This is a genomic window from Uniformispora flossi (assembly GCF_049534875.1).
GTDB lineage: Bacteria > Actinomycetota > Actinomycetes > Streptomycetales > Streptomycetaceae > Yinghuangia > Yinghuangia aomiensis.
On record NZ_JBMULZ010000019.1, the window covers coordinates 115344 to 173014 of the forward strand.

The 57671-nt window shown below is 73.2% G+C and carries 45 protein-coding genes and 1 riboswitch (1 of these 46 only partly in view); of the genes, 13 read left to right on the forward strand and 32 right to left on the reverse strand.

Features of this window, described 5'->3' with window-relative positions; genetic code table 11:
* From cobT to ACPA54_RS31745, 8 genes are all read right to left on the reverse strand, one after another.
* Positions 1-6204: the 5' portion of a nicotinate-nucleotide--dimethylbenzimidazole phosphoribosyltransferase gene (cobT, locus tag ACPA54_RS31710; protein ID WP_423535004.1), read on the reverse strand. It extends 1047 nt beyond the left edge of the window; the window shows 6204 of its 7251 coding nt (coding positions 1-6204); it begins with the start codon at positions 6202-6204; the stop codon falls past the left edge of the window.
* The gene (locus tag ACPA54_RS31715; protein WP_345680321.1) at positions 6201-6377 is read right to left on the reverse strand and encodes a hypothetical protein; all 177 of its coding nucleotides are present in this window, start codon (positions 6375-6377) and stop codon (positions 6201-6203) included. The genes cobT and ACPA54_RS31715 overlap by 4 nt, the downstream gene beginning before the upstream one ends.
* Complete coding sequence (gene cobC / locus ACPA54_RS31720; protein ID WP_423534991.1) at positions 6374-7450, reverse strand: Rv2231c family histidinol phosphate aminotransferase CobC; 1077 nt, start codon at positions 7448-7450, stop codon at positions 6374-6376. Before cobC ends, ACPA54_RS31715 begins: the two co-directional genes overlap by 4 nt.
* A 168-nt stretch (positions 7451-7618) precedes the next feature.
* Positions 7619-8050: a cobalamin biosynthesis protein gene (locus ACPA54_RS31725; RefSeq protein WP_423534918.1), complete on the reverse strand. Its 432-nt coding sequence runs from the start codon at positions 8048-8050 to the stop codon at positions 7619-7621.
* Positions 8047-9261 carry a precorrin-6y C5,15-methyltransferase (decarboxylating) subunit CbiE gene (cbiE, locus tag ACPA54_RS31730; RefSeq protein WP_423534920.1) on the reverse strand — a complete coding sequence of 405 codons (1215 nt, stop codon included), beginning with the start codon at positions 9259-9261 and terminating at the stop codon, positions 8047-8049. The genes ACPA54_RS31725 and cbiE overlap by 4 nt, the downstream gene beginning before the upstream one ends.
* A 74-nt stretch (positions 9262-9335) precedes the next feature.
* Positions 9336-10742 carry a cobyrinic acid a,c-diamide synthase CobB gene (locus ACPA54_RS31735; RefSeq protein WP_423534922.1) on the reverse strand — a complete coding sequence of 469 codons (1407 nt, stop codon included), beginning with the start codon at positions 10740-10742 and terminating at the stop codon, positions 9336-9338.
* The gene (cobO, locus tag ACPA54_RS31740) at positions 10736-11350 is read right to left on the reverse strand and encodes a cob(I)yrinic acid a,c-diamide adenosyltransferase (RefSeq protein ID WP_345680325.1); all 615 of its coding nucleotides are present in this window, start codon (positions 11348-11350) and stop codon (positions 10736-10738) included. Before cobO ends, ACPA54_RS31735 begins: the two co-directional genes overlap by 7 nt.
* A 136-nt stretch (positions 11351-11486) precedes the next feature.
* Positions 11487-13619: a putative cobaltochelatase gene (locus ACPA54_RS31745; RefSeq protein ID WP_423534924.1), complete on the reverse strand. Its 2133-nt coding sequence runs from the start codon at positions 13617-13619 to the stop codon at positions 11487-11489.
* A gap of 153 nt (positions 13620-13772) precedes the next feature.
* Positions 13773-13862: riboswitch (cobalamin riboswitch) on the reverse strand.
* A 95-nt stretch (positions 13863-13957) separates the two neighbouring features.
* Between ACPA54_RS31745 and ACPA54_RS31750 the strand changes: the two genes are divergently transcribed.
* Together ACPA54_RS31750 and ACPA54_RS31755 are read left to right on the forward strand one after the other, a co-directional pair.
* On the forward strand, positions 13958-14929 hold the full coding sequence (locus ACPA54_RS31750) for an alpha/beta hydrolase (protein ID WP_423534926.1): 972 nt from the start codon (positions 13958-13960) through the stop codon (positions 14927-14929).
* Positions 14930-15067: 138 nt separating this feature from the next.
* Positions 15068-15841 (forward strand): class I SAM-dependent methyltransferase, encoded by a 774-nt coding sequence (locus tag ACPA54_RS31755; protein ID WP_423534928.1) that lies wholly within the window; start codon positions 15068-15070, stop codon positions 15839-15841.
* A gap of 22 nt (positions 15842-15863) precedes the next feature.
* Here the strand turns inward: ACPA54_RS31755 and ACPA54_RS31760 are convergent, their stop codons facing one another.
* From ACPA54_RS31760 to ACPA54_RS31830, 15 genes are all read right to left on the reverse strand, one after another.
* A complete protein-coding gene (locus ACPA54_RS31760) occupies positions 15864-16322 on the reverse strand; it encodes a GNAT family N-acetyltransferase (protein WP_345680329.1) in 459 nt (152 codons plus the stop codon).
* 177 nt (positions 16323-16499) lie between these two features.
* On the reverse strand, positions 16500-17321 hold the full coding sequence (locus ACPA54_RS31765) for a MetQ/NlpA family ABC transporter substrate-binding protein (RefSeq protein WP_423534930.1): 822 nt from the start codon (positions 17319-17321) through the stop codon (positions 16500-16502).
* 29 nt (positions 17322-17350) lie between these two features.
* The gene (locus tag ACPA54_RS31770; RefSeq protein WP_345680332.1) at positions 17351-18046 is read right to left on the reverse strand and encodes a methionine ABC transporter permease; all 696 of its coding nucleotides are present in this window, start codon (positions 18044-18046) and stop codon (positions 17351-17353) included.
* A gap of 2 nt (positions 18047-18048) precedes the next feature.
* Entirely contained in the window at positions 18049-19170 is a 1122-nt protein-coding gene (locus tag ACPA54_RS31775; RefSeq protein ID WP_423534932.1) for a methionine ABC transporter ATP-binding protein, read from the reverse strand.
* Between the two features lie 427 nt (positions 19171-19597).
* Positions 19598-20116, reverse strand: a complete 519-nt coding sequence (locus ACPA54_RS31780) for a GNAT family N-acetyltransferase (protein WP_423534934.1) — start codon at positions 20114-20116, stop codon at positions 19598-19600.
* Between the two features lie 145 nt (positions 20117-20261).
* On the reverse strand, positions 20262-21107 hold the full coding sequence (locus ACPA54_RS31785; RefSeq protein ID WP_423534936.1) for an SDR family oxidoreductase: 846 nt from the start codon (positions 21105-21107) through the stop codon (positions 20262-20264).
* A 5-nt stretch (positions 21108-21112) separates the two neighbouring features.
* A complete protein-coding gene (locus ACPA54_RS31790; RefSeq protein ID WP_423534937.1) occupies positions 21113-22939 on the reverse strand; it encodes a wax ester/triacylglycerol synthase family O-acyltransferase in 1827 nt (608 codons plus the stop codon).
* Positions 22936-24174 (reverse strand): alpha/beta hydrolase family protein, encoded by a 1239-nt coding sequence (locus ACPA54_RS31795; protein WP_423534939.1) that lies wholly within the window; start codon positions 24172-24174, stop codon positions 22936-22938. Before ACPA54_RS31795 ends, ACPA54_RS31790 begins: the two co-directional genes overlap by 4 nt.
* 487 nt (positions 24175-24661) lie before the next feature.
* Positions 24662-26080 carry an argininosuccinate lyase gene (argH, locus tag ACPA54_RS31800; RefSeq protein WP_423534941.1) on the reverse strand — a complete coding sequence of 473 codons (1419 nt, stop codon included), beginning with the start codon at positions 26078-26080 and terminating at the stop codon, positions 24662-24664.
* Positions 26081-26481: 401 nt separating this feature from the next.
* Positions 26482-27036 carry an arginine repressor gene (locus tag ACPA54_RS31805; protein ID WP_423534993.1) on the reverse strand — a complete coding sequence of 185 codons (555 nt, stop codon included), beginning with the start codon at positions 27034-27036 and terminating at the stop codon, positions 26482-26484.
* Between the two features lie 111 nt (positions 27037-27147).
* A complete protein-coding gene (locus ACPA54_RS31810; protein WP_423534943.1) occupies positions 27148-28347 on the reverse strand; it encodes an acetylornithine transaminase in 1200 nt (399 codons plus the stop codon).
* Positions 28344-29276: an acetylglutamate kinase gene (argB, locus tag ACPA54_RS31815; RefSeq protein WP_423534995.1), complete on the reverse strand. Its 933-nt coding sequence runs from the start codon at positions 29274-29276 to the stop codon at positions 28344-28346. The genes ACPA54_RS31810 and argB overlap by 4 nt, the downstream gene beginning before the upstream one ends.
* 65 nt (positions 29277-29341) lie before the next feature.
* On the reverse strand, positions 29342-30493 hold the full coding sequence (gene argJ / locus ACPA54_RS31820) for a bifunctional glutamate N-acetyltransferase/amino-acid acetyltransferase ArgJ (RefSeq protein ID WP_423534944.1): 1152 nt from the start codon (positions 30491-30493) through the stop codon (positions 29342-29344).
* A complete protein-coding gene (gene argC / locus ACPA54_RS31825; protein ID WP_423534997.1) occupies positions 30490-31515 on the reverse strand; it encodes an N-acetyl-gamma-glutamyl-phosphate reductase in 1026 nt (341 codons plus the stop codon). Before argC ends, argJ begins: the two co-directional genes overlap by 4 nt.
* A 287-nt stretch (positions 31516-31802) precedes the next feature.
* A complete protein-coding gene (locus tag ACPA54_RS31830; RefSeq protein WP_423534946.1) occupies positions 31803-32357 on the reverse strand; it encodes an MBL fold metallo-hydrolase in 555 nt (184 codons plus the stop codon).
* Between ACPA54_RS31830 and ACPA54_RS31835 the strand changes: the two genes are divergently transcribed.
* Both ACPA54_RS31835 and ACPA54_RS31840 read left to right on the forward strand, forming a co-directional pair.
* The gene (locus ACPA54_RS31835; RefSeq protein ID WP_423534947.1) at positions 32356-33090 is read left to right on the forward strand and encodes a DUF6193 family natural product biosynthesis protein; all 735 of its coding nucleotides are present in this window, start codon (positions 32356-32358) and stop codon (positions 33088-33090) included. The two genes, ACPA54_RS31830 and ACPA54_RS31835, sit on opposite strands and share 2 nt — an antisense overlap.
* Positions 33087-33566, forward strand: a complete 480-nt coding sequence (locus tag ACPA54_RS31840; protein ID WP_423534948.1) for a hypothetical protein — start codon at positions 33087-33089, stop codon at positions 33564-33566. The genes ACPA54_RS31835 and ACPA54_RS31840 overlap by 4 nt, the downstream gene beginning before the upstream one ends.
* Before the next feature lie 99 nt (positions 33567-33665).
* On the opposite strand, the gene ACPA54_RS31845 is transcribed toward ACPA54_RS31840, so the two are convergent.
* Complete coding sequence (locus ACPA54_RS31845; RefSeq protein WP_423534950.1) at positions 33666-35885, reverse strand: NADP-dependent isocitrate dehydrogenase; 2220 nt, start codon at positions 35883-35885, stop codon at positions 33666-33668.
* 306 nt (positions 35886-36191) lie between these two features.
* Here ACPA54_RS31845 and ACPA54_RS31850 point away from each other — a divergent pair, with 306 nt between their 5' ends.
* From ACPA54_RS31850 to ACPA54_RS31865, 4 genes are all read left to right on the forward strand, one after another.
* On the forward strand, positions 36192-37403 hold the full coding sequence (locus ACPA54_RS31850) for a beta-ketoacyl-[acyl-carrier-protein] synthase family protein (RefSeq protein WP_423534951.1): 1212 nt from the start codon (positions 36192-36194) through the stop codon (positions 37401-37403).
* Positions 37404-37661: 258 nt separating this feature from the next.
* A complete protein-coding gene (locus tag ACPA54_RS31855) occupies positions 37662-39533 on the forward strand; it encodes an arabinofuranosyltransferase AftB family protein (RefSeq protein ID WP_423534953.1) in 1872 nt (623 codons plus the stop codon).
* A 246-nt stretch (positions 39534-39779) separates the two neighbouring features.
* Positions 39780-41690, forward strand: a complete 1911-nt coding sequence (locus tag ACPA54_RS31860) for an arabinofuranosyltransferase AftB family protein (protein WP_423534955.1) — start codon at positions 39780-39782, stop codon at positions 41688-41690.
* Positions 41691-41734: 44 nt separating this feature from the next.
* A complete protein-coding gene (locus ACPA54_RS31865) occupies positions 41735-42544 on the forward strand; it encodes an SDR family NAD(P)-dependent oxidoreductase (protein ID WP_423534957.1) in 810 nt (269 codons plus the stop codon).
* Positions 42545-42680: 136 nt separating this feature from the next.
* Here the strand turns inward: ACPA54_RS31865 and pheT are convergent, their stop codons facing one another.
* The 7 genes from pheT to infC all read right to left on the reverse strand — a co-directional run bounded on the left by pheT (position 42681) and on the right by infC (position 50680).
* Positions 42681-45176, reverse strand: a complete 2496-nt coding sequence (gene pheT, locus ACPA54_RS31870) for a phenylalanine--tRNA ligase subunit beta (protein WP_423534959.1) — start codon at positions 45174-45176, stop codon at positions 42681-42683.
* Positions 45176-46297 carry a phenylalanine--tRNA ligase subunit alpha gene (gene pheS, locus ACPA54_RS31875; protein WP_423534961.1) on the reverse strand — a complete coding sequence of 374 codons (1122 nt, stop codon included), beginning with the start codon at positions 46295-46297 and terminating at the stop codon, positions 45176-45178. Before pheS ends, pheT begins: the two co-directional genes overlap by 1 nt.
* A gap of 283 nt (positions 46298-46580) precedes the next feature.
* Positions 46581-47846 carry a sensor histidine kinase gene (locus ACPA54_RS31880; protein WP_423534963.1) on the reverse strand — a complete coding sequence of 422 codons (1266 nt, stop codon included), beginning with the start codon at positions 47844-47846 and terminating at the stop codon, positions 46581-46583.
* 196 nt (positions 47847-48042) lie between these two features.
* Positions 48043-48900 (reverse strand): TrmH family RNA methyltransferase, encoded by an 858-nt coding sequence (locus tag ACPA54_RS31885; RefSeq protein WP_423534965.1) that lies wholly within the window; start codon positions 48898-48900, stop codon positions 48043-48045.
* Between the two features lie 260 nt (positions 48901-49160).
* Complete coding sequence (rplT, locus tag ACPA54_RS31890; protein WP_423534967.1) at positions 49161-49547, reverse strand: 50S ribosomal protein L20; 387 nt, start codon at positions 49545-49547, stop codon at positions 49161-49163.
* A gap of 117 nt (positions 49548-49664) precedes the next feature.
* Positions 49665-49859 (reverse strand): 50S ribosomal protein L35, encoded by a 195-nt coding sequence (gene rpmI, locus ACPA54_RS31895; RefSeq protein WP_423534969.1) that lies wholly within the window; start codon positions 49857-49859, stop codon positions 49665-49667.
* Positions 49860-49957: 98 nt separating this feature from the next.
* Complete coding sequence (gene infC, locus ACPA54_RS31900; RefSeq protein ID WP_423534999.1) at positions 49958-50680, reverse strand: translation initiation factor IF-3; 723 nt, start codon at positions 50678-50680, stop codon at positions 49958-49960.
* Between the two features lie 653 nt (positions 50681-51333).
* Here infC and ACPA54_RS31905 point away from each other — a divergent pair.
* Positions 51334-51723, forward strand: a complete 390-nt coding sequence (locus ACPA54_RS31905) for a DUF1844 domain-containing protein (RefSeq protein WP_423534971.1) — start codon at positions 51334-51336, stop codon at positions 51721-51723.
* A 493-nt stretch (positions 51724-52216) separates the two neighbouring features.
* A complete protein-coding gene (locus ACPA54_RS31910) occupies positions 52217-52942 on the forward strand; it encodes an SseB family protein (protein WP_423534973.1) in 726 nt (241 codons plus the stop codon).
* Between the two features lie 278 nt (positions 52943-53220).
* Here the strand turns inward: ACPA54_RS31910 and ACPA54_RS31915 are convergent, their stop codons facing one another.
* Entirely contained in the window at positions 53221-54786 is a 1566-nt protein-coding gene (locus ACPA54_RS31915) for a carboxyl transferase domain-containing protein (protein ID WP_423534975.1), read from the reverse strand.
* 186 nt (positions 54787-54972) lie between these two features.
* On the opposite strand from ACPA54_RS31915, the gene ACPA54_RS31920 reads away from it, so the two are divergent.
* The 3 genes from ACPA54_RS31920 to ACPA54_RS31930 all read left to right on the forward strand — a co-directional run bounded on the left by ACPA54_RS31920 (position 54973) and on the right by ACPA54_RS31930 (position 57647).
* A complete protein-coding gene (locus ACPA54_RS31920) occupies positions 54973-56214 on the forward strand; it encodes an amino acid deaminase/aldolase (protein ID WP_423534977.1) in 1242 nt (413 codons plus the stop codon).
* A 317-nt stretch (positions 56215-56531) separates the two neighbouring features.
* Positions 56532-56906 (forward strand): STAS domain-containing protein, encoded by a 375-nt coding sequence (locus ACPA54_RS31925; RefSeq protein WP_345680359.1) that lies wholly within the window; start codon positions 56532-56534, stop codon positions 56904-56906.
* A 69-nt stretch (positions 56907-56975) separates the two neighbouring features.
* Positions 56976-57647, forward strand: a complete 672-nt coding sequence (locus ACPA54_RS31930) for a GNAT family N-acetyltransferase (RefSeq protein ID WP_423534980.1) — start codon at positions 56976-56978, stop codon at positions 57645-57647.
* Positions 57648-57671 lie beyond the last annotated feature (24 nt).

Sequence of the window (57671 nt, forward strand, 5' to 3'; positions counted from 1 at the left end):
CTCGTCGAGGAGCCGCACGGGCTCTTCGCCGGGCAGCCCGCGGCGGCCGTACTCCTCCTCGTGCACCACCCACGACAGCGGGCGCTGCTTGGCCCAGCCGGCCTGCGCCAGCTCCGGGTCCTCGGGGAACTGGTCGACGAAGCCGACGCACAGGTACGCGACGATCTCGACGTGCTCGGGCAGGCCCAGCGTGCGGCTCAGCTCGCGCTCGTCGAAGAAGCTCACCCAGCCGACGCCGAGGCCTTCGGCGCGGGCCGCAAGCCACAGGTTCTCCACCGCGAGCGCGCTGGAGTACGGGCCCATCTGCGGCTGCGTGTGCCGGCCGAGGGTGTGCCGTCCGCCGCGCGTGGAGTCCACCGTCACGACGATGTTGACGGGGGTCTCCAGGATCGCCTCGGTCTTGATGCCGAGGAACTGCTTCGCGCGGGCCTTCGGCAGCGACGCGGCATACGCCTCCCGCTGCCGCGCGGCCAGCTCCTGCACGAGCGCGCGGGTTTCCGCGGACCGGATGACCACGAAATCCCACGGCTGCGAGTACCCGACGCTCGGCGCGTGGTGCGCGGCCTCGAGCACCCGGATCAGCAGCTCGTCCGGCACCGGGTCGGCGCGGAACCCGACCCGCACGTCCCGCCGGTCCCGCATGACGCGGTGCACGGCTTCGCGGTCGGCGTCGTCGTACCCGGGCGCGGGCGGACCGGCGGGGTCGGCCGGGTCCGCCGGCGCCGCCTCGGTCGCGTCGCTCGGGTCGATCGCGTTGATCGGGTTGTTCGGGTCGGCAAGGGCGGCGGGCGGGAGGAGCATGGTGCGGTTTTCGGGGTCGGGTGCGGGTGCGGGAGCGGTGCCGGGGTCGGCCGGAGCGGCGTGGTCGGCACCGGTGTGCGCGGCCTGGGGCGTGCCCGGGTCGGCAGGCGCCTGCTGCGCCGGGGCGGCGGCGTTGCCGGTGCCGCGCGCGTTCCGGGGGCCGGCGACGGGCTGGGCGGGCGCCGGGCCGTCGGCCGCGGGCTGAGCGGCGGCGTCCGCCGCGGGCGCGCTGCCCGGGGCGTCGGCCGCGGCGGGAGCCTGCGGGGCGTCCTGGGCCTGGCCCGGGCCGCCTGCGGCGGGGGCCGTGCCGGCGCCCTGCGGGGCACCGGCCGGGTCGGCCTGAGCCGCGGGACTACCGGGCCGGGGAGCCTCGTCGGCGGCGGGCGCGAGCTGCGGCGTGCCGTCGGCGGGCTCGGGCTCGGCTGCGGCGTCGGCGGGCTGCGCACCGGCTGCCTGGGCCGACGGGTCCGCGACCGGGGTACCGGCTTCGGCGGCCGGCGTGGTGGTGCCCGGAGCCGTCGCCGGGGCCTGCGGTGCGGCGGTCTGGTCGGCACCGTCCGGAGTCTGGGCGGACGGTGAACCACCCTGTGCCGTCAGCGGGTTGCCCGTGGCGTCGGCCGTGGCCGGAGCCTGCGGCACCGCTGCCTGCGCCTCGTCGGCCGCGGCCTGCGGACCGGACGGGGGCTGAGCCGAACCGTCGGCGGCCGCGGGGGCGGCCGCACCGGTCGGGGCGTCGGCCGGGCCCGGCTGGGCGCCCGGCTGCGGACCGGCCTGCGGCGCGTCGGCCTGGCCGGCCGCCGCGACGTCGGCCGCGTCCTGCGCCGCACCCGGCGCCGGAACCTGGCCCGTGGGCGCGGGCGCCGTTTCGGGCGCAGGCTGCACCGCGGCCTGACCGGCCGCGGCCCCCTGCGGGGCAGCGGACGGACCGGACTGCGGCGCCGCGTCGGTGGCGGCCTGCGCAGGGGCTGCGCCGGCGGCCTCCGCGGCACCGTCCTGAGCCGCGGGGGCTTGGACGGCGGCCGCACCGGCGACCGGTTGGCCTGCCGGTCCTGCCGTCGCGTCCGCCGCGGGAGCGCCGATCGCGGCACCCTGCGCAGCGGCCTGCTCGGCCTGCGGGCTCTCCTGAACGGGCTGAGCGGGCTGAGCGGGTTGAGCGGGCTGGGTGTTGCCCGCTCCGGCGGGCACCGGCGCACCGTTCGCCACGGCTGCCTCCGACGGACCGGTTTGCGAACCGTCGGCGGCAGCCGGGGCATTGCCCGCGGCGGCGGCCTGAGGAGCACTCGGCTGCGCGGCGCCCTGCGGGACGGCAGCACCGGATTCCGGCCGGCCCGACGGCGCGCCGGGCCCGGCCGCCTCCGGGGCCTGCGCCCCCGCGACACCCTGAACCGGGACCCCGCCTTGCGGCGCGGCCTGGCCATCGGCCGAACCGTCCGCGGCCTGCGGAGCGGTCGGCACACCGGCCGGAACACCCTGCACGGCGTCGACAACCTGCGGGCCGGTCTGACCGTGCGGCACGTTCGCCGCCGGGACGGCCTGCGGACCGGCCGGGTGGCCCGGCGCCTGCGCGTCGGCCTGGACGGCCACGGCCTGCGGACCCTGGGGGTTCCCGGCCACAGCCGGTCCCTGAGCCGTCGCCGCGGCGGTCTGCGGCCCGGCCTGAACGGGCACGGCCGACAGACCGCTGGGCGCTTCGGCCTGCTGCGGCTCGACGGCTTGACCCTCGACCACACCCTGCGGAGCCACGGCCGGTGAGGCCGCGACACCCTGCGGGTTGACCGGCGCCGACGGCACATTGCCCGCGGCGGCTGCCTGCGGCCCCGCCTGACCGGCGACCGCAGCCTGCGGGCCACTCTGCGGCGCGCTCCCCGGCGTCGGCGAACCGGCCGGAGCAGCCTGCGCGTTGCCCGCGGCCGCAACCGCCTCGGGACCACCCTGTCTCACGTCGCCCTGCCCCGCCACGGCGGCGGGAACCGGCTGCGCGCTGTCCACGGCTGCCTGCGGCGCGTTCTGCCCGGCACCCTGCGGTACGGCAGCTTGCGCGTCGGGGCCGCCAGGCATCGGCGCACCGGCCTGCGGGGCCGCCTGCGCAGCGTCCACCACCGCGGCATGCCGGCCGCTCTGCTGCACGGCATCGCCGGGAGCCGACGGCGAACCGCCGACGGCGGCCTGCGCGTTCTCCGCAGCCGCCACCGCCTCGGGCCCGGCCTGCCGAGCCGGAACCGGCCCGGCAGCGGCGTCGGCCACCGGCTGCGGCGCGGCCGGCACGGCGCCCTGCGGCACCGCTGCCGCGCCCGTCGGCGAAGCCGCGGGGCCTGCCTGTGCGTTCACCGGGCCTTCTGCCACCTGCGCCACTCCCCCAGCAGCAGCCGCCCCGGCAACGGCACCCTGGGGCGCCGGAGCACCCGGGGTGCCTTGCTGATCGCCTTGCTGCGCGTCGGTCGGTGCGGTCCCCGTCGAAGCCTCCTGCGTCTGCGCCGGGTTCGAACCTGCGGCGGCGGCGGTCACGGTGCCCTTGGGGGCATTGCCGGTCGGCACGGCAGCGCCCTGCTCGGCGGTCGGTGTTCCGGGCGCGGCAACCACCGGCGGGACCGGGATCGGCCCCTGGTGGGCGGGCGCGACCGGCGTGCCCGCGGCCGGGGTCGAGACCTCGGCGGGCGGCGCCGGAACCTGTCCGGGCTTCGCCGACGGGGCCGGTGCCGGTGCGGGAACCTGGGTTCCCCCTGCCTGGCGTGCCCGGCGGGCGGCCACCCGGCCGGTCGTGGCCACGCGCGGGGCGGGCGGGACGAAGCCTGGCGGCACCGTGCCGTCGGCGGCCGCGTCGGCGGCCTGCCGAGCTTGGGCTGCGGCGTCCGCGGGCGCCGCGCGGCGGGCCCGACGTCCGCTGCCCTGCGCGGCGTTCCCGGCCTCGGCCGGCTGCGGCGTGCCGTCGGCGGCCGCCTCGGGCTGCGCGGCCTCGTCTTCCACGGCCGGGTTGCCCGCGCGGCGGGTCCGGCGCGCGTTGGCCGCCGGACCGGTCGCGGGCGTGGCCGCCTGGGCACCGGTTTCCTCAGCTGCCTGAGCCGCGGCGGCGTCTTCGGCCGCTTCGGCGGCTTCGGCTGCGGCCTCCGCCGCCTGGTCGGCGGCGCCCGGCTGTTCGCCGTTCGCGTCGGAGTTCGCCCGGGCGCGGGTCCGCAGTCCGCGGCGCGGCGCGGCGTCCGGGTCGGCGAACGCCGCCGTACGCATCCGCCGCACGGGCGCCTGCCCGGCTTCCGCGGCCGGGGCGTCGGCCGCCGGAGCGGCCGCGTCCGCGACGGGCGCGGCCACCGCGGGCGCCTCCTGCCGCGCCGCCGCGACCGGAGCCTGTACGGCATCCGGCTGCTGCTGGGCCGCCACCTGGCCGGTGTCCGGCCGGGCACCGCCGGGCGCGGCCGGAGTCTCGCCGCCGGGCGGCGGCGGAATCGTCGGTACGCCGGAAGTCTGCGGCGCCGCCTGCACGTTCGCCGCGGCCTCGACGGCCGGGCCGGGCACGGGCCCGGGCACGGCCGGTCCGCTCTGCTGCGCCGGAACCTGCACGCCCGGCCCCTGGACACCCGGCCCCTCGGCACCCGGGACCTGCGCGTTCGCCACCGGCGCGCCCGGAACGGCCTCCGGCACGGTCTGCGGCGGCACCGCCTGGTGCTGCGCCGAAGCCGGTCCGCGGCCCACGCGGCGCTGGCGCCGCGGCGGCAGCGTCGTCCGCGGGACGGCCGGTCCGGCGACCGCCGGGACCGGCTGCGACTGCGTCGACGACACGCTCTGCTGCGGGAGTTGCACACCCGGCACGGCGCCGGGACCCGGGGTCGCCCCCTCGGGCTGCACCGGCGTCGGCGCGGTGAACGCCACCGGCCCCGACTGCACGACCCCGCCCGGCGCCGCGGCCGGAGCCGCGCCCGGGGCGGGCACCTGTCCGGACGCGTCCTGCTGCGGTACGTCAGCGGTGGCACCCGGCACGCCCGCGACACCCGGTGCGGACTGCCCGGCCTGTGCGCCGTCGGACGGCGCCGTCACGGCTTCGGGCACGCCCGGCGCGGGCTGCGCGGCGTTCTGCGCCGCGGTCGGCTGAGCGGCCATCGGCTCGGCTGCCGGCTGACCCACCGGCTCGCCCGGCACCGCGAACCCGGATGAGGCACCGGCTGGCGCGCCACCCGCGTGCGCCGCGTTCCCGGGCACCCCGGCCTCGGGACCCGGCACGGCGGCGATCTGCCCCGACCCGTCCGGCACCGCACCGGCGGCGCCGGGCGCCGCGGCGGGGGCCGGGTGCTGCGGACCGGGCACCTGCGGCGCCTGCGCCTGCTGTCCGGCTCCGGACGGCGAGGCCTGTCCGGCCGGTTCCGCCATCGGCTGAGGGACCTGAAGCTGTGGAATCTGAAGCTGTGGAATCTGAGGCTGCGGGATCTGCGGCTGCGGCACCGCGGTCACCGGTTGCCCGGCCGCGACACCCGGAGCGCTGTGCGGTCCGGCCTGCTGCGGCTGTTGCGGCTGCTGCTGCACGGGCTGAGCGGCCTGCGGCGGCACACCCGGACCCGGCATACCCGCCGCGACCACGCCGTCGGCCGGCATCCGCGGCGGCTGTGCGGCTGCCGGGGCCGCGTGCGGCGCCTGCGCGAACGGCGCACCGGCGTTCTCCGTACCCCCGGCACCGGGCACCGGCACGGCATGCGGCGGCATCGCCTGCGGCGGCGTTCCCTGCTGGGGTACGCCCGGCTGCGGCATCTCCTGTGCGGGCACCGGGGTCGTGCCGTACTGCGGCACCCCCGCACCCGGCGCGGCTTCCCCGGGAACCTGCCCCGGCACCCGGCCCGCGGGCTGTCCGCCGCCGAAGCCCGCGTCGAGCGGCGCGGACGCGGCGGCCGCCGCGGCCATCCGGTCGGCCAGCGACTGCGCGGCCCCCGGCTGCGGCGCCGGCTGGGGCATCTGCTGCGGCACGGGATGATGAACGGGCTGGTGAACCGGCTGCGGCATCGGCTGGGGCACCTGCTGCTGCGGAACCTGCGCACTCGGCGCATACCCGGCAAACTGCCCGCCGTGCGGCGGAGTGTCCCCGACGGGAACTCCCTGATCGGGCGCGGGAACACCGTAGGCCGCGGACTGCGGCACGGCGTACTGCGCGGACTCCGGGTAGCCGACCGGCATGCCGGGCTGCGGCACGTAGCCGCCGGGCGCGGCCGGGTACTGCTGCGGTACCGCGTACTGCCCCGATTCGGGGTGCGGCACCTCCGCCCAGCCGCCTTGGGGGCCGGGCATCAGCAGCGCGTCGTCGTCGTCGAGATCGTCGATCTCGCCGGGCGCGACGGCTCCGTCGTCCGGATAGGGGTACGCCGGTCCGTTCGGCACGGGGTGGTGCTGCGCCGGGCCGTGGCCACGCAGCTCGTCGGACTCACTCATGCCGAAACCTCGCTTCGCCGGGCGCCGCACACGCCGTCCGCACCCTTCTTTCCGATGAGCGTTTTGCTGTGGAACGTTTTGCCTTCGCCAAAAGTGACGCCGGCACCGCATGCCGCCCCGCCCCGAACCCGCTTGCCGCCGCGGGCGGTGGTGCGGCCGCCGTCTCGTTTCATGGGCTCAACACTCCCTCCAGTGCGGCCGCGAAGGCCTCGGTCGTGGCGCGGTCGCGCACCGCGATGCGCAGCCAGTCCGGGCCGAGCCCGGGGAACGTGTCGGCGCGACGGACGGCGAAGCCCCGCTCGCGCAGGAGTTCGCGTACCGCCAAGCCGTCGTCCACGTGTGCGAGGACGAACGACGAACGCGGCTCGACCGGCAGCCGTACCCCGGGAATCGCCCGGAGCCGTGCCACGAGGTACGCCCGGTCATCGGCGAGCGTAACGGCCGCGGCGTCCGCGTGGGACACGGCGCCGGGCTCGCTGCACGCCTCGGCGGCGACCAGTGCGGGGGTGGAGACGGACCACAGGGGCTGCGCCTCGGCGCAGCATCGGACCAGGTCGGGGGCGGCGAGGAGGTAGCCGATGCGGAGCCCGGCGAGGGCCCAGGTCTTGGTGAGGCTGCGGACCACGACGAGTCCGTCGACGTCGGCGCGTTCGGCGAGGCTTTCGGGTTCGCCGGGGATCGTGTCGGCGAAGGCTTCGTCGACGACGAGGACGCGTCCGGGGCGCGCCAGAGCGGCGATCGTCTCCGCGGGGTGCAGGACGGACGTCGGGTTGGTGGGGTTGCCGATCATGACGAGGTCGGCCTCCTCCGGGATCCGGGCCGGGTCCAGGCCGAAGCCCTCCTCGGCGCGGAGGAGGACCCGTCGCACAGTATGCCCGGCGGCCCGGAGCGCGGCCTCGGGTTCGGTGAACTGCGGGTGCACGACCACGGCGTGACGCGGCTTCAGGGCGCGGGCGAGGAGGACGAACGCTTCCGCGGCGCCGGCGGTGAGCAGCACGTCGGCGGGGTCGCGGCGGTGCCGGGCGGCGACCGCGGCGCGGGCCTCGGCCGCGTCCGGGTAGGCGGCGAGGCGGGTGAGGCTTTCGGCGATGCGTTCGGTCAGCCACGGCGGGGGTGCGCTGCCGCGGACGTTGACCGCGAGGTCGACGAGTCCGGGCGCGACTTCGCGGTCGCCGTGGTGACGAAGGTCGACGTCCGCGGAGTGGTCGCGCGCAGGGTCGGGCGGGGTGTGGGTGGTGATGCGCATGCGTGGTGTGCCCGTGCTCCTGCCCTGCGTCGTGCGGTACGCCGTCGTGCCGTCGGCGTCCATCATGCTGGTGACTATGCCGGTGCCGCTCGGCGGGGTCGCACCGATGATCACAACGCCTCCCGGTTTGATCGAGTCACCGCGTGTTGACTGTCGCGCAGCGACCGTTCATGTGGCGTTCGTGCTGCCGTTCCGTCCAACCTGTCGGCGCGCCACGGCAATCGTGCACAGGGACGGGGTCCGGGCGCCCCGGGTTTTCGGGATCACGAGGTCGGCGCCGGCGCCGCAGGCGTGGAGGGCGGCGGCTTCGGCGACGCTGGGGGTTCCGACGCGGGCGCGGACCGCCGGGGACGGGTGGGGTACCGCGACGGCGGCGAGTTCGGCGGCGTCCAGCGCGACGAGGGCGGCATCGAGAGATTCGGCCAATCGCAGGATCGCCGGAAAATCATGCTTTGTGGCGAGGGTGGCCACCACGGAGACGTCAGTGCGGGACAGGCCCGCGCGGTCGAGGACCGCGCCGAGGGTGTCGGCGAGTTCGGCATACGTCGCGCCGCGGGCCGCGCCGACGCCGACCGCCAGCGCCCCCGCGGGCACGGTCACAAGCGCTCCCCCCACACCACGAACACCGGTTCGCCCGGCTGCAGGCGGTGCGCGGTGCCGCCCGCCGGGGCGAGCCGGGAGGGCTGGAGCAGCGTGCCTTCGACGGCGTACCCGGCGCCGGCGAGCGCCTCGTGGACGGCGCCCACGGACTCGACCGCGGGCAGCGCCGCGACCACGCGTTCGGGACGCCGCGCCGCGCAGGCCGCGACCACGTCGGCACCGCCGCCGCCGACGAACACGGCGTCCGGGTCGGGCAGGTGCGACAGCACGTCGGGGGCGGTGCCGGGCACGATCTGGACCTCGACGCCGTAGCGGGCGGCGTTGGCCGAAATGTGCTCACACCCGGTCGGGTCCCGGTCCACGGCGATCACCGCGGCGCCGTGCCGGGCGATTTCGACGCTCATCGCGCCGCTGCCCGCGCCGATGTCCCACACCAGGTCACCCGGTCGCGGGCCGAGCCGGCCGAGGGCGACCGCGCGGACCTCGGCGCCCGTGATGGCGGCGCCGTCGTGGTCGTACGCGTCGTCGGCGAGGCCCCAGCCGCGTACCGGCCCGGGGAACGTCGAGCGCTGCCCGGCGAGCCAGCCCGCGGGTGCGGAGGTGGCGGGGTTCGGGCCGACGACGATGACCACGTTCGGATCCGACCAGGTGCGGTCGGCCGCCTTGTCGGCGGCCAGCATGGTGACTTCCTCGCTGTCGGTGCCGAGGTTCTCGCAGACGACGAAGGTGCGGGGGACGCCGCGGAGCATCAGGCCGAGTTCGGCGGGGCCCGAGCCGGGGCCGGTGAGCACCGCGACCTTGCCGTAGGCACGGCACACGTTGACCGCCCGGCGCAGCTCTCGGCCGTGCGCGCTCACCACCTTCGCGTCGTCCCACGGCATCGACGCCCGGGCGAACGCGTGCGCGACGGACGAGACCGCGGGCACGATCTCCAGTTCGAGCCCGTACTCGGGACGGCGCAGTATCCGCACGATGCCGAAGAAGCCCGGGTCGCCGGACGCCACCACGACGGCGGTACCGCGGTGTTCGCTGATCCTCCGCGCGGCGACGTGCACGTTGCCCATGACGACGCGCTCGGCCGCCTCCGGCACGCGCACGGCGTCGAGGTGCCGCGCACCCCCGGCGACCAGCGTGGCCGACGCGAGCGCGGTACGCGCCGCGGCGGACAGCGGCGCGCCGTCGTAGCCGATCACGGTGACCCTGTCCGCCATGGAGCCGTCCTGTTCCTGGTGCGAGTGGTGTGCCCGGTCTCCCGAGTGTGCCGGGTTGTCAGTGAAGACGACGGTCACGTGGCCGGATCGGTTTCCGGGGACGCCCCGCCGCGCGCACACCATTCCGCAAACCGCACCGCCGCCCCCGGGTTCCCCGCCCAGTGCGTATGCAAGTAGGACGCGTGCACCCCATCGGCGACGAAGCCTTCACGGACCCGACCGGAGCCGGCCGACCACGACCACGCCGCCCTGTCCCCCGCCCCCGGTGTCACCGCCGTCCGATGGAACTCGTGCCCCCGCACGGTCTCCCCGGCGTCCGCCAGCACCGACGCCTCCACCGCAACCGCTTCGCGATACCCCAGCGTCAACCGCGACGTCATCCGCGCCTCCGCCGCCAGCACCCCGCACATCGGCGCACCGTCCAGCGACCGCGCCAAATAGAGCAGCCCCGCGCACTCCGCCGCGATCACTCCACCCCGTGCCGCGAACGCCGCCACGTCGCCGCGCAGCGTCGCGTTCGCCGACAGCTCCCCCGCGTACACCTCGGGGAAGCCTCCGCCGACGACCAACCCGGAGACTCCGTCCGGCAAAGCCTCGTCCCGCAGCGGATCGAACGGCGCCAGTTCGGCACCCGCCGCGGCCAACAGCTCGAAGGTCTCCCGATATCCGAACGTGAACGCAGCGCCGCCCGCGACCGCGATCCGGGGCCGGCAGGCCGTCCGGCGCCCGACACCGGCGACCGCGTCGACCGCGGCCCCCGCATCCCACGCCGCCACGGCCAACGGCGCCGCACCACCCGCAATCCGCATCACCGCTCCCAGGTCGACCGCGTCCGCGACCAACTCCCCGAGCGCCTCGACCGTCGCCACCGCGTCCGCATGCCGTTCGGCGACCGGTATCAGCCCCAGATGCCGCGACGGCTTGGCGATCGCGTCATGACGTCCGAGGACACCCAGCACGGGAATCCCCAGCGGCTCCAACGCCTCGCGCAGGATCGCCTCGTGCCGTTCGGTACCCACGCGGTTGAGCACGACCCCGGCAACCCGCACCCGCGGATCGAAACCGGCGAAGCCCTGCACCAGCGCGGCCACCGACCGCCCCTGCGACCGAGCGTCGACGACCAGCACCACCGGCGCGTCCAACAACCGCGCGACATGTGCCGTGGACGCGAACTCGCCCCGCCCGAAGGCCCCGTCATGCAACCCCATGACGCCTTCCACCACGGCGACATCGGCCCCCGCCGCCGCATGCGCGAACAACGGCGCAATCCGCTGCTCCCCGACCAGAAATGGGTCGAGGTTCCGTCCCGGCCGTCCGCTCGCCAGGGCGTGGTACCCCGGGTCGATGTAGTCCGGGCCGACCTTGTGCGGCGACACCCGGAAACCCCGCCGCGTCAGCGCCGCCATCAGCCCGGTCGCGACGGTGGTCTTGCCCTGCCCGGACGCCGGCGCGGCGATCACCAGCCGCGGGACCGTCACCACTCGATGCCTCGCTGGCCCTTCTGCCCGGCGTCCATCGGGTGCTTGACCTTCGTCATCTCCGTCACCAGGTCGGCGTACTCCACCAGATCCGGGTGCGCGTCACGGCCGGTGATCACCACGTGCTGATGCCCCGGGCGTGCGGCCAGCGTCGCCACGACATCGGCGACGTCGACCCAGCCCCACTTCATCGGATAGGTGAACTCGTCGAGCACGTACAGCTTGTACGCCTCCGCCGCCAGGTCCCGCTTGATCTGCTCCCAGCCCTCGGCGGCGTCCGCCGCGTGGTCGGCGTCGGAGCCCGGGCGCTGGATCCACGACCAGCCTTCGCCCATCTTGTGCCACGCCACCGGCCCGCCCTCGCCGGTCTCGTCGTGGACCCGGCCGAGCGTGCGCAGCACGTTCTCCTCGCCGACCTTCCACTTCGCCGACTTGACGAACTGGAACACGCCGATCGGCCACCCCTGATTCCACGCCCGCAGCGCCAACCCGAACGCGGCGGTCGACTTCCCCTTTCCGGGGCCGGTGTGCACCATCACCAGCGGACGGTTGCGGCGCTGACGCGTCGTCAGACCGTCGTCGGGAACGGTCTCGGGCTTACCTTGCGGCATGGGGACTCCTTATACGTCGGTGTGGCTCGGGGCAGAGCGAATCGGCGGCCCCGGCACAGGCAAAGGGAATGAGTCGGGCGGGCCCTCCGCGTGCGCGCGGGTGGGACGAGGCAGCTCGCCGCCCCACCCGCGTCGTTCAGCCCGCGGCGCGCAAGTCGCGGACGAGCCCCGCGAGTCCGTCCGCGGCCAGCTCGCCGAGCCCCAGCACAGGGCCGCAGAGGTCGGCCGCCAGCCGCGCCGCCAACCCGAGCCGCACCGGACCGCTCTCGCAGTCCACGACGACCGACGCGACCCCGGTCGCGGCCAGCAGCCCGGCCGCCCGTCGGGCCTCGCCCAGCGCATCACGGCCGTACGTGGCACGTCCGTCGGTCACCACCACCAGCAGAGCGCGGCGCCGCGGATCCCGCAGCCGTTCCACCCGCAGCGTCTCGTAAGCCCGCAGCAGCCCGGCCGCCAAAGGCGTCCGCCCCCCGGTCGGCAGCGCCGCCAGCCGCGCCGCGCCGGCCTCGACCGACGACGTCGGCGGCAGGGCCAACTCCGCGCCGCCGCCCCGGAACGTCACCAAGCCCACCTTGTCCCGGCGTTGGTACGCGTCCAGCAGCAGCGACAGGACCGCGCTCTTGACCGCCCGCATCCGGGCGCGCGCCGCCATCGACCCGGACGCGTCGACCGCGAACAGCACCAAGTTGCCTTCGCGGCCTTCCCGTACGGCTTCCCGCACGTCGTCCCGCCGCAGCACGAGCCCGGGCCCGCTGCGCCCGCGCGCCACCTGGTGCGGAGCCGCGGCCCGCACCGTGCCCACGAGGTGCAGGCGCGCCGCGCCGGCCCGCGCCGGACGACGCTCGCCGGTCGTCCGGCCGGTCCCGGTCTCCGCCCGCGACCGCCGCCCGGCGGCGCCCTGGCCGAGCCCCGGCACCGCGATCAGCCGTGTCCGGTACGGCTCCCCCGCCGCCACCGCCGCCTGCTCGGCAGCCGCCGCACCCCCGGCCGCCGGCCCGGCCTCACCGCGGGCGTCCTCGGACTCCCGTGCCGCAGGCGCCTCGTCGACCGACGACGTCGCACCCCGGGGATCCCGGGAGTCCCCCTGCGGCGGAACCTGCGGCTTCCCGCCCCCGGGCCCCCCGGAGCCGCCCGGACCACCGTCCGGCCCGGGATCCGGATCCTCGTCTCCCCCATCGGACCCCGGGGCCGGCTCCGGCTCAAGCTCCTCGTCATCCGAGTCATTCGGGTCATCCGAGGCGGCATCGTCCGGCTCCTCCGGATCATCCGCCAACGCCTCGTCCAGCCGATCCGTGTCCAAGCCCGGTGCGTCGAACGGGTTCCGCCGCCGCCGGTGCGGCAGCGCCAGCAGCGCGGCCTGACGCACATCGCCCGCCTCCACCGCCGTGCGCCCGTCCCACGCCGCCAGCGCCATCGCCGTGCGCGCGGTCACCAGGTCGGCCCGCAGCCCGTCGACTTCGAACGCCGCGCACACCCGGGCCACCCGGTCGAGTTCCCGGTCGGGCAGCCGCACCTCGGGGAGCAGCGCCCGGGCCCTGGTGATCCGCACGGCGAGGGCCGCGTCGTCGTCGGCCCAGCGGCGGGCGAAGCCGTCCGGGTCGGCTTCGTAGGCGAGGCGGCGGCGTACGACCTCGGCGCGTTCGCGGGGTTCGCGGCTGGCCGCGACCTCGACGGTGAGGCCGAAGCGGTCGAGCAACTGCGGCCGCAGTTCGCCTTCTTCGGGGTTCATGGTACCGACCAGCAGGAAGCGGGCGGCGTGGCGGACGGAGACGCCCTCGCGTTCGACGTGCGCGGTGCCCATGGCGGCGGCGTCGAGGAGCAGGTCGACGAGGTGGTCGTGGAGCAGGTTGACTTCGTCGACGTAGAGGAGGCCGCGGTGGGCGGCGGCGAGCAGACCCGGTTCGTAGGCTTTGACACCTTCGGCGAGGGCGCGTTCCAGGTCGAGGGAACCGACGAGGCGGTCTTCGGTGGCGCCGACGGGGAGTTCGACGAGCCGGGCGCGGCGGGTCTCGCCGGGTGCGGATCCGTCGTGCGGGCCGTCGGGGCAGCCGGGGTCGGGGGCTGCCGGGTCGCAGGCGAAGCGGCAGCCGGAGACGACCGCGGCGTCGGGGAGCAGTGCGGCGAGCGCGCGCACCATGGTGGATTTGGCGGTGCCCTTCTCGCCGCGGACGAGTACGCCGCCGACGCCGGGGGATACGGCGTTGAGCAGGAGTGCGAGGCGGAGGTCGGCGAGGCCGACGATGGCGGAGAAGGGGTATCCGGCGGTCATCGCCCGACCGCCGGGTTGGCCTGGTCCGGGCGGACGTTCTCGGTCCGGTCGGCGGAGCGGCACGGTATGCGCGGCGACATCGGTGGTCGGCCTCCCTCGGGTGTCCACGCCCTGGTAGGTGGCAGGCCCGCCGGTGCGGACCCGGACAGCCGGAAGTGTCTGGCTCCCGGCCGGTCCGGCCCGCGCGGGTCGGCTCGTCCGGTCACAGTGGCGGGACCGCTCCGGCTTCGCACCGGATTCCTTCCCCGCTGTCGGGCGACAGCCTCTCATACCGCCGCAACGGCCCCGACACGGGCGCGATCCGTCTGCCGCGGCCTCGGCGGTGGCAGACTTCCGGCATGGACGAGGGCGGCAAACTGGTGTTCGGGGCCGATGTGCTGGGGGCTCCGTACGAGGCGGCGACCATCCGGTTGCGCGACGACGCCGAAGGCGAGGCGGTCGCGACGCTGGTGCGGCGCCGGGCGGAGACGCCGACCGGGCGCGCGGTGCTGTACGTGCACGGGTTCAACGACTACTTCTTCCAGCGCCACCTCGCCGACTTCCATATCGCGCAGGGGTTCGATTTCTATGCGCTGGACCTGCGTTCGTACGGGCGTTCGCTGCGCCCGCACCGCACTCCCGCGTACACCGACGACCTGGGCCGCTACGCCGAGGAGTTGGACATCGCGGCCCGGCACATCCGGGACGCCGACGGGCACGACACGCTGGTCGTCAACGGCCATTCGACGGGCGGCCTGATCGCCGCACTGTGGGCGCATCACCGGGCCGGCCGCGGGATCGTCGACGCGCTGGTGCTGAACAGCCCGTTCCTCGACCTGAACGCGCCGCTGGTGACCCGGACGGTCGGGGTGCGCGCGGTGCATGCGGCGCGGCACTACGTCGCGCGGCGTCCGATCCCGGGCGGTCTGGGCGGCGGTTACGGCGAAAGCCTGCACCGCGACCACCACGGCGAATGGGAGTTCGACCCGGCGTGGAAGGCCATCGAGGGCGTGCCGGCGTATGCGGGCTGGGTCGCGGCCGTGCACCGCGGACACCGCGCCGTGGCCCGCGGACTGGCGGTCGACTGCCCGGTGTTGGCGATGTCGTCGACGGCGAGCGTGGACGGCGCCATGTGGCGGCAAGAACTGCACCGGGCCGACGCGGTGCTCGACGCCGACCGGATCGCCTTCCTCGCCCCGCGCTTGGGCCATCACGTCACCATCGTCCGCATCGAGGGCGGTATGCACGACCTGGTCCTGTCCGTCCCGGACGTGCGTGCCGCGGTGTTCGACGAACTCGCCCGCTGGCTGCGCGCCTACGCGGCTCCCTGACCCGGCGGCCGGCCCCGTGGCACGCCGCAGCCGCCCCACGGCGCGGACTCACCGATTCGGGTTAACGCCAGGGGGCAACGCTGCTAAATCCCCGCGACGTGCGCCAACGTCTCCGCGGGGACTGCTACCGTCACCCCCGTGGGGGCTCACGAGGTGGCACGAAACGGTTACTCACGCGCGGCGGAGGTCTACCAACGGGCGCGGCCTTCCTACCCTTTGCCCGCCCTCGCCGAACTCTCCGACGCCCTGGGTCTGGCCGCCGGGCGCACCGTCGTCGATCTCGGCGCCGGCACGGGCCTGTTCACCCGGTTGCTGGCGCTGACCGGGGCGCAGGTCGTCGCCGTGGAGCCGGTCGCCGAAATGCGCGGGCGCCTGGCCGATTTGCTGCCGTCCGTGACGGTCACCGACGGCACCGCGGAACGCACCGGCCTGCCGGAGAACTCCGCGGACGCGGTGGTCGCCGCGCAGGCCTGGCACTGGTTCGACGGCGATGCGGCGCTCGGCGAGGTGGAGCACGTCCTCACCCCGGGCGGCGGCCTCGGCCTGGTGTGGAACACGTACGACGACGCGGTGCCGTGGGTGCGCGACTACCAGGAGATCTACCGCAGCCGCGCGCCCGAAGGCCTGCCTTCGCACCAAGACGGCGTATGGCGGGCCCGGTTGGCCGCCCGGCCGGGCTGGGGCGACGTGCAGGAACGGCACTTCCCCAACCCGCAGCGCATGCCGCGCGAAGGCGTTGTGGAACGCATGCTGTCCAGCAGCCACATCGCGTGCCTGGACGCGGCCGCTCAGGACCGCGTCCGGCGCGAGGTCGAGGACGTGCTGGACGCGCACCCGGAGACGCGGGGGCACAGCCACGTGGAGATCCCGTATACGACGGACGTCTACTGGACGGTTCGCACCGGGAACTGACCGCCCCCACCGGCGGAGCGCTTCAGGCCGAGCGGGCGCGCAGGCCCGGTCGCCGCATCTGCACGTGGGCGATGTCGCTGTCGCGGTAGGCCGCGCCGTCCCGGACGAAGCCGAACCGGCCGTACCACGCCTCCAGGTCGACCTGCGCCTCCAGTACGCACGGCAGGTCGCCGACCATGTCCAGCGCCTTGCCGAGGAGCATCCCGGCGACGTCCGAGCCGCGTTCGCGGCGCGACGTGCACAGCCGGCCGATCCGAGGCGAGCCGTCCGAGTCGCGCAGCAGGCGGAGCGCCGCGGCGATCTCGCCGTGGCGTTCGTACCAGAGCTGCCGGGCGCCGGGTTCCAGGTCGCGGCCGTCGAGTTCCGGGTAGGTCCGCTGCTGCTCCACGACGAAGACGTCGACGCGCAGGCGCAGCAGCCGGTACAGGTGCACCACGTCGAGGTCGAGGGTGCGCGCGGAGCGGAATTCCAGGTCGGTCACGGCGCTACGGTACTGCCGGTTCGCTCGGTTTCGCGCCATTTCGCGGCAAAACGAACCGGCCGGACCCCAGTGTCGGGATCCGGCCGGTTCGCAGGGTTTCGCCATACCCGGCGAGTCCCCGAGAAGCTCGGAGCGACTCGGTGAGACTCGGTGAGACTCGGAGAGCCCCGGCGGGAATCAGAAGGCGGCGAGCACGCTGCCCTGGTAGTTGTCGGTGATGTACTGCTTGACCTCGGGCGAGTTGAGCAGCTTCTTCAGCTTCTGCACGTTCTCGTCGTTCTCGTGGCCCTTCTTGACCACGAGGATGTTCGCGTACGGGTTGCCTTCGGCCTTCTCCAGCACCAGCGCGTCCTTGGCCTTCAGGTCGGCCTGGAGCGCGTAGTTGCCGTTGATCACCGACAGGTCGACGTCGTCGAGGGTGCGCGGCAGCTGCTCGGCGTCGAGCGCCTTGAACTTGAGGTGCTTCGGGTTGTCGGCGACGTCCTTCTCGGTGGCGTTGATGCCGACGCCGTCCTTGAGGGTGATCAGGCCGTTGTCGGCGAGCAGCTTCAGCGCGCGGCCGCCGTTGGTGGCGTCGTTCGGGAAGGAGACGGTGGCGCCGTCCTTGATGTCGGCGATCGCCTTGGTCTTCTTCGAGTACAGGCCGAGCGGCTCGAGGTGCACCGGGGTGACCGGGACGAGGTTCTTGCCGTTCTCCTGGTTGTACTTGTCCAGGTAGGGCTTGTGCTGGAAGAAGTTGGCGTTGACGCTGCCTTCGTCGAGCGCCGGGTTCTGCAGCGCGTAGTCGTCGAAGACCTTGACCTCGAGCTTGAGGCCTTCCTTCGCGGCCAGGTTGTCCTTGATGTAGTTGAGGATCTGGGCGTGCGGCACCGCGGAGGCGCCCACCGTGAGTGTGCCGGTCCCGGACGACGACCCGGACTTGTCGTCGTTGCTGCTGCACGCGGCGAGACCGAGTGCGAGTGCTCCGACAGCGGCGAGAGAAACGATTTTCTTGCGCACGAAGAGTGCCCTTTCCTTGGGTGGGGTTCTCAGCGGTGGCTCAGCCGGCGGGACAGGAAGTCCCCCACGAGCTGGACCGCTTGCACGACGACGACCAGGACGAGCACGGTGACGAGCATCGTCCGGTTGTCGAAACTCCGGTATCCGTAGCGGACGGCGAGGTCGCCGAGGCCGCCGCCGCCGATGACGCCGGCCATGGCGGAGTAGCCGATCAGCGCGATGACGGTGGTGGTGAGGGCCGCGACCAGCGACGGCAGTGCCTCGCGGACCAGCACCTTGCGCACGATGGTGGTCACCGACGCGCCCATCGCCTGCGCGGCCTCGACGAGTCCGCGGTCGACCTCGCGGATCGCCGTCTCGGCGAGCCGCGCGAAGAACGGGACGGCGCCGACGGTGAGCGGCACGATCATCGCGTCCGTGCCGATCGAGGTGGCGGTGCCGAACAGGCCCATCACCCAGCGGGTGAACGGGATCAGCACGATCATGAGGATCAGGAACGGGAACGAACGGCCGACGTTGACCACGAACCCGAGGATCTTGTTGACCGGCAGCCCGAACGCGTTCGCGATCCGCGAGTCGCGCAGCAGGCCGCCCTTGTCGGTGAGCACCAGCAGCACGCCGATCGGCAGTCCGAGCAGCACGGTGAACAGGGTCGTCCAGCCGACCATGTGGAAGGTCTCCTGGAGAGCCGTCCACAGCAGGGGGCGCAGTTCGTCCCAGGGCATGGTCAGGCCTCCTTGCGGGCCGCGTCGACCGCGGTCGACGGGGTCGCGGGGGTCGTGCGCGGGTCGGCGGGTTCGTCGAGGTCGGGGGCGCCGCCCTGGACGACGTGCAGACGTCCGCCGTTCGCGGCTGCGTTGCCGGCGTCCTGGACGACGTCGACCTGGAGGCCCTGCTCGCGCAGGTAGCCGATCGGCACGACGTTGTCCTCGAACACGCCGTCGAGGGCGAGCCGCATGCGGCCGACCTGGCGGCCGCCGACGGTCTCCACGGCCGCGCCGAGGATGTTGACGTCGACGTTGTAGGTGCGCGCCAGCGTGGACACGAACGGCTGCGCGGTCTCCGCGCCGCGGAAGGTGATCTCCAGCACCGTGCTGCCGCGGCCGGGCGCGGTCGCGGCGAGCGGGAACATGTCGCGCGCGAGGCGCGAGTCCGGGCGGGTCAGCAGGTCGGTGACGCTGCCGGACTCCACGACGCGGCCGTCCTCCATGAGCGCGGCGGAGTCGCAGATGCTCTTGACCACGTCCATCTCGTGGGTGATGAGCAGGATCGTCAGGCCGAGTTCCGCGCGCAGGTCCTTGAGCAGCGCCAGGATCGACCGGGTCGTCTCCGGGTCCAGCGCGGACGTGGCCTCGTCGCAGAGCAGCACGCGCGGGTCGTTGGCGAGGGCGCGGGCGATGCCGACGCGCTGCTTCTGCCCGCCGGACAGCTGCGCGGGGTAGGCGTTGGCGTGCCCGGCCAGGCCGACCAGGTCGAGGAGTTCGGCGACCTTGCGCTTGCGCTCGCGGCGCCCGACTCCGGCGACCTCCAGCGGAACGGCGACGTTGCCCGCGACGTCCCGGCTGCTCAGCAGGTTGAAGTGCTGGAAAACCATGCCGATCCGGCGCCGCTCGGCGCGCAGCGCGGATGCGGACAGGCCGGTCAGCTCGCGGCCGCCGACCTCGACGGTGCCGGACGTGGGGCGCTCCAGGAGGTTGACGCACCGGATCAAGGTGCTCTTGCCTGCGCCGCTGCGGCCGAGCACGCCGAAGATCTCGCCCTCGGCCACCTGCAAGTCGACGTCGTCGAGCGCGGTGACCTCGCGGTCGCGCGTGCGGAAGACCTTGGTCAGGCCAGTGGTACGGATCACCGTGGAGTCCAGGTTGCTCGGGGCCTGCCGGAGCGGCCGGGCAGCAGGCCCGGGATTCGGCAGGCTTCGGCAGGAATCGGGAATGAATTCAGCCGAAAACGACGGGGTCGAACGGAAAGGTCCGGGGCGCCGCTCGAGGGGCGCTCACCCGGATGCCGGGCCGAGAACTGCAGCGAGTCTCAGCAGCCGCACATTCGACACATTCGGCGCATGGCACAGCGAACCGTGGCAGGCGCCGCGGTCGTGGACATGTCAGCCGTGATGAACATGTCGTCGATTAAATCAGACGATCCGACCCGGCCCAAACGACGGCGGTGTGCAATCGGATACACCAAGGCCCCGGTGACCATGATTTCGCAGGTCAGCGGGGCCTTGGTGGAATGTTTCGCAGGTATGAACAGTCTATGACGCAGGCGGCGGGGGCGACTCAGGCGGCGAGGGAGGTCGCCTTCGTCAGGTACACCATGCTCAGCCGGGGACCGACGCGCTCGGTCCGGGCCTCGGTGTAGCCGAGGCGCGCGTACAGCCGCAGGTTGTCCTCGCTGCGGTGGCCGGTGAACAGTTCGAACGAGTCGGCGTGGCCGAGCTGCGCCTCGATCGCGCGCAGCAGCCGGGTGCCGAGGCCGTGGCCCTGGAGCCGCGGGTGGACGATCAGCCGGCCGATGTGCGCCACGCCGTCCGTGACGATGCCGCGGACCGAGCCGACGACCTCGTCGCCCAGGCGCGCGACGAGCACGGTGTGCGTGTCGAACTCCCCGACCAGGCTCGCCAGGCTCTGGACCAGCGGCGCGATGCCGTAGTCGTTGTAGAGCGCGGCCTCGCCTTGGTAGCAGAGGTACTGCAGCTTGAGGATCTGCTCGGCGTCGGATACGTCCGCCTGCGCGACCCGTACGTTCTGCCCCATCCGGTGCTCCCCTGATGTCCGGGCGCGGGCGGCCGGGGACACCGGATCTCGACGTCCCCGGCCGCCCGGAGCCCTGATTGCCCTGATGCCGTGCGGAACACGGCGTAGTTCCGTCACTGTTCCACACGGCTTTTCGGGTTCTTCTACCCGGGTCGGGGCATGCGGCACACCACGAAAAAGCGGTGGGTCACGGCAGGCCGATGAGCCGCCGCACCGCCTTGTCGCGGAGTTCCACACCGACCCGGAAGTTCTCCACGAACCGGCTGACCAGCAGGCTCGCGTGCGCGTCCCGGCCGACCACGTAACGGCCGTGCGGCTGCTCGGCGGTGGCGGCGTGGGCGACGACTTCGGCGACCCGCTGCACGTCGGTCCAGAACGGTTCGACGAGGGTGAAGCCGAGGTCGAGGCGGCGGAACGCGGTGGCGTACTTCGACCCCCGGTACCGGTGCGCGACGTCCGCCATCTCGTCGGTGATCCCGCTGCGGAACCCGCCCGGCGCGACGACCGCGACGTGGATGCCGGACCCGGCAACCTCCAGGCGCAGCGCGTCGGACAGGGCTTCCATCGCGTGCTTGCCCGCCTGGTACCAGCCCATCAGCGGATACGTGACCTTGCCCGCGACCGACGACACCTGCACGATCCGGCCCCACCCGCGGTCCTGCATGTGCGGGATCGCCAGGCGGGCCAGGCGGATCGGCGCGAACACCGCGGTCTCCACGTGGTGCCGGGCCTCTTCCTCCATGACCTCGGCCACCGGCGCGTAGCAGGTGCCGCCCGCATTGTTCACCAGCACGTCGGGCCGCACGTCTTCGACGACGTCCTTGCACCCGGCCGCGTCGGTGACGTCGAGGATCCGGGTCTCCACCGGGACGCCGGCGTCCGCCGCCGCGGCCTCGACCTTGCGGGCCTTGTCCGCCGACCGCACCGTCCCCACGACCCGCAGCCCGCCCCGCGCCAGCTCGAGCGCGGACGCGAGCCCGAGCCCCGAGTTGGCGCCGGTGACGAGCGCGGTCCGCAACGGCAGTTCGCTCATCGGGGTCACGCTCCGGTGGCGGGGGCCGCAGCGGACGCGGGCTTCCGGCGGGGCCGCGGGGTCGCGGCGGCCTTGGCCGTTCCCTCGGCCGCTTTCCGTCGCGGGTGCGGCGCCGCGGACTTCTGCGCCGCGGTCTTCTGTGCCGTGGACTTCTGCGCCGCGGTCTTCTGTGCCGGGACGAAGGGCACCCCCGGCGCGGCGGCAACGTCCCCGACCGCCGCGACCACGCCGCCGAGTACGGAGGCGGCCGTCTCCCCCGCGGCCGCACGGTGTGCCGACGGCTCCGGCAGCTCCGCCGAGTCCACCGGGTCAACCGGGTCAACCAGGTCCGCCAAGTCCGTCGGGTCCCCGTGCGGGATGTCCGGCGCCGGTGTCTCCGCGGCCGGCTCCCCCGCCGGTGCGAAAGCCGGCTCCACCGCCGGCTCGACGGAGGTCCCCGCGAACTCGTGCGCCGCCTTGAGCAGCATGTTGAGCTGCTCGACGATGCTGTCCGCGAGCGCGAACGGGTCGGGGAGCATCTCCTTGTCGGCCAGCACGCCGATGTCGATCTGGTCGTCGTAGCTCATGCCGCCCACGAAGAGGCCGAAGCCGTCCGCAACGATGCCCATCGAATGGAACGCCTCCACCTTCTGACCCTGCGAGTACAGGGCCGCCCGCGGACCGGGGACGTTGGATATGACCGCATTGCACACCGGCGGCAGGAGCGACGCGGCGTTCACGCCGCGGAACACGTCCCCGCCCAGGCTCATCAGCGCGGGCGGCGGCGTGTCGGCGAGGTTCGCCAGCATGTCGTTGCCCAACGCGCCCTGCACCGCTTTGGATGCCAGCGCGTTCTCGTGCACGCAGAGCAGGCGCTCCGCCGGGTCGACGACGTCGGTCGACAGGCCGACCAGCATCCCGGTGATCAGGTTGCCGCTCGACCGCGTCCCGCCCTTGGTCGCGTCGACCGGCACCGTCCCGACGAGCTGCTTGTCCGGCGTCTCGCCGAAATTGTCGAGCTGTTCGCGGATCGCGCCGCCGACGATCGCCAGCACCACGTCGTTGACCTTCACCCCGAACGTGTTCTTCACGGTCTTCACGTCGGACAGCGACACCGTGCAGAACCCGTACGAGCGTTCTTTCCCGACCTGCCCGTTGAACCGGGTCCGCGGCATGTTCAACGGCATCGCCTGCGCGAGCCGCCCGGTCATCGCGGCCGACACCGCCCCCTGCACGGTCGTGCCGAGCTGCCCGGCCAAACGCACCGGCATGCCGGCCACCGACTTCGCCAACTCGCCGTACCGGGCGAGCCCTTCGGGCAGCGGGTCCTCCTCGTCCGGCATCGGCAACGGCACGACCTCGCGCGACACCGCGCCGTGCGGGTCGGCGTCGAAGAAGACCTCCTGCATGGACGCGCCCGCACGTCCGTCGATGCACGCGTGGTGCACCTTCCACAGGTGCGCGATGCGGTTGTTCTCCAGGCCGTCGACCACCCACCACTCCCACAGCGGCCGGTCGCGGTCCAGCCGGTTGCGGTAGATCTCCGCGGCGAGCAGCGCGAGTTCGCGGCGGCCGCCGGGCGCGGGCACGGTCGCCCGGTGCAGGTGGTTGCGGAAGTCGAAGTCCGGGTCGGGCACCCAGTGCGGCCGCGACAAGCCCCACGGGCTGTGCACCAGCTTGCGGCTCAGCAGCGGCAGTCTCGGCAGCCGCGCCGCCAAGGTTTCCGCGAAGGCCGGGAAATCCACCCGGCCTTCGGTATCCGACGCGTCGACGACGGTGAGGCAGATGACGTGCATCGGCCAGGTCTCCGACTCCAGCGCCAGAAAGGCCGAGTCCAGACCGGAGAGCTTCACCAGGCGTTCCTCCTCCCGATGCCCGACGAAGTCAGGGCATCATCGACGAAGCGGCGGCTCTGCCGGTTCCACATCGCGCCGATGTGCGAGCCGCGGTACCAGCAGACCGACGGTTCCTCCCAGTGCTTCCACAGCCGGTACGCCTGCTGCGGGGTCGCCATGCGGTCGGCGAGCCCGGCGTACACGAACCGCCGTTCGACCGGCACGCGGGGCGTGACCGCCAGCGGCGACACGACCCGGTGCACGGCCTCCGCCTCGGCGCCCAGCAGGCCCGCGGCGCGGACTTCGCGTTCGACGTCGTCCGGCACGTGGTGCGACATCACCCACGCCATGTCGACGGACGGCACGCCGACGACGACGCAGTCGAGGTCTTCGACCCCCGCGAGCAGCGCGGCGACGTAGGCGCCGAGCGACAGGCCGTGCACGCCGACGGCCGTGGCGCCCTGGTGCCGGGCCCAGCCGATGGCGCGCCGCACGTCCCACACGGCCTGCGCAAGGCCGTGCACGTTGCCGAGGTAGTCGAAGGAGACGAACGGCGCGTCCTGGGTGCGCGACGCCTTGCGCGGCCCGTGCATCGGCAACACCACATGCATGACGTTGATGCCGAAGTCGCGGTGCAGGCGGGCGGACCGGAACGCGGCCAGGTCGGACGGGCGGCCCATGCCGAACCCGTGCAGGTTGACCAGCCAGGGGCGGGGCTTGCCCGGATGCCGCAGCACGTACGCCCAGACGCGCTGGTTCGCGCCGGCGGCCTGCCAGCGGGTGGCGCCGGGGATGCCGGGCCAGGGGGTGTAGCCGCTGTCGAAGGCGAGCTGCTCGTATCCGATGGTGCCGTACAGCTTGCCGCGCACGACCGGGTCGGTCAGCGGCGGCGGCTCGGGATGGAACAAGGTCGGGTCGTCGAGGAACGCCTCGGCGCGGAATTTGCCGACGGCTTCCGCGACTTCGTCGCGTATTCGGATCGCGTCCGCGGGCGCCGGGGACAGTCGGCCGGTGGACATGAACGCCACGACCAGCTCGTCGAGGAATGCCGCGGACACCAGCCCCGGGGTCGGGAACACCGTGGGCATGTCGGGGTAGTTGCGGCGTTCCGCCCGCAGCGAGCGGACGTAGGAGCGGACTCCGAAGCCGACCGAGCGCGGAACGCTGCCGAGCATCGCGCCGACCGGGATGTCGGACAGCAGGGTCGCGGATTTCTCCCCGTCGGAACGGAGTCGGCGCAGGCGTTCGAGCATGCGGAATGACCTCCCCGGGCGGTTTGAGGGACGGCGGGCCGGAGGCACGGCGGCACGGCACACCACGATCACGCACCGTGGCGCTTCCGCCACTGTGCGGCGATCCGACACCGGCGACATTAGTACGGAATCAACGGAGCGAACACAGTCACTTGCCAGTAGTAACGACGAATTCACACATCCGTGCGGAAGCTTTACTTCCGTTCATCTCCGACCAGTTGTCCGCTACACCGACGAAACGGAACCGCAATAACCGGTCGACACGTGTCGAACGACCGCGGTCCCGGACGGGTTTCGGCCATTCCGCGAGGGCGCAGCGGTGATCGTCCGGTGCGGCGATATCCCCCGGGAATTCACGGTGTTCGACCGCGGCGGGGACGGCACGCCCGTGCAGCCACGGGAGCCCGACGACCCGGCCCGGCCGGCTGCCGGAACGCGCAGCGGCCCGCCTCCGGATGTCCGGAGGCGGGCCGCTGGAAACAGATGCCTAGGCCTGCGCCCAGCTCCGCTGCACGTCCAGGCCCTTGCGGGCGTCGTCGAGCTGCTCGGCGACCCGGTTGGGCGCCGTGCCGCCGCGGCCGTCGCGGGACCCGATCGAGCCGAGCACGGTCAGCACCGACCGCACCTCGGGCTTGAGTTCCGGCGAGATCTCGGCGAACTGCTCGTCCGTGAGGTCCCACAGCTCCAGGCCGCGCGGCTCGCAGTACTTCACGCACGCGCCCGCGACCTCGTGCGCGACACGGAACGGCGTGCCCTGCTTGACCAGCCACTCGGCGATGTCGGTGGCCAGCGCGAACCCGGCCGGGGCCAGTTCCTCGAGCCGCTCCCGGCGGAAGCGGAGCGTCGCGATCATGCCGATGAACGCGGGCAGCAGGACTTCGAGCGTGTCGATGCTGTCGAACACCGGCTCCTTGTCCTCCTGCAAGTCGCGGTTGTACGCGAGCGGGAGGCCCTTGAAGGTGGCCAGCAGACCGGACAGGTTGCCGATGAGCCGCCCGGACTTTCCGCGCGCCAGCTCGGCGATGTCCGGGTTCTTCTTCTGCGGCATGATCGACGAACCGGTGGAGAACGCGTCGTCCAGTTCCACGAAGGAGAATTCCTTCGTGTTCCAGATGATGATCTCCTCGGACAGCCGCGACAGGTTCACGCCGAGCATCGCCGTGACGAACGCGAACTCCGCGACGTAGTCCCGGCTGGCCGTGCCGTCGATCGAGTTCGCCGCGGACCGCGAGAACCCGAGGTCGCTCGCCACCGCCTCCGGGTCGAGGCCGAGCGACGAACCGGCGAGCGCGCCGGAGCCGTACGCGGACTCGTCGGCCCGCTTGTCCCAGTCCCGCAGCCGCTCGGCGTCCCGGGCGAACGCCTGGACGTGCGCCAGCAGGTGGTGGGCGAGCAGCACCGGCTGCGCGTGCTGCAGGTGGGTGCGGCCCGGCATGGCCACGTTGATGTTGGCCGCGGCCTGCTCGACGAGCACTTCCTGCAGGTCGGCGAGCAGCGCGCCGATGGTGCGGGCGTGGTCGCGCAGGAACATCCGGCCGAGCGTGGCGATCTGGTCGTTGCGCGACCGGCCGGCGCGCAGCTTGCCGCCCAGCTCCGGGCCGAGGCGCTCGAGCAGGCCGCGCTCCAGCGCGGTGTGCACGTCCTCGTCCTCGATGGTCGCGGTGAAGGTGCCCGCGGCGACGTCGGCTTCGAGGCTGTCGAGGCCGCCCAGCATCCGGGTCAGCTCGTCGTCGGTGAGCAGCCCGGCCTTGTGCAGCACCCGGGCGTGGGCACGCGAACCGGCGATGTCGTAGGGCGCGAGCCGCCAGTCGAAGTGCACGGACGCGGACAGCTTCGCCAGCGCCTCGCTCGGGCCGTCGGAGAACCGACCGCCCCACAGGCGGGTCGACTCCTTGTCGTTCGTCACGGGAATCCTCCGGCGTGTCCGGCGCCCCGCCGTCGGGACGGGGCACGGCACGCGCTTTGCTGGGTGGTGCGGGGGCTGGTGGTGCGGGGCTGGTGGTGCGGGGGCTGGGTGGTACTGGGGGTGCTGCTCCTGCGGGGTGTTGCTCGGGGCACGCGGTCGGTGCTCCCGCGCGGCGCCGCCGCGGGTCTTGCCGGTCGGTGGTGCCGGCACGCGGTCGGTGTGCTCCCGCGCGGTGCCACCGCGGCTCTTGCCGGTGCGTGCTGGTCGGAAGTCTGCTCTCGCAGCTGCCGCCACGCGGTGCTGTGCCGGGGAGTGTCGCCGGATTCCTGCCGCGCCGAGCCGCATCCCGGCGCGGCCGCGGTGGACCATCGCGAGCTGAGGCCCGCCGCGTCCACCCCGGCTCACTCCCCCGCGGGGCGGCCTTCCGCCAGCGAGATCAGGTGCGCCACCAGGGCGGCGCCGCCCTCCGGGTCGCGGCACACCAGCAGGATGGTGTCGTCGCCGGCGATGGTGCCGAGGATGTCGCGGTTCTCCGCGTGGTCCATCGCCGAGGCGAGGAACTGCGCGGCCCCGGGCGGGGTGCGGACCACGACGAGGTTGCCGGACGCCTCGGCGGAGACGAGGAGTTCACCGGCCAACCGGGCCAGCCGGCCCTCGGACGCGGAGTCGTTGACCGGTGGCCGCGGGGTGCGGTCGCCGCCCTCGGCGGGCACCGCGTACACCAGGGCGCCGTCGCCGTCGCGGATCTTGACCGCGCCCAGTTCGTCCAGGTCGCGCGACAGCGTGGCCTGGGTGACGGCGAGGCCGTCGTCCGCGAGCAGCCGGGCGAGCTGACCCTGGGACCTGACCCGGTGCCGGGTCAGGAGGTCCACGATCCGCCGGTGCCGCGCGGTGCGGGTGCTGGGCACCGCGTAGACCCCGTCGGGTGACGGTGCCGGCATGGGCCCCGTCGCCATGGTCTTCTGCTCGTTGCTCATCGGACGACCTCGCCTACCTTCGGTCTCGTCGCCTGCCGCGCATGCGCGGTGCCGTGTCCGTGCCGCGCGGGCGCGGCATGGCCTCTCTCGTCACTCGGCCCCCCGGGTTCGGGCGTCCGCGAGGATGCCGGGGAGTGCGGCGATCAGCGCGTCCACGTCGGCGTCGTCGACGACCAGCGGCGGAGCGAGCCGGATGACGTCGGGCGCGACCGCGTTGACGAGGAAGCCGGCGGCGGTGGCGGCCTCGGCGACGTGGCCCGCGACGGGTGCGGTCAGCACGATACCGAGAAGCAGGCCCGCACCGCGCACATGATCGACCAGCGGGTCGCCGAGTGCCTCGACTTCGTGGGAGATCCGCACGCCGAGGTCGCGGGTACGGGCCAGCAGGCCGTCGGCGTCGATGGTGTCGAGCACCGCCAAACCGACCGCGCAGCACACCGGGTTGCCGCCGAACGTGGAGGCGTGGTCGCCGGGCGCGAGGAGTTCGGCGGCGTCGCCGAACGCCACGCAGGCGCCGAGCGGCAGGCCGCCGCCGACGCCCTTGGCGAGCGTCATCACGTCGGGCAGCGCGCCTTCGAAGTACGGGTCCTGATGGGCGAACCAGTAGCCGGTGCGGCCGGTGCCGGTCTGCACCTCGTCGAGGATCAGCAGCGCGCCGCGTTCCGCGGTGATCTCGCGGGCCCGCTTGAGGTAGCCGGGCGGCAGCGGGCGGACGCCGAACTCGCCCTGGATCGGCTCCAGGAAGACCGCGGCGGTCTGCTCGGTGACCAGGGCGTCGAGGGCGTCGATGTCGCCGAACGGGGCGTACTTCACGCCGCCGGGCAGCGGTTCGAAGCCGGTGCGCTTGCCGGGCTGGCCGGTGAGGGCGAGGGCGCCCATGGTGCGGCCGTGGAAAGAGCCTTCGATGGTGACCACTTCGGGCCGCCCGGTCTTGCGGGCGATCTTGAAGGCGGCCTCGTTGGCTTCGGCGCCGGAGTTGCAGAAGAACACCCGGCCGTCGCGCCCGGTCAGCTGCAGGATCCGCTCGGCGAGTTCGACCGCGCGGGTGGAGATGAACAGGTTCGACACATGGCCGACGGTGGAGATCTGCGTGGTGGCGGCGTCGATCACCGCCGGGTGCGCGTGGCCGAGGACGTTGACCGCGACCCCGGACAGGAAGTCCACGTATTCGCGGCCGTCGGCGTCGACGACGTGCGCGCCCTTGCCGGACACCAGCGCGACCTTCGGCCGGCCGAGGGACGGCATGAGGGCGCCCGTCCACCGCTTCTGGTAGGTCTCGTTGGCGGTCATGCGCCCTCCCCCGCGGTCTGGCCGGCGTTCGGGACGACCATCGTCCCGACACCTTCGTCGGTGAACACTTCGAGCAGCAGCGAGTGCGCGACGCGGCCGTCGAGCACGTGCGCGGCCCGGACGCCGGCCTGCACGGCGCGCAGGCAGGCTTCCATCTTCGGCACCATGCCGCTGGCCAGGGTCGGCAGCAGCTCGGCGAGTTCGTCGGCGTCGAGGCGGCTGATCACCTCGTCGCTGTTGGGCCAGTCGGCGTACAGGCCTTCGACGTCGGTGAGGACGACGAGGCGTTCGGCGTGCAGCGCGGCGGCCAGCGCGGCCGCGGCGGTGTCCGCGTTGACGTTGTAGACGTGGCCGTCGGCGCCGCGGGCGACGGACGAGACGACCGGGATCCGGCCGTCGTCGAGCAGGGCGCCGATGGCGCCGGGGTTGACCTCGACGACGTCGCCGACCAGGCCGATGTCGACCAGTTCTCCGTCGACGAGGGCATGCCGCTTCTCGGCGGTCATGGTGTGGGCGTCCTCGCCGGTCATGCCGACGGCGAACGGGCCGTGCTCGTTGATGAGCCCGACGATCTCGCGCTGCACCTGGCCGGCCAGCACCATCCGGACCACGTCCATCGCTTCGGGCGTGGTGACCCGCAGGCCGCCCGCGAAGGTGGACTCCAGGCCGAGCTTGTCGAGGTGGGCGCTGATCTGCGGGCCGCCGCCGTGCACGATGACCGGCTTGAGGCCGGCGAAGCGCAGGAACACCACGTCCTGGGCGAAGGCGCGCTTGAGGGCGTCGTCGACCATGGCGTTGCCGCCGAACTTGATGACGACGGTTTTGCCGTAGTAGTGCTCGAGCCAGGGCAGCGCTTCGATGAGCGTGTGGGCCTTGCCGAGAGCGACGTTGTGGCGCGCGGCGCGGATCGCTTTTCCGACCGTTCTCATCGAGTTCCCCCCGTTGCCGTGTGCGTCGGCGTTGCCGCCGACGTCCTGCTTTCCGGTGGTCGTGCTCATGACGAGTACGCCGAGTTCTCGTGGACGTAGTCCGCGGTCAGGTCGTTGGTCCACACGGTGACGGCCGTGTCGCCGGCGTTGAGCCGGGCGGTGACGCGGACTTCGCGTCCGCTCATGTCGACCAGGTCGCGGTCTTCGCCGACCGCGCCGCCCTTGCATACCCATACGCCGTTGATGGCGACGTCGAGCCGGTCGGCGTCGAACTCCGCGCCGGTGGTGCCGATCGCGGACAGCACCCGGCCCCAGTTGGGGTCTTCGCCGTGGATGGCGCATTTGAAGAGGTTGTTGCGGGCGATCGACCGGGCGACCTCCAGCGCGTCGGCCTCGTTCGCGGCGCCTTCGACCTCGATGGCGATGTCCTTGCCGGCGCCTTCGGCGTCGCCGATGAGCTGCCGGGCGAGGTCGTCGCAGACGACCCGCACGGCCTCGGCGAACTCCGCTGCGGCCGGGGCCACTCCGGACGCGCCGGAGGCGAGCAGCAGGACGGTGTCGTTGGTCGACATGCAGCCGTCCGAGTCGATCCGGTCGAAGGTGGTGTGCGTGGCGGCGCGCAGCGCCGCGTCGAGCTGGTCGGCGGGCACGTCGGCGTCGGTGGTGAGGACCACGAGCATGGTGGCCAGGCCCGGCGCGAGCATGCCCGCGCCCTTGGCCATGCCGCCGACGACCCAGCCTTCGCCGCCGGACACCGCGACCTTGTGCACGGTGTCGGTGGTCTTGATGGCGATCGCCGCGGCCTCGCCGCCGTCCGCGGTCAGCGCGGCGGCCGCCGCGTCCACGCCCGGGATCAGCTTGTCCATGGGCAGCTGGATGCCGATGAGCCCGGTGGAGCACACCGCGACCTCGCCCGCGTTCAGTTCGAGGAGTTCGGCGACGCGCTCGGCGGTCTTGTGGGTGTTCTGGAAGCCCTCGGCACCGGTGCACGCGTTGGCACCGCCGGAGTTGAGGATCACGGCCTGGAGTTGGCCGCCGGTGAGGACCTGGCGGGACCACTGCACGGGCGCGGCCTGCACGCGGTTGGACGTGAACACGCCGGCCGCGGCGAGCGACGGCCCGTCGTTGACGACCAGCGCGACGTCCGGCGCACCGGTCGTCTTGAGCCCGGCCGCGACACCCGCGGCCCGGAACCCCTTGGCTGCCGTGACAGTCATGGCGCAACCCCCACCTTGCTCAGACCCAGCTCCTCGTCGAGGCCCAGGGCGATGTTCATGCTTTGCACCGCGCCGCCGCCGGTGCCCTTGGCCAGGTTGTCGATCACGCCGACGGCCACCAGGCGGTTCGCCTGCTCGTCGACGGTCACCTGGAGAAGTGCGGTGTTCGCGCCGTAGGTCATCTGCGTCGCGGGCCACTGGCCCTCGGCGAGCAGGTGCACGAACGGTTCGTCGGCGTACGCCTTCTCGTACGCCGCGCGCACGTCCGCGGCGGTGACGCCGGGGCGCAGCTTGGCGGTGCAGGTGGCGACAATGCCGCGGGACATCGGGGCGAGGATCGGCGTGAAGGACACCGTGACCGGCTCGCCCGCGGCGGCCGCGAGGCCCTGGGCGATCTCCGGGGTGTGGCGGTGCACTCCGCCGACGCCGTACGCGCTGGCGGAGCCCATGACCTCGCTGCCGAGCAGGTGGGTCTTGGGCGCCTTGCCCGCGCCGCTGGTGCCGGACGCGGCGGCGATCACCACATCGGCCTCGACCAGCCCGGCGGCGAACGCCGGCACGGTGCTGAGCAGCGACACGGTCGGGTAGCAGCCGGGGACGGCGATCCGCTTGGTGCCGCGCAGCCGCTCGCGCGCGCCGGGCAGCTCCGGGAGGCCGTACGGCCAGGTGCCGGCGTGCGGCGAGCCGTAGAACCGCTCCCACGCCGCGGCGTCGCGCAGCCGGAAGTCGGCCCCGCAGTCGACCACGAGCACGTCGTCGCCGAGCTGCTCGGCGATCGCCGCGGACTGCCCGTGCGGCAGTGCGAGGAACACCACGTCGTGCCCGCCGAGCACCTCGGCGGTGGTTTCCTGGAGGACACGGTCGGCCAACGGCACCAGATGCGGCTGGAGCGCCCCCAGGCGCTGCCCCGCATTCGATCCCGCGGTGAGCGCGCCGATCTCGATTTCCGGATGTGCGATCAGCAGACGCAGAATCTCCCCGCCTGCATAGCCGCTGGCTCCCGCCAATGCCGCCGTGACCACTCTGGCCACCTCCTCCCGATGGCATGACTATACGGAGCAGCGAAGACTTATGCAAACACCTTCGGCCGCCCGGGTGAATACGCCACCCCCCACCCGACCATGATCCGTCCCCAGAACCCGACACCGGAAATCCCCCCGGTCCGGCACGGGTCGGGACCTGTGGTGCCGATGCCGACCAACCCGGCCGATCCGGACGGCACACCCGCCCCGCGCCCCCACCTCCGCACGCAACGAAAAGAAAGGGAGGCAAGCGCCCGGCGCGCACGTCCCGCCCCCCTCAGCTCCGATCAGCCGATCGGCGGCGCGAGGTACTCCAGCGCAAAACCCTCCCCCGCACGCGTGACCCGGGCGATGCCGGGCGAGTCGAGGTGGGCGCCGGCGACGAAGTGGTCCGGCCGGATCAGCCGGTCGAGGAGCCCGGCACGGGCGGCGCGGGCCTGGGACTGGTCGTCGTCCCACTCCCAGGACACGGACGGTCGGCCGAACTGCAGCGTGGGGACGTGCACGGTGTCGCCCCAGGCGAGCAGGCGGCCGGCGCCGCTCGCGACCTCGTAGACGGTGTGGCCGGGCGTGTGGCCCGGCGTCGGGATCGCGGTGATCCAGTCGTTGATCGCGACCTGCTCCGAAACAGCGACGACCCGGTCGCGGATCGGCTCGAGCCGCCCCGTGAACACCGAGGCGTCCCCCGCGCCGATCCACACGCGCTCGAGCTTGACGAACGCCTCGGAACCGTCCGGCATGACCAGACCGCTCACGTGGTCTTCGTGCCGGTGGGTGATGGCCACGTCGGTGATGCCCGCCCCGTGCCGACGGCCCGTCCGCTTGGGCACACTCAGGCCCATGCCGATCAGCCCCGACGCCGCCGCCCTGTATCCCGACATAGCCGCCCACGGCAGCTTGTTCGCGCTCCTCCGAGCCGAGACGGCAGGCCGCCTGGCGGACGCGTCGGTCATGCCGGACGACACCAACCCGCAGCGCGCGACCATCGCCGCCACCCTGTCGTGGCGCGAACCCCTGCTGGTCATCGCCACGTCGTACCAACGGGATTGGCTGATCGTGGGGTCGGATTCGTTCCAGAAGCTGCCCCTGATCCACGGGCGCACCGAAGACCCGTCGGCAGTGGCGCAAGCCGCCATCGCATGGCACGACGGCGCCTCCCTCGATGCCATCTGCGCCGCGGCCCCGTTCGTCCACCGGAGCGGCCGCTACGAAGTCCGCGACCGCGACCCCGACCGCTTGACGGATTCCGAGTGGCAGAGTCTCCGCCGCGACGCAGCCGACATGGAGGTCGATGGGAAAGTGCACCAGCAAGCCCTGATCGAGGCGGCACACGCGGACCCGGTGCTGCGCGGCCTCTACCCCTTCACCAGCCACTGGGCCCTATGCTTCTCGACCACCACCCGCCCGGACATGACCATCGTCGGCCCCTGTGTGGCCGCGGGCGCGAATGGCACGTACACCGTCGGGGACCACCATTCCGACGCACCCGACCACTTCCCGACCGCCGGCGAAGCCGTGGCGGAGGCCGTCCGTCGGCTCCCCTCCGGCCTCGGCTCGGTCACCCTCGGCGTATGACCGCGCCCCGCACCCCCGACCTCCTGACGGCCGTCGACCGGCTCATCGGGCTCCCTTTCCCCGCGGACGATCAACGCCCGGCCTGGCGCGGGCTCTGGGGCGGGCCCACCTACCTGATGACCGTGCTCCACGAGAGCCGCGACTTCTGGGAGGACCGGAGCGAGGACGTCGTCGAGGCGGCACAGCGGGAACTGGACGCCGCATGCGACGCCTTGGCCGCCGCGCTGACCGCGCGCTGGGGATCCCCGCGGCCCCTCGACCTCCGGCCTGATCCGGGCTTCGGCGAAGGCGGGCCCGACGCTGACGATCCCGTCCCGGAACCGTTCGAGTCCCTCCGTCGCGTCGCGAGCCACGTGCAGGTCTGGGGCATCGCCGCCTCCCACCGCTCGCTCGTCCTCACGATCGGTCAAGCCGACGCCGAGTTCCCGCTGCAGCTACTCGCCGCGGTCGTCACGGAGCCCGTCCCGGCGTCGTGAACCGAGGCCCCCCGCCGACCCCCAGCCCCACAAAGCCAAGGGCCCGCCCCCACACCGCGATAGCGGCAGGGAGCGGGCCCTCGTCAGGTTCCTGCAACGTCAGCTGAGCGTCGCCAGGGCCTGGTTCAGCGTCGCGGACGGGCGCATGACGGCGGAGGCCTTGGCCGGGTCCGGCTGGTAGTAGCCGCCGATGTCGGCCGGGGAGCCCTGGACGGCGAGCAGCTCGTCCACGATGGTCTGCTCCTGCTCGGCCAGCGTCTTCGCGAGCGGGGCGAAGGCCGCGGCGAGTTCGGCGTCGGCGGTCTGGCCGGCCAGCTCCTGGGCCCAGTACAGGGCCAGGTAGAAGTGGCTGCCGCGGTTGTCGATGCCGCCGACGCGGCGGGTCGGCGACTTGTCCTCGTTGAGGAAGGTGCCGGTGGCGCGGTCGAGGGTGTCGGCGAGGATCTGCGCGCGGGCGTTGGAGGTCGCCGTGGCGAGGTGCTCGAAGCTCGCGGCCAGGGCGAAGAACTCGCCGAGGCTGTCCCAGCGCAGGTAGTTCTCCTTGACGAGCTGCTGCACGTGCTTCGGCGCCGAGCCGCCCGCACCCGTCTCGAAGAGGCCGCCGCCCGCCATCAGCGGGACGACCGACAGCATCTTGGCGCTGGTGCCCAGCTCCAGGATCGGGAACAGGTCGGTCAGGTAGTCGCGGAGCACGTTGCCGGTGACCGAGATGGTGTTCTCGCCGCGGCGGATGCGCTCGACCGACAGGGCGGTGGCCTCCACCGGCGACATGATCTCGATGGTCAGTCCGTCGGTGTCGTGCTGCGGCAGGTACTCGCGGACCTTGCCGATGAGCACGGCGTCGTGCGCGCGGGTCTCGTCGAGCCAGAACACGGCCGGGTCGCCGGTGGCGCGGGCCCGCGTCACGGCGAGCTTGACCCAGTCCTGGATCGGCAGGTCCTTGGTCTGGCACATGCGGAAGATGTCGCCCGCGGAGACCTCCTGCTCGAGGACCGCGTTGCCGTCCTCGTCGACGACGCGGACGGTGCCCGCGGCGGCGATCTCGAAGGTCTTGTCGTGGCTGCCGTACTCCTCGGCGGCCTGCGCCATGAGGCCGACGTTCGGCACCGAGCCCATCGTCGCCGGGTCGTAGGCGCCGTTCGCGCGGCAGTCGTCGATGACGACCTGGTAGACGCCCGCGTAGCTGCTGTCCGGCAGCACCGCGAGGGTGTCGGCCTCGTTGCCGTCCGGGCCCCACATGTGGCCGGAGGTGCGGATCATCGCGGGCATCGACGCGTCGACGATGACGTCGCTGGGGACGTGCAGGTTGGTGATGCCGCGGTCCGAGTCGACCATGGCGAGCGCCGGGCCGTCGGCGATCTCCGCCTCGATCGACGCCTTGATCGCGTCGCCGTCGGGCAGCGCGGCCAGGCCGTTGAGGATGGCGCCGAGGCCGTCGTTCGGGCTGAGGCCCGCGGCCGCGAGGGTCTCGCCGTAGGCGGCGAACGTCTTCGGGAAGAAGGCGCGGACGACGTGGCCGAAGACGATCGGGTCGGAGACCTTCATCATCGTGGCCTTGAGGTGCACCGAGAACAGCACGTCCTCGGCCTTCGCGCGGGCGATCTGCGCGGTGAGGAACTCGCGGAGGTGCGCGGCGCGCATGACGGAGGCGTCGACGACCTCGCCGTCGAGGACCTTCACGGTCTCGCGGAGCACGGTCGTGGTGCCGTCGGCGGCGACGTGCTCGATGCGCAGCGTGCCGGCCTTGGCGACGACCGCGGACTTCTCGGTGCTGCGGAAGTCGTTCTGCCCCATCGTGGCGACGTTGGTCTTCGAGTCGGCGGTCCAGGCGCCCATGCGGTGCGGGTGGGCCTTGGCGTAGTTCTTGACCGACGCGGGGGCGCGGCGGTCGGAGTTGCCCTCGCGCAGGACCGGGTTGACGGCGCTGCCCTTGACCTTGTCGTAGCGGGCGCGCGTCTCGCGCTCCTCGTCGGACTTCGGGTCGTCCGGGTAGTCCGGCAGCGCGTAGCCCTGCGCCTGCAGCTCCGCGACCGCGGCCTTGAGCTGCGGGATCGAGGCGGAGATGTTCGGCAGCTTGATGATGTTGGCGGCCGGGGTCTTGGCCAGCTCGCCCAGCTCGGCGAGGGCGTCGCCGATGCGCTGGTCCTCGGTGAGGCGCTCCGGGAAGGACGCGATGATGCGGCCCGCCAGGGAGATGTCGCGGGTCTCGACGCGGACACCTGCGGTCGAGGCGTAGGCCTGGATGACCGGCAGCAGCGAATACGTCGCCAGCGCCGGGGCCTCGTCGGTGTGCGTGTAGATGATGGTCGAGTCAGTCACCAGGTGCTCCGCTCCACGTCTCCGGCTTGCTGCAACATTGCTCGATTGCTCGACATCAAGATATCCCGAAGCGGCACCGGTTTCGCACGCACCCGGCCGCCGGGATAAACCTCACGCGGACGGTTGGCGGAAACCTACAAATGCGTGCTGCGCGACTCGGTGGTTCCCGGTACCCGATGGCGGCTCGAAGCGCTGGCAGAGTCGGTGGCAAGTCCAACTTCTCGGGGCTTCGACCCCGACAGGGAATTGTCTGCCTATCACAAAGAGGTGGCTGCTGTGACGCCTGCGACGCCTGCTGGGACACCCATGACTCCTGCCGTCGCCGTGACCGGACTGGGCGCGACCACCCCGTTGGGCGGCGATGCGCCGTCCACCTGGGCCGCGATGCTCGCCGGGAAATCGGGCGTACGCCTCCTCGACGACCCCCGCCTGGAGGACTTTCCGGCCCGGATCGGCGCCCCGCTCGCCGTCGACCCCGCCGCCGTCCTCCCGCGCGTCGAGGCACGCCGCATGGACCGCTCGCAGCAGGTCGCCATGATCGCCGCCCGCGAGGCCTGGGCGGACGCCGGAAGCCCGGAGGTCGACCCGGACCGCCTCGCCGTCGTCATCGGCACCGGCGTCGGCGGCGCGGTCACCCTCCTCGAGCAGGACGACAAGCTGGAGTCCGGCGGCCCGCGCCGCGTCTCGCCGCTGACCGTGCCGATGCTCATGGCCAACGGCCCCGCCGCCTTGGTCGGCATCGAACTGGGCGCCCGGGCGGGCGTGCACACCCCCGTCAGCGCGTGCGCGTCCGGTGCCGAAGCGATCGCCTACGGCATGGACCTGATCCGCCTCGGCCGCGCCGACGTCGTGGTGGCGGGCGGCGCCGAAGCGTGCCTGCACCCGCTGCCGCTCGCCGGGTTCGCACAGGCCCGCACGCTGTCCACCCGCAACGACGACCCCGAGCGCGCGTCCCGTCCGTTCGACGCGGCCCGCGACGGCTTCGTGCTCGGCGAAGGCGCCGCGGTCGTGGTGCTGGAACGCGCCGACTTCGCCGCGGCCCGCGCCGCCCGGCGGCATGCCCTGCTGGCCGGATCCGGCATGACGTCCGACGCCTTCCACATCACCGGCGCCGACCCCGAGGGCCAAGCCCGTGCGATGCGCCGCGCCCTCGCGGACGCCGGACTGCCGCCGCAGGCCGTCGACGTCGTGCACGCGCACGCCACCTCGACCCCCGTCGGCGACCTCAACGAAGCCCGCTCGGTCGCCGACGCGATCGGCCTGCATCCGGCGGTGACCGCGACCAAGTCGATGACCGGCCACCTGTGCGGCGGCGCCGGCGCGGTCGGCGCGCTGGCCGCGCTGCTCGCCGTCCGCGACGGCGTCGTCCCGGCGGTCCGCAACCTCGACGACCCGGACCCGGACGTCAAGCTGGACCTGGTCCGCGGCGAACCGCGGCGCGGCCCGTTCCGCACCGCGCTCGCCAACGCGTTCGGCTTCGGCGGGCACAACGTGTCGCTCGTGTTCACCGCGGCCTGACCCCCACCACGGCCTGACCCCCCACCACGGCACCGCACCAGGCACCGCACACAGGCATTCCCCCCAGGCCGCGACCTCGCGCGCGGACGCCTGTCCCGGCCCCGCGGCCGGTGGCCCGCGCCACCGGCCGCACCGGCCCCCTGCGTTAGACTCTGGCGCTCCCGGGCCGTCCCGCACCGCCCGCGTCCGGGCCGTCCAGCCCGGTCGCCCCCGCTCCGCGCGGACCGGCCCTGCCCCCGGATGAGACGACGAGACGACGTGACAACTCCCCTGGAATCGGACGACCGCACCAACGTCACCGACCCGGAGAGACCAACATCCCGCACTTCGTCCCACTTCGGCCGGATCGCCGCCCGGGCCCGCGCTCTCAACCGGTTCGACCTGATCGCCATGGCCGTCCCCACCGTGATCCTCGCGGTGATGGGCTGGCAGAAACGCTGGATGACCGACGACGGGCTGATCTTCACCCGCGCCGTCAAGCAAATCGTGGACGGCAACGGCCCCGTCTACAACATCGGCGAGCGCACGGAAACCTCCACGAGCACCCTGTGGCAATGGGTCCTCGCACTCGTCGACCTCGTCACCCCCGGCGACATCGCGGCCATCGCCGTCTACCTCGGCCTCGCCCTGTCCGTCGGCGGATTCCTGATCGCCCTCAATGCCACCCGGCGCCTCTACCGCGGCCTCGCCGTCAAGCGCTTCCTGCTGCCGGCCGGCGCCCTGGTCTTCGTCGCGATCCCGTCCATCTGGGACTTCCTGACCGCGGGTATGGAAACCGGGCTGATCATCTTCTGGATCGCCGTGTCCTGGTCCCTCCTGGTGCGCGCGTGGCAGATCCCCGCCGACCGCGTCCGGCTGCGCCGCGTCCTCGGCACCAGCGTCTGGTACGGCCTCGGCCCGCTCGTCCGCCCCGACCTCGGCCTGGCGATGATGGTCTTCCTGGCCGCGCTCGCCCTGCTGACCCGGGCCCGCTGGACCCGCTGCATCGGCATGCTCGCCGTCGCCGGCGCGCTGCCCGCCGCGTACGAGATCTTCCGCATGGGCTACTACGGCCTCATCTTCCCGATGCCCGCGCTCACCAAAGAAGCCGGCGAATCGCTGTGGGGCCGCGGCTGGGACTACCTGACGGACTACAACCGGCCCTACAAGCTGTGGATCCCACTGCTCCTCCTCGCGGTCGTCGCCGCGCTGCTCCTGCGCGTCCGCCGCCCCGGGAACCGCACCTGGATCGTCGTCGCCGCCCCGCTGACCGCGGCGTTCGTGCAGACGTTCTACGTCATCAAGGTCGGCGGCGACTTCATGCACGGCCGCATGTGGATGCCCGTCCTGCTGATGCTGCTGCTCCCGCTGCTGCTCACGCCGTTCGACAAGCTCGCCACCCCGGTGGTCGCCGGCATCGCGGTCTGGGCCGTCATCTGCGGCAGTTCGTGGCGCTCCGGCATCATCACCACCGACTCGCCGCTCGGCAACGGCCAGCACCAGGTGTGGAACGAACGCGACTTCTACACCAACGAGACGAAGACCGACAACCCGGTCACCGTCGGGCCGCACATCCGCACCATCGAAGAGTCCTACGACGTCAGCCGCAAGGCCCTCGCCGACGGCCGCCGCGTGCTGATCCTCGACCCGAACTACGCGCGCGCCTACAACCTCCCCGTCGACTTCGCCCTCCCGCTGCGCACCGACGTCGACTTCCCCGTCGGCCTGGTCATCGGCCGCCTCGGCGTGGGCGGCGCGGTCATGCCGCTCGACGGCATCGTCGCCGACGTGTGGGGCCTGTCGAACACCATCGGCGCGCACATCGACCAGACCAACTTCGCCGCGGCCGGCCACCAGAAGCTGCTGCCCCCGGCATGGAACTTCGCGTTGTACGTGGACCCGGCGGCCTGGTCGCAGATCCCCGACAACTTCCTGTCCGCCAAGGACCGCGAGCGCGGCGTCACCATGCTCCAGCTCGTCAACGCCGCCAACCACACGATGCAGTGCGGCGACGTGAAGGAGCTGGTCGACTCGGTCACCAAGCCGCTGACGTTCGGCCGCTTCTGGGACAACCTGACCGGCGCCTACGACCGCACCAAGCTGCGCATCCCGGCCGACCCGATCGCCGCCGAGCAGAAGTTCTGCAAGTAGGCGGCCGTCCACCGATGGCGGCGGGGCGACGCGGCACGGTGAACTTCACCGTGCCGCGTCCATGCGGCTACGCTGCGTATCCGTCCGAATTCACCCGTCACGCACGGCAGCGCAACTGCTCGCCTGACGCGTCATAGAAGTGAGCCCATATATGGTTGCCGTGCGTGCCCGGTCACGTCGGCGTTACCAGTGCCGGGCCGCCCCCGCGCAAACGTCCGACGCCCCGGCCCTTGGAGTCCCCGAAGCATGAGCCTCGTCAGTGCGCTGTACCGGCGCACCGGCAGCGACGCGCCCGGGGACGCCGCCGCCGCCGAATCCGGCACCGCCTTCACCCGCCGCTGGAACGCGGCCATGGTCGCGCTGCCCGCCGCGGTGATCCTGGTGCTCGGCTACACGCACCGCTGGATCAGCGACGACGGCCTCATCTTCACCCGCACCGTGCGACAGATCCTCGCCGGGCACGGCCCCGTCTACAACGTCGGGGAACGCGCCGAGGCGTCCACCAGCACCGTGTGGCAGTGGCTGCTCGTGCTGGTCGGCTGGCTCACCGGCGCGGACATCGGGAAGATCGCGGTCTACCTCGGCCTGCTGTGCACGGCCGCCGGGTACGCGATCGCGCTCGACGCCACGCGCCGCCTGTACCGGCCGTACGCCCCCGGCCGCCTCATGCTCCCGCTCGGCGTCCTGCTGCTGATCGCCCTGCCGCCGGTGTGGGACTTCGCCACCTCCGGCCTGGAGACCGGCCTTTCCACGCTGTGGATCGCGGGCTGCTGGTGGCTGCTGGTCCACACTCTCGACGACCGCCGCAACCGCATCACCTACCCGCTCGCCGTCCTCGCCGGACTCGGGCCGATGGTGCGCCCGGACCTGGCAATCGCGAGCGTCGGCTTCCTCGTCGTCCTGGCGATCGCCCGGCGGCCGCGTTGGCTCGCCGCCCTCGGACACCTGGGCGCGGCCGCGGCGATCCCGGTCGCCTACGAGATCTTCCGGGCCGGCTACTACGGCGTGCTTCTCCCCCTCCCCGCCATCGCCAAGGAAGCCTCCGGCTCCGACTGGCGGCGCGGCGGCCACTACGCGCAGGACTTCGTCACCCCCTACGTCCTGTGGCTCCCCGTCCTCGCCCTCGTCGCGCTGGTCGTCGCCGTCGTCGTGCTGCGCGTCCGCGCCGACGGCCTGCGCACGACCGCCCGCGGCGACGCCCCGCGCACCGCCGTCTTCGTCATGCCGGTCGTCGTCGCCACCGTGATGAGCCTGTACGTGGTCCGCGTCGGCGGCGACTTCATGCACGCGCGCATGCTCATCCCCGCCCTGTTCGTCGCCGTGCTGCCGGTGCTGCTGGTGCCGTCCGGCAGGCTCGCGATCCCGGTCGCGGCGGCCGTGACGGTGTGGGCCGTGGTCTGCGGCGTATCGCTGCGCGTGCCCTACGACGGCTTCAGCTCCGACGGGATCATCGCCGACGAGCGCGCGTTCTACATAGACGCCATGGGCATCGCGCACCCGATCTCGGCCGCCGACTACATGGCGCACTACCCGCGCTTCCCCGAAGCCGTCCGGATCGCGAGGACGCAGTACACCCACGTCCTCGTCTACGCCTGGTACGACGGCTTCTACGTCACCCCGCTCCGCCCCGGCGACCCGGCCCCCTACGCGACGGCGTGGCTCAATCTCGGCATGAGCGGCGCCGCCGTCCCGCTCGACGGGCGTTCCGTCGACATCCTCGGCCTGGCCTACCCGCTGGCCGCCCACCAGGAGCTGACCGGCCGCGGACGCCCCGGGCACGAGAAGGAACTCGACATCGCCTGGCTGTTCGCCGCCTACGCGCCGGAGAACACCGTCCTGCCGCCCGGCATCGACCCGCTCCGGGTCGCGCAGGCGAAGTACGCGCTGACGTGCGGCGACGAGAACCGCGGCGCGTTGCGGGAACTGCAGGACTCGGTGCAGCAGCCGATGACCTGGAGCCGCTTCTGGAAGAACCTCACCGGCTCGTGGGACCGCACCCAGTTCCGCTTCCCGAACAACCCGGCGGACGCCATGGAGCAGGTATGCGGCGTCCGCACGCTGCCCGACGGCTACCTCGACAAGATGTTCAAGGTGTCCCCGGACGACGCCGCGAAGACCGGGCAGGCCCCGATCAGCGCACCCACCACCAACCGCTAGCGCGCCCGAAAGCCGCCGCAGGCACCCCCGGAGGACGCACCGCCATGACCCTCGGCACGACCGCTCTCGTCACCGGCGCCGCGCGCGGCCTCGGCCGCAGCATCGCCGAACACCTCGCCGGGCAAGGCGCGTCGGTGGCGGTACTCGGACGCACCGCGGAAAGCCTCGAGCCGGTACTGGCCGCCATCCGCGCCACGGGCGCGCGCGGCACCGCCGTGGTCGCCGACGTGACCGACCTGTCCGCGGTGACCGCGGCGGTCGCCGACGCCGAAGCCGCACTCGGCCCGCTGGACCTGGTGGTCAACAACGCGGGCCTCATCGACGACAGCGAAGTGCCGTTCTGGGAGACCGATCCGGACCGGTGGTGGGCGGTCGTGGAGACGAACCTGCGCGGCCCGGCGAACATCGACCGCGCGGTGATCCCCGGCATGCTGGCCCGCGGCCGCGGCCGCATCGTCAACATCAACAGCGGCTTCGCGCTCCGCACCGACCCGAACTACTCGGCCTACAGCACCTCCAAGGCAGCATTGCTGCGGCTCAGCGACGCCATGGCCGGCCCCCTGGCCGAGCGCGGTGTGTATCTCTTCGACGTCTCGCCGGGCGCGGTCGCCACCGACATGACCGCCGGCATGGCGATGTTCGAGGGCAAGAGCGACTGGTACGACAAGCAGCGGATCCTCGGCGCGGTCACCGCCGTCGCCGAAGGCAAGGTCGACGCCCTCGCCGGGCGGTTCCTGCACGCCGGCAAGGACGACATCGTGAAGCTGGCCGCGGAACGCGCCGACGACATCGCCGAACGCGACGCACGCCGCCTGCACCTGCGCCCGTACGGCGACGACGACCCGGAAGGCTGAGCCCGCCGTCCGCCCGAGAACCGGCAACCGCGGGGAACCGGCAACCGGGCGTGAACAAGCAACGCGAAGGGCCCGCGACTCCCCCGATCCGGGGAAACCTCGGGCCCTTCGGCGTTCGTGCGTATGCGTGGGTGCGTCACGCCCCGCGCAGCACCGCGCCCGTGCGCTCCGCCGCGAGCGCCACCGCGGCGTCGCGCGCCGCCGTGGCCTCCTCGACAGTGAGCGTGCGGTCCGCCGCGCGGAAGCGCAGCGCGTACGCGAGGGACTTGCGGCCCTCGCCGATCTGCTCGCCGGTGAACACGTCGAACAGGCTCAGCGACTCCAGCAGCGCACCCGCGCCTTCGCGCAGCGCCGCCTCGACCGCGGCGGCCGACACCTCCGCGCCGACGACCAGCGCGACGTCCTGCGTGGCGATCGGGAACGACCCGATGTGCCCGGACACCGCGTGCTTCTCGCCGCCTTCCAGGCCGGCGGTCAGCGCGTCGAGGTTCAGCTCCATCGCGCAGGTGCGCTCCGGCAGCTGCAGCGCCTTGACGACGCGCGGGTCGAGTTCGCCCGCGTGCCCGACGACGGTGTCGCCGACCACGAGTTCGGCGCAGCGGCCCGGGTGCCACGGCGCGTACTGGCCCTGGCGCACGGTGAGTTCGACGCCCGCGGCGGCCGCCACGGTGCGCGCGGCCTCGACCGCGTCGGCCCACGACGCCGGGCGGCCCGCGCCCCACCAGCCGGACGGCTCCCGCTGCCCCGCCAGCACCGCGGCCACGTGGTACGGCTGCTCGGGCAGCGCCGCGGCCAGCGACGCGAGTTCGGCGTCGGTCGGACGGCGGTCCACCGGCAGCCGCGGCGCGACGGGGCGCTCGGCCTTCGGGTGGAACACCAGCCCGCCCTCGAACAGCGCCACGTCGGTGTTGCCGCGGCCCACGTTGCGGCGCAGCGCGCCCAGCAGTCCCGGCAGCATCGTGGTGCGCAGCCCGGGCTCCTCGTCGGAGATCGGGTTGACCAGCTTGACCGTCATCCGGCGCGGGTCGGACGCGTCGAGGCCGAAATCGTCGAAGACCGCGTCGCCGACGAACGGGTAGTCGAGGACCTCGTAGTACCCGGCGGCGGCGAGCGCCCGGCCGACCCGGCGGCGCAGCCGCTGCCCGGCGGTCAGGCCGCGCCCGGCGGGCACCTGCGGCAGCACCGAGGGGACCGCGTCGTAGCCTTCGAGCCGGATGACCTCTTCGGCGAGGTCGTTCGGGTCGGTCAGGTCGGGGCGCCAGGTCGGCGGGGTGACGGTGAGCGCGTCGATGCCCTCGACCGTGCAGCCGACCTCCTGGAGGCGCTGCGCGACGGTCTCCGGCGCGTACGGCACACCGGCGACCCGCGCCGGGTGGTCCGCGGCGATGCCGATGCGGACCGGCTCGCGCGGCGCGTCGACCTCGGTGACGCCGGCCTCGGCGACGGCGCCTTCGCCGCCCAGCAGCACGAGCAGGTCGACGGCGCGCTGCGCCGCGGCCCGGGCCGCCTCGGGGTCGACGCCGCGCTCGAACCGGCGCGACGCCTCGGAGCCGAGCTTGTGACGGCGCGCGGTGCGGGCGATCGCGACCGGGTCGAAGTTGGCGGCCTCGATGACGATGTCGGTCGTGTCGATGCCGATTTCGGTGGTCGCGCCGCCCATCACGCCGGCCAGGCCGATGGGGCCCGAGGCGTCGGTGATGAGCAGGTCCTCGCGGTCGAGGGTCCGCTCGACGCCGTCCAGCGTGCGGAGCTTCTCGCCCACGTGGGCGCGGCGCACGGTGATCGTCCCGTCGAGGCGGGCGCGGTCGTAGGCGTGCAGCGGCTGGCCGATTTCGAGCATCACGTAGTTGGTGATGTCGACGGCGAGCGAGATCGGCCGCATGCCGGCCATCTGCACGCGGCGCTGGAGCCACAGCGGCGACGGCGCGGACGGGTCGATGCCGATGACGGTGCGCGCCACGAAGCGGCGGCAGCCGTCCGCGTCGTCGACCGCGACCGGGTAGCCGTAGGCGTTCGCGGCGGGCACGTCGAGCAGCGCCGGGTCGCGCAGCGGGATGCCGTAGGCGATGGCGGCCTCGCGGGCGACGCCGCGCAGCGACAGGCAGTAGCCGCGGTCGGGGGTGACGGCGATGTCGAGGACCTCGTCGACGAGCCCGAGGAGTTCGATCGCGTCGGCGCCGACCTCGGCCTCGATCGGCAGCACGATGATGCCGTCGTGGTCGTCGCCCATGCCGAGCTCGCGGGCCGAGCAGATCATGCCCTCGGACGTCTTGCCGTACGTCTTGCGCGCGGCGATCTCGAACCCGCCGGGCAGCACGCCGCCGGGGAGGATGACGACGACCTTGTCGCCTTCCTCGAAGTTGCGCGCGCCGCACACGATGTTCTGCGGCTCGCCGGTGCCGTTGGCGTCGCCGACGTCGACCTGGCAGTACCGGATCGGCTTCTTGAACTCGGTGAGTTCCTCGACGGCCAGGACCTGGCCCACGACGAGCGGGCCCTTGAGGTCGGCGCCGAGCCGGTCGACGGTCTCGACCTCGAGGCCGAGGCCGATGAGCTTGGCCGCGACGTCCCGGCCGGACTCGCCGGCCGGCAGGTCGACGTACTCCCGCAGCCACGAAAGCGGGACCCGCATCAGATCTCCATCCCGAACGGAAGGGTGAAACGCACGTCACCCTCGACCATGTCCCGCATGTCTTCGACGCTGTGCCGGAACATCAGGGTGCGTTCCAGGCCCATGCCGAAGGCGAAACCGCTGTACACGTCTGGGTCGATGCCGCACGCGACGAGCACGCGCGGGTTGACCATGCCGCAGCCGCCCCACTCGATCCAGCCTTCGGACTTGCAGGTCCGGCACGGGTTGTCGGGGTCGCCCACCGACGCGCCGCGGCACACGAAGCACTGCAGGTCGACCTCGGCCGACGGCTCGGTGAACGGGAAGTACGACGGGCGCATCCGGGTCACCAGGCCCTCGCCGAACATCGACGCGGCGAAGTGGTCGAGCGTGCCCTTGAGGTGCGCCATGGTCAGGCCGCGGTCCACCGCGAGGCCCTCGACCTGGCCGAACACCGGGGTGTGCGTGGCGTCCAGCTCGTCGGTGCGGTACACGCGGCCCGGGCAGATCACGTAGATCGGCGGGGTGCGGGTGAGCATCGAGCGGATCTGCACCGGCGAGGTGTGGGTGCGCAGCACGACGCCCGAGTCCGGGGTGCCGTCGGCGGCCTGCACGAAGAACGTGTCCTGCATGGTGCGCGCCGGGTGGTCCGGGGCGATGTTGAGGGCGTCGAAGTTGTACCACTCGGCCTCGACCTCGGGGCCTTCGGCGATCTCGTAGCCCATCGCGACGAACACGTCGCCGATGCGCTCGGACAGCGTCGTCAGCGGGTGCCGGGCGCCGCGCGCGGCGCGGTCCCACGGCAGTGTGACGTCGACGGTCTCCTCGACCAGGACGCGGGCGTCGCGTTCCGCCTCGAGCACCTCGCGGCGGGCGGCGAGGGCCTGGTTGACCTGGCCCCGGGCCTGCCCGACGCGCTTGCCGGCCTCGGCCTTGGCCTGCGGCGGCAGCGCGCCGATCTCGCGGTTGGCGAGCGCCAGCGGCGACCGGTCCCCGGTGTGCGCGATCTTGGCCTCGTGGAGGGTGTCCAGGTCACCTGCGGCGGCGAACGCGGCAAGGGCGGCATCGCGCGCCTTGTCGACCTCCTCCGGTTTCAGCGACTCCACCTCGACCGGGTCGTACGACTTGTTCGGTGCCGACATCTTCTTCCAGTGCTCCTGTAGGGATTCTCGCCCGCACGGGCGTCCGGTCGAAGCCGGGCGGCTCGTGGCGCCGACGGCGTTCCGCGCGCGCGGCAGAGGCGCACGGGAGGCACGGGGCGACGGGTCGAGTCTAGGCGAATCGAGGCGGCCACCCGGAACCTGCCCGCACCCCGGACAGCTCGGGGATTGCGGCGTCGTCCGGGTGCGGCCCGACGTGGTCGCGGCACAGCCCGCGGGGTGGTCGTCCGGTGCGGCGTTTTGCGGCTTCCACGGCCGCGCACGCTCAGGTCAGGACGTCCGGCATCCCCGCGGGCAGCCGAAATCGGAACCGGGCCCCGCCGCTCGCGGCACGCCCGACGTCGATGGTCCCGCTGTGCGCTTCGACGAGGCCCTTGACGATGTAGAGGCCGAGACCGGTGCCGCCCCGCCGGTTGCCGCGCCAGAAGCGCGTGAAGACCCGGCCGAGCAACTCGTCCGGGATACCCGGGCCCTCGTCGCTCACCGTGATCTCCGTCCCTTCCTCGCCGGCCTCGCCGTCCTGGTCGTCCTGGTCGCCGCCGCCCGCTTCGCCCGTCGCCGGGTCGTCGGACGCGTCCGCGCCCAGACGGATGCGGGTCATCTCGATGGTGACGGTTCCGGCGCCGTGGCGCACCGCGTTTTCCAGCAGGTTGCCGAGGATCTGGTCGAGCTTGTCGCGGTCCATCCAGGTCTGCGCCAGCCCCGGCTCGGCACGCACCACGAACCGGTCGGCGGGGTGCCCCGCGGTGACCATCGCCCGCACGTGCCGGTCGACCGCTTCGCGCAGGTCGACGACCTGGCGGTGCAGCTGGAGCCGGCCCGAGTCGATCCGGGAGATGTCGAGCAGCTCGGTGATCAGCCGCGTCACCCGGTCCGCGTCCGCGTCGACGGTCTCCAGCATCAGCCGCTTCTGCTCGTCGGTGAACCGCTCCCACTTGCGCAGCAGCGTCGCGGTGAAGCCCTTCACACTGGTCAGCGGCGACCGCAGCTCGTGCGCGACGGTGGCGACCAGTTCCGCGTGGTTCCGCTCGCTGCGGCGGCGCGCGGAGGTACAGCGCAGGCCGACGACGACGTGCGTGACCGGGGTGTTGGCGCCGTTCTCCCGCACGTAGGACGCGGTCACCAGGACCTCGCGCCCGGCCAGCAGCAGGTTGCGCTCCGGCTGCCGGGTCCGGATGCCGAGGCCGCCGAACGGGTCGGTGCACACCCACCAGCGCCGCCCGTCGATGTCCTCGAGCGGCAGCGCGTCGGACAAGTGCTTGCCGAGGGCGTCGGCGGCCTTGATGCCGGTGATGCGGACGGCGGCCGTGTTGAAGCAGCACACCGTGCCGGAAGCATCGGCGATCACCAGCCCGTCGGGCAACGCATCCGCGGTGAGCCCGCACAACGCCGCGACGCCGGGGCCGGGGTCGTCTCCGGCTGGAACTCCCTTGCCCGGCAAGGAAACCGGATCGCCGGCCGGGGCCGGGTGCGGAATACCCGGCCCGTCCACGCCCGTGCGTCCACCTGCCGCGTGCAGATCCGCGTCCACGCCCACCGGCCCCCTTCCGACCTCGTACGGCCGAGGGATTGCAGCATTCCGTGGCCCCCCGCGGAACGGCATACCCCTATGAAGCAGATGCTCCGGGCCGGTCACACTACTCCAACGGGCCGCCCGGCTCGACAGTCACGCGACCGCTTTTCCTTGCGCGCCCCTGGCGAACCGGGCGCACGCCGGAGTACGCCGGTCAGTGGGCAGCGCCCCCGGCGCGCAAGGTCCGGCATCCGGAACTCCCGCGCTGCGCCCGCGCGGACGCATACAGGCACACGGCCGCGGCGGTCGCGAGGTTCAGACTCTCCGCCCGGCCGTGGATCGGCACCCGCACGACCGCGTCGGCCAACGCCCGCGTCTCCTCGGGCAGTCCCCACGCCTCGTTGCCGAAAATCCAGGCCGTCGGCCCGTCCAGCCCGCCCGCGTCGATCTCCTCGTCCAGGTCGCACTCCCCCGCCCCGTCGGCGGCGAGGATCCGCAGCCCGGCAGCCCGCAACTGCGCCATGGTGTCCTCGACCCGGGCCCCGACCGCGACCGGCAGGTGGAACAGGCTGCCCACGGACGCGCGCACGGTCTTCGGGTTGTAGAGGTCCACGGACGCGTCGGTCAGCACCACCGCTTCGGCACCGGCCGCATCGGCGGCGCGCAGCACCGTCCCGGCGTTGCCCGGGTCGCGCACGTGCGCCAGCACGGCGACCAGGTCGGGCGGGGTGTCCGCGGTGAGCGACGCCAAGGGCACGTCCACGAACCGGCACAGGCCGACGATCCCCTGCGGGGTGACGGTCTGGCTGATCGCCGCGATGACATCCGTGCTCGCGCTCAGCACCGGCACGTTCTGCGCCCGGGCCAGGTCGACGATGTCCGGGTAGCGCTCGGCGGTCTCCGCGGTCGCGTACAGCTCGACCAGCGTGCCCGGCAGCGCGGCGGCTTCCCGCACCGCCTGTGGGCCCTCGGCGAGGAACCGCCGCTCGCTCGCCCGGTGCGCCCGCTTGGCCAGCCGCCTGGCCGCGGCCACACGCGGCGAGCGGGTGGACGTCAGCTCGGGACTCGGCATACGGAAAACCGTTTCTGGGCGAGGGCGTTCGGGCGGAAGGCGGAGCCGGCGGCCGCGCTCGCCCGGCCGGGCCGGTGTCCGGCCCCGGGGCGACGGGCGCGCGTTTCGCATCGGCCGCAAATGCGCCGGTGGGCCTCCACCGACCCGCGCCGCCGTACCGGGGTACGGGGGCGGCGTCCGTGGAGGCCCTCCGGAAAATCGGCCCCGAGGGGCCGGGTCCACCGGCCCGCCTACATGCGACGGGCCCGGGACGGCAAGCCTCAGGCGGCTTCCTTCGGCGCGTTGACGTCCTCCGGAAGAGCCTTCTGGGCCGCCTCGACAAGCGCCGCGAACGCCGTCGGGTCGTTGACCGCGAGCTCGGCCAGCATCTTGCGGTCGATCTCGATGTTGGCGGCCTTCAGACCCTGGATGAAGCGGTTGTAGGTGATGCCGTTCAGACGCGCGGCAGCGTTGATGCGCTGGATCCACAGCTGACGGAAGTCGCCCTTGCGCTTCTTGCGGTCGTTGTAGTTGTAGACCAGGGAGTGGGTGACCTGCTCCTTGGCCTTGCGGTAGAGGCGCGAACGCTGACCGCGGTAGCCGCTCGCCTGCTCGAGGATTGCGCGGCGCTTCTTCTGCGCGTTGACCGACCGCTTGACGCGTGCCACTTGATGAACTCCTTGACTTCAGACCGGGGCGTGGTGGAAGCCCCGACCCGGGGTACGACTGGGACCGGCGCCCGCCGCTCCCGCCGGCTCACGCTCGGCGGGGCAGGCGCACATGGCTCACTTGCCGAGCAGCTTCTTGATCTTCTTGGCGTCACCCGGAGCCATCTCGGCGGTGCCCGCGAGGCGGCGGGTCAGCGTCGACGGCTTGTGCTCGAGCAGGTGGCGGCGGCCGGCGCGCTGGCGGAGCACCTTGCCGGAGCCGGTGATCTTGAAGCGCTTGCTGGCACCACTGTGCGTCTTGTTCTTCGGCATGTCGCCGCTGTCTCCTCGTCGTGCCGTGCCTGCCCGGCATCACACCGGGCAGGCACAGGTATGTAGGTAACTTCCTGGTCGCGGAACGACCGGGCCGATCAGGCCTGGTCCGCGGCGGCCGGAGCCTCCGCGGCTTCCGGGGCCTCGACGGCGTCCGGCGCCTTGGCGGCTTCCGGGGCCTCGACGGCTTCCGGCGCCTCGGCCGCGTCCGTCGCCTCGCCGGCGGGGTCGGCCGGGGCCGACTCCTCGCCGCGGCGGGCCTGCTTGCGCGCCTCGGCGGCTTCGCGGGCCTCGGCCATGGCTTCGGTCTTCTTCTTGTGCGGACCGAGAACCATGATCATGTTGCGGCCGTCCTGCTTCGGGCTCGACTCGACGAAGCCCAGCTCCTGGACGTCCTCCGCGAGACGCTTCAGCAGTCGGAAGCCCAGCTCGGGGCGGGACTGCTCACGACCGCGGAACATGATCGTGATCTTGACCTTGTCGCCCTGCTTCAGGAACCGCTCGACGTGACCCTTCTTGGTGTCGTAGTCGTGCGGATCGATCTTCGGCCGGAGCTTCATCTCCTTGATGACCGTGTGCGCCTGGTTCTTGCGCGCTTCACGGGCCTTCATGGCGGACTCGTACTTGAACTTGCCGTAGTCCATGAGCTTGCACACAGGCGGCCGGGCGTTGGCCGCGACCTCGACGAGGTCGAGGTCGTATTCCTGAGCCAGCTCCAGGGCCTTGGCAAGCGGGACGATCCCGACCTGCTCGCCGCTGGGACCGACAAGTCGCACCTCGGGGACGCGAATCCGGTCGTTGATGCGGGGCTCGGCGCTGATGGGGCCTCCTCGATTCCTGAAGTGGTCGGCGGTTCCGTCCCGCGGCCACGTACTCCTGCCGTTCGACCGACTTACGGGTCCATCCGTCACACCGGGCCGTTCAGACAAACAGCCCGACATGCGAAAAGCCCCGCACGGGACGCATGCGAGGCTCCATAACACCGGCGGCAGACGGCTTCTTCCCGTTCCGGGAATCCGCACACCTGCCCGGCCATCCGTGGATGACCGGTGCCGGACCGTGACCCGTCGACCGCGAGGCCGATCAGGTGGGAGACGGAGCCTCCGCTTGCGTGGCGGACACACGAAGTATCCGCTCGGTCGACGCACCACAATACCACCCGGCAGGATGAACCGGACACCGGGCGGAGTCGTGCTGGCGGAGGGAGTCTAGCGACTCCGAAGGGGAGGCCGACTCGCGAGCGGGCCAGGGGCGGGCGGAGGCCGATGCCGCGAGCGGGGCCGGGCACGCGTGGGGTCGGCCGGTGCCGCGAACGGGCCGGGGGCGGGCCGGTCGGTGTCACCCCTTCGGGCGGAGGTCGACGCGGCGGGCGGGCTGCGGACCCACCGACGGGTGACGATCGCGCGGATGCCGCCCGCCGCGGAGCCCCGGCCCCCAAGCCGCGGCCACCGTCCGATGCCCGACACTGGTGCGCATGACCGACAGCGCACAGCAGCACTCCTCCTCCGCCGCCGACCCGTCCGAGCCGGGTGAGGCGGTCGACGGGATGACCCGCGACCTCGCGGACGTCTCCGCGATGGAGGTGATCACCACCCTCGCCGTACACCTCATGAGCGCGTCGGCGATCAAGCTGGGTCTCGCCGAGGACGGCGAGCAGCACAAGGACCTCGACGAAGCCCGCAAGCTCATCACCGCGCTGGCCGGCCTCGTCACCGCGGGCGCCCCCGAGCTGGGCTCGCAGCACGCCGCGCCGCTCCGCGACGGCCTGAAGTCCCTCCAGCTCGCGTTCCGCGAGGCGTCGCTGATCCCGGACGAGCCGGGCAAGGGCCCGGGCGAGAAGTTCACCGGCCCGGTCTACGCCTGAGCGGAAGTCCGCCGAGCCGCCCTGCCGACGGGGCCGGGGCCGGCTCGGCCGAGGCGAGGCCCGGGCGAAGCGGGAGCGCCGCGACGCAGCGGCCCGGCTTCGTGGAACGGCCCGATCGAGCAGCGCGGCCTCGGCCCTGGCCCCACCCGTGCACCGAACCCGGCCTCGGTCCGGATCCCGACGCCGCGCCCCGAGCCCCGCTTCCGGCACCACTGCCGTTTTCTCCCGGCGTCGACACTCGGCCTCATAGGTCACCACCCGCCGGGGGTTCACCGCCCGCCGAGCCACCAAGCCGACCACCGCCGGGCCACCAAGCCGACCACCGCCGCGCCCCCCTGTGGACAACAGTCCGCACCTCTCAAGCCCACGCTGCTATACCTCGGCGGTTGGGGGAGCCAGCACCGGTATGACAACCCGACGATCATCCGCGGCCCGCTCCCGCCCCACCCCCGCGCACCCAAGCCGCGCCGCCCCAACCCGTTAGGGTCACCCCGTGGACTTCACCGGCAAGAGCATCCCCGACCCCGGCTTCTCCGGCGACGACGGCACCGCCGATCCCGCCCTGGCGTCGGCGCTCGCGAGCGGCGGGGACGTGGTCGGCGCCCTGGCCCACGCGCGGCTGCTGGTGCCGGTCGTGGCGATCCTCGGCGAGTTGGAGGACACCGCCCCGGGGGAACTCAAGCGCGAGAAGTCCAGCGACATGGCGGTCCCCACGATCGTCGGGCCCGACGGCCGCAAGGCGCTGCCCGCGTTCACCTCGACCGACGCGTTGACCCGCTGGCGGGCCGACGCCCGTCCCGTGCCGGTCGACGCCCGCCGGGCCGCGCTCGCCACGTACTCCGAGGGCGCCGACACGCTGCTGCTCGACATGGCCGGCCCGGTCGCGTACGAACTCACCGGCGCCGCGCTCCGGGCCGTCGCCGAAGGCCGCACGCTCGTGCCCGCGCACGAGGACCCCGAGGTCGCCGCCGCGGTACGCGCCGCCGTCGCCGCCGAACCCGTCGTCGAGGCCGCCTACTTGCGCCCGGCCGAAACAGCCGACGTCCAACTGGCGCTCGTCGCGTCCGCCTTGCCGCAGGACATCACCGCCGCCGCGCAGCGGATCGCGGCGCGTCTCGCGGAAGCCGACGTCCTGCGCGGCCGGCTCACCCGCGGCCTCGACCTGGCCCTGCTCCCGCCGGGCACCCCCGCCCCCGGCCCCGCGCTGTACACCCGCTGAGCGGAGATGCCGCACGTGGCCTGACCACGGGGCCTCGTGCGGCATCCCGTCCGGGGCCCGCGGCCTCGCGGACGCGGACGACTCTCGCGATCAGTGTCGTCGGCCGCCTCCACGCCGCGGATCGGGCCGCGCACGGCCCGATCCCTCGAACGAGATTCAGGCTAGGCACCCCGCCCGGGACCGGACGCGGAACCCTCAGACGTCACCCCTACGAGTGATCCACTAACGTCGGCAACTCCCCTGCCCACCACCAGCGTTGACCAGGGCATCGAGTCCGCTCACCATCCCTCGGGCAACCCCAGCCGCCGGTACCGCGCCAGCCGCCGCGCCATCCGCGTCTCCGGGTCGAGGGTGTGCAGTCCCGTCAGTTCCTCCGCGAGCGTGTCCGCCACGCGCCGGACGAAAGGTTCCGGTTCCTCGGCCGCGTCCGGGAGTTCGGGGACGATCCGGTCGACGATGCCGTGCGCGCGCAGGTCCGCCGCGCGGATGCCTTGGCGTTCGGCGATCTCGGCCGCGCGGTCGGTCGTGCGGTACAGGATCGCCGACGCGCCCTCCGGCGGCAGCGGCGACAGCCACCCGTGCTCGGCGCACAGCACCCGGTCGGCAGGGAGCAGGGCCAGCGCGCCGCCGCCCGCGCCTTGGCCGAGCAGCAGGCACACGGTCGGCGCGGGCAGCACCACGAGTTCGGCGAGGCAGCGGGCGATCTCCCCGGCCAGGCCGCCTTGTTCCGCGTCCGCGGAGAGCGCCGCGCCGGCGGTGTCGACGACGGTGACGAGCGGCAGGCCGAGGTCGGCGGCGAGCCGCATGCCCCGCCGGGCCTGGCGCAGTCCTGCGGGGCCGAACGGGCCGTACTCGCTCTGCCGGGTCCGGTCCTGGCCCAGCACCACGCACGGCGCGCCGGCCCGATCCCCGAACCGTGCCAGGGCCAGGCGCAGCGACGGCTCGCTCTCGCCTTCGCCGGTGCCGCGCAGCGGCGTCACCGAGCGCGCCCCGCGCCGCAGGAGCGTGCGCAGCCCCGGCCGCCGGGGATCGCGCGACCGGCGGACGCTCTCCCACGCCGGAGTGTCCGCGGGCGTACGCCCCTCCACCCGGGCCCCTGACATGCCTTCCGGCGCGCCCCCGGCCGCGGCGCCCGCGCGCTCCGGAACATCCCCGAGGCCGCTTCCGGCCCCGGGGTCCCCCAGCACGTCGAACACCCGCACGACCACGTCCCGGAGCTGGTCCGGGGCGACCACCGCGTCGATCAGCCCGTGCTCGTACAGGTTCTCGGCGACCTGGACGCCTTGCGGGAACGGTTCGCCGTTCAGCGCCTCGAACACCCGCGGCCCGAGGAATCCGATGAGCGCTCCGGGCTCGGCCGCGGTGACATGCCCGAGCGACCCCCACGACGCGAACACGCCGCCCGTCGTGGGGTGCCGCAGATAGACGAGGTAGGGCAGCCCGGCGGCCTTGTGTGCCGCCACCGCCGCCGAGATCTTCACCATCTGCAGGAAGGCGACCGTCCCCTCCTGCATCCGGGTGCCGCCCGATGTCGGCGAGGCCACGAGCGGGAGCCGTTCGGCACTCGCCCGCTCGATCGCCCGCACGAGCTTCTCCGCCGCCGCGACGCCGATCGAGCCGGCCAGGAAGCCGAACTCGCAGGCGACCACCGCGACGCGCCGTCCGTCGATGCGCCCCTCCCCCGTGACCAGCGCTTCGTCCAGCCCGGTGCGGTCGCGGGCGGCCCGCAGGTCGGCGGCGTAGGCGGCGTCGACGGAGTCCGGTTCGGGTGCCGGGTCCGACCACGCGGCGAAGCTGTCCGGGTCCAGCACCCGATCGATCAGGTCCAGGGCTCGTACGTGCATCGATCCGCCTCCCGGGGCCGCGTCCGGCGGGGACGGCGCCGCACCCGCCGCCCCACGTTGCCGATCAGTCCTCGATCAGTACTCGATCGCCTGTCGACCGACTGTCGATCGCTTGTCGATCACTTGCACGGTATCCACGCCGCTCCCCACCTACCCCTCGGTAACCCGATCTGGCAGGCTTCCTGCATGGCCAGCCTCACCGCCGCGCGCGTCAGCCGATCCGTCCCCGGTGCCGACCTCGTCGCCGACCGGGCGCGCTACGACCGCGCCACCGCGCACCTCGACGCCCCGTTCGCGATCGTCGACCTGGAGGCCTTCCGCGCCAATGCGGCGGACCTCGTGCGGCGCGCCTCGGGCATGCCGATCCGGATCGCGAGCAAGTCGGTGCGCTGCCTTCCGCTGCTGCGCGAGGCGCTGGCGATGGACGGCTTCGCGGGCGTCATGGCGTTCACCCTGCCCGAGGCCTTGTGGCTGTCCGACCAGGGCATCGACGACATCCTCGTCGCCTACCCGTCGACCGACCGCGAGGCGTACGCCCGCCTGGCCGCCGACCCGGTGGCCGCCTCCCGGATCACCGTCATGGTCGACGACGTCGCCCAGCTCGACTTCATCGACCGCGCCCGCGGCGCCGGCCGGGAGCGCCTGCGCGTGTGCGTGGACATCGACTGCTCGTGGCAGCCGTTCGGCGGCAAGGTCCGGGTCGGGGCGCACCGGTCGCCGCTGCACACGCCCGACCAGGTCGCGGAGGTGGCGGCACAGGTGGCCGGGCGGCCGCAGTTCCACCTGGTGGGGCTGATGGCCTACGAGGCGCACATCGCGGGTGTGGGCGACGCGCCGCAGGGCCGTGCGCTGTACGGCCGGGCGATCCGGTTCATGCAGGCCCGTGCGGGTGCCGAACTGGCGGCGCGGCGTGCGGAGATCGTGCGTGCGGTACGCAAGGTCGGGCCGCTGGAGTTCGTCAACGGCGGCGGCACGGGCAGCATCGAGCGCACCCGGTCGGAAGCGGCGGTCACCGAAGTCGCCGCGGGATCAGGCCTGTTCCAGCCGCGACTGTTCGACCACTACACGTCGTTCCGGGGCCGTCCGGCGGCGTTGTTCGCCCTGCCGGTCGTGCGGCGTCCCGGGGTGGGCTGGGTGTCGGTGCTCGGCGGCGGCTACCACGCGTCGGGGGCGCCGGGGAGCGACCGGCTGCCGACGCCGTACCTGCCGGAAGGTCTCGCGTACGACCCGCAGGAGGGCGCGGGCGAGGTCCAGACGCCGTTGCGCGGGGCGGCGGCCGACGATCTGCTGATCGGCGACCGGGTGTGGTTCCGGCACGCGAAGGCCGGCGAACTGTGCGAGCGCTTCGACGTGCTGCATGTGGTGGAGGGCGACCGGGTCGTCGAGACGGTGCCGACGTACCGCGGCGAGGGCAAGACGTTCCTCTGACCGTATTCGGACGAGTAGGGACACAAGGAGTGCGCAGCGGGCGGCCAACCGGTCGCCAACTGCCCGCCAACCGGACACCAACCATCTGACGGGTCGTCACCCATCGCCGCGGCGCCCTCACCGATCGTCCACCGACACGGTTGGTATGCCCGGATTTTCGTGATCAAGGTGCCGCGCAAACCGGTTGTTCCGGACAAGGTGCCAGGTCCGGCGCAAGACGAATGGTCCTGGGACTATCTCCGGGGGCCGCAATGCATCAGAATGCACTCGGCGCCGTGAGGTTCCACTCCTGTCCCGACCACGGAAAGGTCGAGGCCATGGTCGCGCGGCTTGGCATGCTCGGTCAGGAACACCCCGTCACCGGGGTGACCATCTGGCGCGGGTGCGCCGTCGTTCATCTGCATGGCGAACTGGATCTGCACAACGCACCGCTTCTGCATCGGACGCTCATCGATCTCGTCGACGGCGGATGCCGTCGCGTGGTGGTCGACGCCACCGCGCTCACGTTCTGCGACTCGGTGGGGCTCGGGGTGCTGATCGACGCGTTCAAAGCCATGCACGCGTGCGGCGGGGGACTGCGCCTGGCGGCGCCGGACCGGCACGTCCGCGCGACGCTGCGCATGACGGGGCTGATCGACATCCTCGGCGTCCGCGACACGCTCCAGGAAGTTCTGGACGAGTTCTCGGTCTAGCCCGCGGGTTCTCCCCAAGCCGGACGAAATCGGCTCGCCGCGGCCTCCGCCGTCGCGCACAATCGCCGCATGATCTCCGAGCTGTGGCCGCTCTTCGGCCTGCGCCTCACCACCCCGCGCCTGGAACTCCGCCTGCCGCGCGAGGCGGACTTCGCCGGGCTGTGCGCGGCGGCCGCCCGCGGCATCCACGACGACGGGTTCATGCCGTTCACCTTCCCGTGGTCGAACCTGCCGGAGCCGGCCCGCACTCGGGGCGCGCTGCAGCACCACTGGCGTTCGTGGGCCACTTGGCAGCCCGAAGACTGGGCCCTCCACCTGCTCGTCGTCCACGACGGCACCCCGATCGGCTCGCAGGAAGTCGCCGCCCGCAACTTCGCCGCCCGCCGCGAGGTCTCCACCGGCTCCTGGCTCGAACGCGCCCACCAGGACCGCGGCCTCGGCACCGAAATGCGCGCCGCGGTCCTCCACTTGGCCTTCGTCGCCCTCAACGCCCGCTGGGCGGTCTCCGCGGCCTTCACCGACAACCCGCGCTCCTTGGCCGTCTCCCGCAAACTCGGTTACCGCGACGACGGCCAGGAAATCCCCGACAACCCCGGCACCCCGCCCCGCATGCTCCAACGCCTCCGCCTCGCCCGCCTGGACTGGCAAGCCCACCGCCGTGTCCCCGTGGAGATCCACGGCTTCGAGGCCTGCCGGACGATGTTCGGCCTGGGCGACGAAAGACCCCGCGGCCTGGCGTGACACCCACGCCCAACAAGACGGCAC

What these genes read in the sequence shown, in the direction of transcription:
- pheT (WP_423534959.1), bottom strand. Translation starts at nt 45,176, where the DNA reads ATGCGGGTCCCGCTTTCGTGGCTGCGGGAGTACGTCGACCTGCCGGCC.
- ACPA54_RS31805 (WP_423534993.1), bottom strand. Translation starts at nt 27,036, where the DNA reads ATGGCGACGGGGCCCATGCCGGCACCGTCACCCGACGGGGTCTACGCG.
- argJ (WP_423534944.1), bottom strand. Translation starts at nt 30,493, where the DNA reads ATGACTGTCACGGCAGCCAAGGGGTTCCGGGCCGCGGGTGTCGCGGCC.
- ACPA54_RS31850 (WP_423534951.1), top strand. Translation starts at nt 36,192, where the DNA reads ATGACTCCTGCCGTCGCCGTGACCGGACTGGGCGCGACCACCCCGTTG.
- ACPA54_RS31770 (WP_345680332.1), bottom strand. Translation starts at nt 18,046, where the DNA reads ATGCCCTGGGACGAACTGCGCCCCCTGCTGTGGACGGCTCTCCAGGAG.
- ACPA54_RS31930 (WP_423534980.1), top strand. Translation starts at nt 56,976, where the DNA reads ATGATCTCCGAGCTGTGGCCGCTCTTCGGCCTGCGCCTCACCACCCCG.
- ACPA54_RS31885 (WP_423534965.1), bottom strand. Translation starts at nt 48,900, where the DNA reads ATGCCGAGTCCCGAGCTGACGTCCACCCGCTCGCCGCGTGTGGCCGCG.
- ACPA54_RS31795 (WP_423534939.1), bottom strand. Translation starts at nt 24,174, where the DNA reads ATGCTCGAACGCCTGCGCCGACTCCGTTCCGACGGGGAGAAATCCGCG.
- ACPA54_RS31830 (WP_423534946.1), bottom strand. Translation starts at nt 32,357, where the DNA reads ATGGGCCTGAGTGTGCCCAAGCGGACGGGCCGTCGGCACGGGGCGGGC.
- ACPA54_RS31915 (WP_423534975.1), bottom strand. Translation starts at nt 54,786, where the DNA reads ATGCACGTACGAGCCCTGGACCTGATCGATCGGGTGCTGGACCCGGAC.
- cobO (WP_345680325.1), bottom strand. Translation starts at nt 11,350, where the DNA reads ATGCCGCAAGGTAAGCCCGAGACCGTTCCCGACGACGGTCTGACGACG.
- ACPA54_RS31920 (WP_423534977.1), top strand. Translation starts at nt 54,973, where the DNA reads ATGGCCAGCCTCACCGCCGCGCGCGTCAGCCGATCCGTCCCCGGTGCC.
- cbiE (WP_423534920.1), bottom strand. Translation starts at nt 9,261, where the DNA reads ATGGCGGACAGGGTCACCGTGATCGGCTACGACGGCGCGCCGCTGTCC.
- ACPA54_RS31835 (WP_423534947.1), top strand. Translation starts at nt 32,356, where the DNA reads ATGCCGATCAGCCCCGACGCCGCCGCCCTGTATCCCGACATAGCCGCC.
- cobC (WP_423534991.1), bottom strand. Translation starts at nt 7,450, where the DNA reads ATGCGCATCACCACCCACACCCCGCCCGACCCTGCGCGCGACCACTCC.
- ACPA54_RS31925 (WP_345680359.1), top strand. Translation starts at nt 56,532, where the DNA reads ATGGTCGCGCGGCTTGGCATGCTCGGTCAGGAACACCCCGTCACCGGG.
- argB (WP_423534995.1), bottom strand. Translation starts at nt 29,276, where the DNA reads ATGAGAACGGTCGGAAAAGCGATCCGCGCCGCGCGCCACAACGTCGCT.
- ACPA54_RS31840 (WP_423534948.1), top strand. Translation starts at nt 33,087, where the DNA reads ATGACCGCGCCCCGCACCCCCGACCTCCTGACGGCCGTCGACCGGCTC.
- ACPA54_RS31750 (WP_423534926.1), top strand. Translation starts at nt 13,958, where the DNA reads ATGGACGAGGGCGGCAAACTGGTGTTCGGGGCCGATGTGCTGGGGGCT.
- ACPA54_RS31785 (WP_423534936.1), bottom strand. Translation starts at nt 21,107, where the DNA reads ATGAGCGAACTGCCGTTGCGGACCGCGCTCGTCACCGGCGCCAACTCG.
- pheS (WP_423534961.1), bottom strand. Translation starts at nt 46,297, where the DNA reads ATGTCGGCACCGAACAAGTCGTACGACCCGGTCGAGGTGGAGTCGCTG.
- rpmI (WP_423534969.1), bottom strand. Translation starts at nt 49,859, where the DNA reads ATGCCGAAGAACAAGACGCACAGTGGTGCCAGCAAGCGCTTCAAGATC.
- ACPA54_RS31715 (WP_345680321.1), bottom strand. Translation starts at nt 6,377, where the DNA reads ATGAAACGAGACGGCGGCCGCACCACCGCCCGCGGCGGCAAGCGGGTT.
- ACPA54_RS31745 (WP_423534924.1), bottom strand. Translation starts at nt 13,619, where the DNA reads ATGACCGCCGGATACCCCTTCTCCGCCATCGTCGGCCTCGCCGACCTC.
- ACPA54_RS31860 (WP_423534955.1), top strand. Translation starts at nt 39,780, where the DNA reads ATGAGCCTCGTCAGTGCGCTGTACCGGCGCACCGGCAGCGACGCGCCC.
- ACPA54_RS31810 (WP_423534943.1), bottom strand. Translation starts at nt 28,347, where the DNA reads ATGACCGCCAACGAGACCTACCAGAAGCGGTGGACGGGCGCCCTCATG.
- ACPA54_RS31865 (WP_423534957.1), top strand. Translation starts at nt 41,735, where the DNA reads ATGACCCTCGGCACGACCGCTCTCGTCACCGGCGCCGCGCGCGGCCTC.
- ACPA54_RS31905 (WP_423534971.1), top strand. Translation starts at nt 51,334, where the DNA reads ATGACCGACAGCGCACAGCAGCACTCCTCCTCCGCCGCCGACCCGTCC.